General features: G+C 54.5%; 48 protein-coding genes (1 of these 48 running past the window's edge). 23 read left to right on the forward strand and 25 right to left on the reverse strand.

Annotated elements, in window-relative coordinates:
• Nucleotides 1–108: 108 nt before the first annotated feature.
• Nucleotides 109–1,188, forward strand: coding sequence for a tRNA epoxyqueuosine(34) reductase QueG (queG, locus tag VOI14_RS06860; RefSeq protein ID WP_323751290.1), 1,080 nt, complete (start codon nucleotides 109–111; stop codon nucleotides 1,186–1,188).
• Here queG and orn read toward each other — a convergent pair.
• Nucleotides 1,183–1,725: an oligoribonuclease gene (gene orn, locus VOI14_RS06865; RefSeq protein ID WP_323751291.1), complete on the reverse strand. Its 543-nt coding sequence runs from the start codon at nucleotides 1,723–1,725 to the stop codon at nucleotides 1,183–1,185. The genes queG and orn overlap by 6 nt on opposite strands.
• Before the next feature lie 424 nt (nucleotides 1,726–2,149).
• Between orn and rsgA the strand changes: the two genes are divergently transcribed.
• Nucleotides 2,150–3,205, forward strand: a complete 1,056-nt coding sequence (rsgA, locus tag VOI14_RS06870) for a small ribosomal subunit biogenesis GTPase RsgA (protein ID WP_323751292.1) — start codon at nucleotides 2,150–2,152, stop codon at nucleotides 3,203–3,205.
• 25 nt (nucleotides 3,206–3,230) lie between these two features.
• Here the strand turns inward: rsgA and motB are convergent, their stop codons facing one another.
• Together motB and motA are read right to left on the reverse strand one after the other, a co-directional pair.
• Nucleotides 3,231–4,184: a flagellar motor protein MotB gene (motB, locus tag VOI14_RS06875; RefSeq protein ID WP_323751293.1), complete on the reverse strand. Its 954-nt coding sequence runs from the start codon at nucleotides 4,182–4,184 to the stop codon at nucleotides 3,231–3,233.
• Between the two features lie 28 nt (nucleotides 4,185–4,212).
• Nucleotides 4,213–5,064 (reverse strand): flagellar motor stator protein MotA, encoded by an 852-nt coding sequence (gene motA / locus VOI14_RS06880; protein ID WP_323751294.1) that lies wholly within the window; start codon nucleotides 5,062–5,064, stop codon nucleotides 4,213–4,215.
• Nucleotides 5,065–5,263: 199 nt separating this feature from the next.
• On the opposite strand from motA, the gene asd reads away from it, so the two are divergent.
• Nucleotides 5,264–6,133, forward strand: coding sequence for an archaetidylserine decarboxylase (asd, locus tag VOI14_RS06885; RefSeq protein ID WP_323751295.1), 870 nt, complete (start codon nucleotides 5,264–5,266; stop codon nucleotides 6,131–6,133).
• A 5-nt stretch (nucleotides 6,134–6,138) separates the two neighbouring features.
• On the opposite strand, the gene epmA is transcribed toward asd, so the two are convergent.
• Nucleotides 6,139–7,107: an EF-P lysine aminoacylase EpmA gene (epmA, locus tag VOI14_RS06890; protein WP_323751296.1), complete on the reverse strand. Its 969-nt coding sequence runs from the start codon at nucleotides 7,105–7,107 to the stop codon at nucleotides 6,139–6,141.
• Nucleotides 7,108–7,113: 6 nt separating this feature from the next.
• Nucleotides 7,114–7,689, reverse strand: coding sequence for an elongation factor P (gene efp, locus VOI14_RS06895; RefSeq protein ID WP_323751297.1), 576 nt, complete (start codon nucleotides 7,687–7,689; stop codon nucleotides 7,114–7,116).
• Between the two features lie 45 nt (nucleotides 7,690–7,734).
• Here efp and epmB point away from each other — a divergent pair, with 45 nt between their 5' ends.
• The 3 genes from epmB to VOI14_RS06910 all read left to right on the forward strand — a co-directional run bounded on the left by epmB (nucleotide 7,735) and on the right by VOI14_RS06910 (nucleotide 13,040).
• A complete protein-coding gene (epmB, locus tag VOI14_RS06900) occupies nucleotides 7,735–8,799 on the forward strand; it encodes an EF-P beta-lysylation protein EpmB (protein ID WP_323751298.1) in 1,065 nt (354 codons plus the stop codon).
• A 187-nt stretch (nucleotides 8,800–8,986) separates the two neighbouring features.
• The gene (locus VOI14_RS06905) at nucleotides 8,987–10,777 is read left to right on the forward strand and encodes a GTPase (protein ID WP_323751299.1); all 1,791 of its coding nucleotides are present in this window, start codon (nucleotides 8,987–8,989) and stop codon (nucleotides 10,775–10,777) included.
• Between the two features lie 175 nt (nucleotides 10,778–10,952).
• Complete coding sequence (locus tag VOI14_RS06910; RefSeq protein WP_323751300.1) at nucleotides 10,953–13,040, forward strand: EAL domain-containing protein; 2,088 nt, start codon at nucleotides 10,953–10,955, stop codon at nucleotides 13,038–13,040.
• A gap of 65 nt (nucleotides 13,041–13,105) precedes the next feature.
• Here VOI14_RS06910 and serB read toward each other — a convergent pair whose 3' ends face one another.
• Complete coding sequence (gene serB, locus VOI14_RS06915) at nucleotides 13,106–14,338, reverse strand: phosphoserine phosphatase SerB (protein WP_323751301.1); 1,233 nt, start codon at nucleotides 14,336–14,338, stop codon at nucleotides 13,106–13,108.
• The gene (gene parC / locus VOI14_RS06920; RefSeq protein ID WP_323751302.1) at nucleotides 14,331–16,625 is read right to left on the reverse strand and encodes a DNA topoisomerase IV subunit A; all 2,295 of its coding nucleotides are present in this window, start codon (nucleotides 16,623–16,625) and stop codon (nucleotides 14,331–14,333) included. Before parC ends, serB begins: the two co-directional genes overlap by 8 nt.
• Before the next feature lie 208 nt (nucleotides 16,626–16,833).
• On the opposite strand from parC, the gene VOI14_RS06925 reads away from it, so the two are divergent.
• Nucleotides 16,834–17,061, forward strand: coding sequence for a hypothetical protein (locus tag VOI14_RS06925; protein WP_323751303.1), 228 nt, complete (start codon nucleotides 16,834–16,836; stop codon nucleotides 17,059–17,061).
• Between the two features lie 99 nt (nucleotides 17,062–17,160).
• Here the strand turns inward: VOI14_RS06925 and VOI14_RS06930 are convergent, their stop codons facing one another.
• Entirely contained in the window at nucleotides 17,161–17,742 is a 582-nt protein-coding gene (locus VOI14_RS06930) for a YceI family protein (RefSeq protein WP_323751304.1), read from the reverse strand.
• Between the two features lie 51 nt (nucleotides 17,743–17,793).
• Nucleotides 17,794–18,342: a cytochrome b gene (locus VOI14_RS06935; protein WP_323751305.1), complete on the reverse strand. Its 549-nt coding sequence runs from the start codon at nucleotides 18,340–18,342 to the stop codon at nucleotides 17,794–17,796.
• Nucleotides 18,343–18,533: 191 nt separating this feature from the next.
• Between VOI14_RS06935 and VOI14_RS06940 the strand changes: the two genes are divergently transcribed.
• The gene (locus tag VOI14_RS06940; RefSeq protein ID WP_323751306.1) at nucleotides 18,534–18,665 is read left to right on the forward strand and encodes a hypothetical protein; all 132 of its coding nucleotides are present in this window, start codon (nucleotides 18,534–18,536) and stop codon (nucleotides 18,663–18,665) included.
• Between the two features lie 252 nt (nucleotides 18,666–18,917).
• Nucleotides 18,918–20,201, forward strand: coding sequence for an EAL domain-containing protein (locus VOI14_RS06945; RefSeq protein ID WP_323751307.1), 1,284 nt, complete (start codon nucleotides 18,918–18,920; stop codon nucleotides 20,199–20,201).
• Here the strand turns inward: VOI14_RS06945 and VOI14_RS06950 are convergent.
• The 8 genes from VOI14_RS06950 to VOI14_RS06985 form a co-directional block, all read right to left on the reverse strand.
• The gene (locus VOI14_RS06950) at nucleotides 20,189–21,955 is read right to left on the reverse strand and encodes an SLC13 family permease (RefSeq protein ID WP_323751308.1); all 1,767 of its coding nucleotides are present in this window, start codon (nucleotides 21,953–21,955) and stop codon (nucleotides 20,189–20,191) included. The genes VOI14_RS06945 and VOI14_RS06950 overlap by 13 nt on opposite strands.
• 96 nt (nucleotides 21,956–22,051) lie before the next feature.
• A complete protein-coding gene (gene parE / locus VOI14_RS06955; RefSeq protein WP_323751309.1) occupies nucleotides 22,052–23,947 on the reverse strand; it encodes a DNA topoisomerase IV subunit B in 1,896 nt (631 codons plus the stop codon).
• A gap of 94 nt (nucleotides 23,948–24,041) precedes the next feature.
• Complete coding sequence (locus VOI14_RS06960) at nucleotides 24,042–24,539, reverse strand: protease complex subunit PrcB family protein (RefSeq protein WP_323751310.1); 498 nt, start codon at nucleotides 24,537–24,539, stop codon at nucleotides 24,042–24,044.
• The gene (locus VOI14_RS06965) at nucleotides 24,536–27,118 is read right to left on the reverse strand and encodes a S8 family serine peptidase (RefSeq protein WP_323751311.1); all 2,583 of its coding nucleotides are present in this window, start codon (nucleotides 27,116–27,118) and stop codon (nucleotides 24,536–24,538) included. The genes VOI14_RS06960 and VOI14_RS06965 overlap by 4 nt, the downstream gene beginning before the upstream one ends.
• Nucleotides 27,119–27,266: 148 nt before the next feature.
• Nucleotides 27,267–29,321, reverse strand: a complete 2,055-nt coding sequence (locus VOI14_RS06970; RefSeq protein WP_323751312.1) for a TRAP transporter large permease subunit — start codon at nucleotides 29,319–29,321, stop codon at nucleotides 27,267–27,269.
• Between the two features lie 14 nt (nucleotides 29,322–29,335).
• On the reverse strand, nucleotides 29,336–30,346 hold the full coding sequence (locus VOI14_RS06975; RefSeq protein ID WP_323751313.1) for a putative solute-binding protein: 1,011 nt from the start codon (nucleotides 30,344–30,346) through the stop codon (nucleotides 29,336–29,338).
• A 62-nt stretch (nucleotides 30,347–30,408) separates the two neighbouring features.
• A complete protein-coding gene (locus VOI14_RS06980; RefSeq protein WP_323751314.1) occupies nucleotides 30,409–31,473 on the reverse strand; it encodes a hypothetical protein in 1,065 nt (354 codons plus the stop codon).
• Nucleotides 31,474–31,771: 298 nt separating this feature from the next.
• Entirely contained in the window at nucleotides 31,772–32,425 is a 654-nt protein-coding gene (locus VOI14_RS06985; protein WP_323751315.1) for a TetR/AcrR family transcriptional regulator, read from the reverse strand.
• Nucleotides 32,426–32,530: 105 nt separating this feature from the next.
• Here VOI14_RS06985 and VOI14_RS06990 point away from each other — a divergent pair, with 105 nt between their 5' ends.
• The 7 genes from VOI14_RS06990 to VOI14_RS07020 all read left to right on the forward strand — a co-directional run bounded on the left by VOI14_RS06990 (nucleotide 32,531) and on the right by VOI14_RS07020 (nucleotide 42,837).
• Nucleotides 32,531–34,327, forward strand: a complete 1,797-nt coding sequence (locus VOI14_RS06990; RefSeq protein ID WP_323751316.1) for an acyclic terpene utilization AtuA family protein — start codon at nucleotides 32,531–32,533, stop codon at nucleotides 34,325–34,327.
• 73 nt (nucleotides 34,328–34,400) lie between these two features.
• Nucleotides 34,401–35,267: an SDR family oxidoreductase gene (locus VOI14_RS06995; protein ID WP_323751317.1), complete on the forward strand. Its 867-nt coding sequence runs from the start codon at nucleotides 34,401–34,403 to the stop codon at nucleotides 35,265–35,267.
• 10 nt (nucleotides 35,268–35,277) lie between these two features.
• Complete coding sequence (locus VOI14_RS07000; protein WP_323751318.1) at nucleotides 35,278–36,894, forward strand: acyl-CoA carboxylase subunit beta; 1,617 nt, start codon at nucleotides 35,278–35,280, stop codon at nucleotides 36,892–36,894.
• Nucleotides 36,895–36,946: 52 nt separating this feature from the next.
• Entirely contained in the window at nucleotides 36,947–38,107 is a 1,161-nt protein-coding gene (locus VOI14_RS07005) for an acyl-CoA dehydrogenase family protein (protein WP_323751319.1), read from the forward strand.
• A gap of 21 nt (nucleotides 38,108–38,128) precedes the next feature.
• Complete coding sequence (locus tag VOI14_RS07010) at nucleotides 38,129–38,944, forward strand: enoyl-CoA hydratase/isomerase family protein (protein ID WP_323751320.1); 816 nt, start codon at nucleotides 38,129–38,131, stop codon at nucleotides 38,942–38,944.
• Nucleotides 38,945–38,998: 54 nt separating this feature from the next.
• Nucleotides 38,999–40,948: an acetyl/propionyl/methylcrotonyl-CoA carboxylase subunit alpha gene (locus VOI14_RS07015; protein ID WP_323751321.1), complete on the forward strand. Its 1,950-nt coding sequence runs from the start codon at nucleotides 38,999–39,001 to the stop codon at nucleotides 40,946–40,948.
• A gap of 59 nt (nucleotides 40,949–41,007) precedes the next feature.
• On the forward strand, nucleotides 41,008–42,837 hold the full coding sequence (locus VOI14_RS07020; protein WP_323751322.1) for a long-chain-acyl-CoA synthetase: 1,830 nt from the start codon (nucleotides 41,008–41,010) through the stop codon (nucleotides 42,835–42,837).
• Between the two features lie 55 nt (nucleotides 42,838–42,892).
• Here VOI14_RS07020 and VOI14_RS07025 read toward each other — a convergent pair whose 3' ends face one another.
• On the reverse strand, nucleotides 42,893–43,873 hold the full coding sequence (locus VOI14_RS07025) for an NADPH:quinone oxidoreductase family protein (protein ID WP_323751323.1): 981 nt from the start codon (nucleotides 43,871–43,873) through the stop codon (nucleotides 42,893–42,895).
• Between the two features lie 267 nt (nucleotides 43,874–44,140).
• On the opposite strand from VOI14_RS07025, the gene VOI14_RS07030 reads away from it, so the two are divergent.
• From VOI14_RS07030 to VOI14_RS07050, 5 genes are all read left to right on the forward strand, one after another.
• Nucleotides 44,141–44,758, forward strand: a complete 618-nt coding sequence (locus VOI14_RS07030) for a trimeric intracellular cation channel family protein (RefSeq protein WP_323751324.1) — start codon at nucleotides 44,141–44,143, stop codon at nucleotides 44,756–44,758.
• A 136-nt stretch (nucleotides 44,759–44,894) separates the two neighbouring features.
• Nucleotides 44,895–46,193: an NCS2 family permease gene (locus VOI14_RS07035; RefSeq protein WP_323751325.1), complete on the forward strand. Its 1,299-nt coding sequence runs from the start codon at nucleotides 44,895–44,897 to the stop codon at nucleotides 46,191–46,193.
• A gap of 23 nt (nucleotides 46,194–46,216) precedes the next feature.
• Nucleotides 46,217–46,759, forward strand: a complete 543-nt coding sequence (locus VOI14_RS07040; protein WP_323751326.1) for an adenine phosphoribosyltransferase — start codon at nucleotides 46,217–46,219, stop codon at nucleotides 46,757–46,759.
• 21 nt (nucleotides 46,760–46,780) lie between these two features.
• Nucleotides 46,781–47,443: a fumarylacetoacetate hydrolase family protein gene (locus VOI14_RS07045; RefSeq protein WP_323751327.1), complete on the forward strand. Its 663-nt coding sequence runs from the start codon at nucleotides 46,781–46,783 to the stop codon at nucleotides 47,441–47,443.
• Between the two features lie 58 nt (nucleotides 47,444–47,501).
• Complete coding sequence (locus VOI14_RS07050; RefSeq protein WP_323751328.1) at nucleotides 47,502–48,806, forward strand: AarF/ABC1/UbiB kinase family protein; 1,305 nt, start codon at nucleotides 47,502–47,504, stop codon at nucleotides 48,804–48,806.
• A gap of 144 nt (nucleotides 48,807–48,950) precedes the next feature.
• On the opposite strand, the gene VOI14_RS07055 is transcribed toward VOI14_RS07050, so the two are convergent.
• The gene (locus VOI14_RS07055; RefSeq protein WP_323751329.1) at nucleotides 48,951–49,628 is read right to left on the reverse strand and encodes an NAD-dependent deacylase; all 678 of its coding nucleotides are present in this window, start codon (nucleotides 49,626–49,628) and stop codon (nucleotides 48,951–48,953) included.
• Nucleotides 49,628–51,031, reverse strand: a complete 1,404-nt coding sequence (locus VOI14_RS07060) for an FAD-binding oxidoreductase (protein ID WP_323751330.1) — start codon at nucleotides 51,029–51,031, stop codon at nucleotides 49,628–49,630. Before VOI14_RS07060 ends, VOI14_RS07055 begins: the two co-directional genes overlap by 1 nt.
• A gap of 189 nt (nucleotides 51,032–51,220) precedes the next feature.
• Here VOI14_RS07060 and serA point away from each other — a divergent pair, with 189 nt between their 5' ends.
• Nucleotides 51,221–52,450, forward strand: a complete 1,230-nt coding sequence (serA, locus tag VOI14_RS07065; protein ID WP_323751331.1) for a phosphoglycerate dehydrogenase — start codon at nucleotides 51,221–51,223, stop codon at nucleotides 52,448–52,450.
• A gap of 75 nt (nucleotides 52,451–52,525) precedes the next feature.
• Here the strand turns inward: serA and VOI14_RS07070 are convergent, their stop codons facing one another.
• The 3 genes from VOI14_RS07070 to VOI14_RS07080 form a co-directional block, all read right to left on the reverse strand.
• The gene (locus VOI14_RS07070) at nucleotides 52,526–53,827 is read right to left on the reverse strand and encodes a S8 family peptidase (RefSeq protein ID WP_323751332.1); all 1,302 of its coding nucleotides are present in this window, start codon (nucleotides 53,825–53,827) and stop codon (nucleotides 52,526–52,528) included.
• A 193-nt stretch (nucleotides 53,828–54,020) separates the two neighbouring features.
• Entirely contained in the window at nucleotides 54,021–54,677 is a 657-nt protein-coding gene (locus tag VOI14_RS07075; RefSeq protein ID WP_323751333.1) for an OmpA family protein, read from the reverse strand.
• Nucleotides 54,678–54,725: 48 nt separating this feature from the next.
• The gene (locus tag VOI14_RS07080) at nucleotides 54,726–55,715 is read right to left on the reverse strand and encodes an alpha/beta hydrolase (RefSeq protein WP_323751334.1); all 990 of its coding nucleotides are present in this window, start codon (nucleotides 55,713–55,715) and stop codon (nucleotides 54,726–54,728) included.
• 70 nt (nucleotides 55,716–55,785) lie between these two features.
• On the opposite strand from VOI14_RS07080, the gene VOI14_RS07085 reads away from it, so the two are divergent.
• Complete coding sequence (locus tag VOI14_RS07085) at nucleotides 55,786–56,679, forward strand: alpha/beta hydrolase (RefSeq protein ID WP_323751335.1); 894 nt, start codon at nucleotides 55,786–55,788, stop codon at nucleotides 56,677–56,679.
• On the opposite strand, the gene VOI14_RS07090 is transcribed toward VOI14_RS07085, so the two are convergent.
• The gene (locus VOI14_RS07090) at nucleotides 56,657–56,935 is read right to left on the reverse strand and encodes a GIY-YIG nuclease family protein (RefSeq protein WP_323751336.1); all 279 of its coding nucleotides are present in this window, start codon (nucleotides 56,933–56,935) and stop codon (nucleotides 56,657–56,659) included. The genes VOI14_RS07085 and VOI14_RS07090 overlap by 23 nt on opposite strands.
• On the reverse strand, nucleotides 56,928–57,671 hold the 3' portion of the coding sequence (locus VOI14_RS07095) for a DMT family transporter (protein ID WP_323751515.1). Its footprint extends 162 nt past the window's final position; only the last 744 of its 906 coding nucleotides appear in the window; the start codon falls outside the window, past its right edge — the gene reads right to left on this strand; it ends in the stop codon at nucleotides 56,928–56,930. Before VOI14_RS07095 ends, VOI14_RS07090 begins: the two co-directional genes overlap by 8 nt.

The raw sequence follows: 57,671 nt of genomic DNA on the forward strand, positions 1-57,671 counted from the left end.
GGTTTAAGTAAATTGGCCAGATACCTGTAAAGCATAGCAAAACAGGAAAAAAGGTCATAACTTAATCAAATTAAATCTCCGCAGGCTTTCACCGCCGAAGGCTCCGTCATGGTCACGAGTACAGACAACACGCCCTCGAACATCACCCTGGACGCCCTGCCAGAGAAAATCCGCCAGTGGGCCCGGGAACTGGGATTCGCAGATGCGGGCATCACATACGCCGATACCGGCCCCCATGCCGACCGCCTGCAACAATGGCTCGCCGCCGGCTATCACGGCAACATGGCCTACATGGCAGACCACGGTGACAAGCGTTACACCCCGGATTCTCTGGTGCCGGATACCCAGCGGGTGATTTCCGTACGCATGGATTATCTGCCTTCACCTGACAACCCGAAAGAAGCGCTTACTAACCGGGAAACCGCCTACATCACTCGCTACGCTCTCGGACGGGATTATCACAAACTGATTCGAAAGCGGCTCGCCACTCTGGCCAAATGGATTGACGACGCGGTCGGCGGTTACGACTACCGAGCCTTTGTCGACAGCGCACCGGTGCTTGAGCGCGGCCTGGCACAACGAGCCGGGCTTGGCTGGATCGGCAAGAACAACATGGTGATTCATCCAAAAGCGGGCTCGTTCTTTTTCCTTGGCGAAATTTTTACCAGCGCGCCTTTGCCAGTGGATGAACCTTTCGACAAGCAGCATTGCGGCTCCTGCTCCGCCTGCCTCGAAATTTGCCCCACGGACGCCTTTGTTGGCGCTCACTTACTGGACGCACGCAAGTGTATCAGCTACCTCACCATCGAGCTGAAAGGCCCTATTCCGGAAGATCTGCGCTCAAAAATGGGCAACCGGGTGTTTGGCTGTGACGACTGCCAGATCGTATGCCCCTGGAACAAGTTCAGCAAACCCACCGCCGAGAGCGATTTCCAACCACGCCATGGTTTGGACAACACCGAGCTTGCCGAGCTGTTTCTGTGGACAGAAAACGAGTTTTTGAAGCGCACCGAAGGCTCAGCGATTCGCCGCACCGGTTATGAAAACTGGCTGCGTAATATTGCGGTGGGATTGGGCAACGCCCCGTCGACGATTCCCGTCATCGAGGCGTTAAAGCAGCGGGCGGAGCACCCATCAGAGGTGGTACGTGAGCACGTGAGCTGGGCGCTTCGACAACACGGCTTATAGTTTGAAAAAATGCTCGCGGTAGTGGCGCAGTTCGTTGATGGAATCGCGAATGTCGTCCAAAGCCAGATGGCTGCCTTTCTTTTTCACGCCGTCTAACACATCCGGGCGCCAGCGGCGGGCCAGCTCTTTGATGGTGGATACGTCCAGATTGCGGTAGTGGAAGAAGCCTTCCAGTTCAGGCATGTATTTCACCAGGAATCGCCGATCCTGCCCAATACTGTTGCCGCACAGCGGGGATGTGCCGGCTGACAGGTGCTGTTTCAGAAATTCCAGAGTCTGTTGCTCGGCTTCCGCTTCGCTGACTTTGCTGTCTTTCACCCGCTGGGTCAGACCACTTTCACCGTGGGTTTTGGTGCACCATTCGTCCATGGAGTCCAACAGGCTGTCTGGTTGCTTGATGGCAATCACCGGGCCTTCAGCGACCAGGTTCAGTTCCGAATCGGTAATAATCGTAGCCATTTCGATGATCCGCTCTTTCTCGGGATCCAGACCGGTCATTTCCAGGTCTATCCAGACCAAGTGGTTTCCGCTGCTCATTTTCGTCTACACCTGTGCTGTTGAATTTGGGTGCCAGTGCGGGTGTGGATTGGCTTTCCGAAAACCGCTACGAGCACATCCATGTGCACTTCTCTTCGGCCATCCATGGCCTACGAAATTTTCGAAAAACCAGTCCACACCCGCACTTCTGGCTAAATAGCCTGGCGCCCAACTATTTGAATCCCACACCTACATTCTGAGTGCTGGCCGGGTAAAGCTTTCCGGGAGTACCTGAAGCCATAGATGGCTTCAGCTAAGCGCACATGGATGTGCTCGTAGCGTCTCCCGGAAAGCTTTACCCGGCCAGCACTTGCACCCAAGTATCGAAATTAAAGGATCGGGTGGCACACATGAGAAACTCTGCCTATTGTCCATGATTCACGTATCATGTGGTACACCACTTCCCCGGAATACTAGAGAGCAGATGGCAAAACGCAAATTGAACAAACGCCAGCAATGGCGAATCGAGAAAATCCAGAAAGAGCGCACCACCCGAATGGCCCGCAAGGAAAAGGCTGTTGAGGCTCAGGCTGAAGCCGGTGAACTGGGGCCCGAGCAAGAAGGCCTGATCATCGCTCATTACGGCCAACAACTGGACGTCGAAGCTCTCCAAGGTGACGACGCGGGGCAAGTGTTCCGATGTTTTGTTCGAGCGAATATCAGCAGCCTAGTAACCGGGGACAAGGTCGTATGGCGTCCCGGCAAGAGCGAAACCGGGGTAATTGTTGCCCGCTGTGAACGGGACAATCTTCTCCAGCGGCCGGATAACTTTGGTGCGCTGAAGCCTGTTGCCGCCAATATTGATCACATTATCCTGGTGATCGCGCCGGAACCTGAGCCACACGACAGTTTGATTGACCGCTATCTCGTGGCTTCCGAAAGTTCGGACATTCCTGCGGTACTGCTGCTTAACAAAACGGATTTGATTAACGATCAGAACCGGCCACAGATCGAAGCCCTGCTGGCTCGCTATGAAGCACTGGGCTATCAAGTTGAGCAGACCTCTGCCGTTGCCTGCGAAGGTCAACCGGCGCCGGAAGTGGAAGCGCTGGTTCGCAATCAGACCAGTGTGTTCGTTGGCCAGTCAGGTGTGGGCAAGTCTTCGATTATCCAGACGCTGCTGCCGGATGAGCAACTCCGGGTGGGCGCTGTATCGGTGAGCACCGGTAAAGGTGTGCACACCACAACCACTGCAAAGCTGTTTCACTTGGCCAGTGGCGGCGATTTGATTGACTCACCGGGCATTCGGGAATTTGGCTTGTGGCATATGACACCGCAAGAGGTCGAATATGGTTTCAGGGAGATTCGACCTTTGATGGGGCTGTGCAAATTCCGGAATTGCCGACACATGGGCGATCCTGGGTGTGCGCTGGATGCGGCGGCCGAAAGCGGGGATATTTCTCGGGAAAGGCTTAAGAGCTTTCATCGTATTCTGCAGGATATGGCCGAACAACAAGCTCGCGGGCTAAAGCTAACCTAAACCGGTAGCGTATACCGCGACCGTATTACCAGTTGAGCTCACCCGGAGCGGGTTCCGGGCGCTCTTCTCGCCAGTTGCCTTCTTCCAGCTTGCTCAGTGCCTCTTGTTCCTGCTCTTCACTGGGGCGAGTCACATCAATCAGTGGCTGACCCAACCGGCCAGTTCCAATATCTCCAACGCTTTTGTTTTTCAGAACGATGATGGAGATTCGGCGGTTGATAGGCGCCGTGGGGTTGTCGGTATCGAACAACACCGAATCGCTCAATCCAACCACTCGCGCAATCTGCTCCAGCCTTACGCCACCAGCCACCAAAGCCCGACGAGCCGTATTGGCCCGATCAGCGGACAACTCCCAATTGGTGTAACCCGGCCGACCATTAAACGGCGTAGCATCCGTGTGCCCGGTCAGGCTCAGCTTGTTATTAACAGAGCCCAGCGTTTTCGCGAGTTCAAACAACAGTTCCTGAGTGTAGTATTTGAGCTCAGCCCGCCCCGAATCAAACATCGGGCGCCCGGAGCGGTCAACAATCTGAATACGCAGACCTTCATCGGTGATATCGATCAACAGCTGGTCTTTGAATTCTTGCAACGTTTCGTTCTGCTCAATTCGCTCTTTCAGCTCTTGGAAGAGCTGTTCCATGCGTCGTTGTTCCAGCGTGTCCGCCAGCTCATCCACGATTTCATCTTCAATTTGAATCGTACTGGATTCGATATCCAGAGAGCTCTCGTTAACAACAGACGCACTGCCGCCAAGATCAATTGGGTTCGGCGACCCGCCCTCGGTAAAACCAACCGGGTCTTTGAAATAACCTTCTACCGCTTGCTTTTGCTCTGGCGTTGCCGTCGCGGTTAACCAAAGCACCAGAAAGAACGCCATCATCGCAGTGGCAAAATCGGCAAACGCTACTTTCCATGAGCCGCCGTGGTGGCCAGCGACGACTTTCTTTTTGCGTTTGATGATAATCGGCTGCTGTTCCACGCTTAACTCCGGCTAGTGATGAGCGGCATCATTTGGAGCGAACGTGATCGTTCAATTCCTGAAAACCCGGCCGTTTCTCTGTCGGCAGGGCTTTGCGACCAAACTCGATGGCCATCTGAGGCGCTTGCCCGGCAACCGTCGCAACGATGGCTGATTTCGCACATTCGTAGGCCTTCAGCTCGTACTTGGCCGCGTGCTCAAGCGCGATGGACGCCGGACCCACAAAGCCATAGCCCATCCAAATCCCCAAAAAGGTACCGACCAAAGCCGCGGCGACACTCAAACCAATCTTTTCTGGCCCTTCGGTCAGGAAGTTCATGGTGATGACAATACCCAATACCGCAGCCACAATCCCCAGACCAGGCAGCGCATCGGCAATTTTATTCACAGCGTGTGCCGGCTCTTCCAGCTCATGCTGTCGGCTATCAATCTCGTTTTCCATCATCCCCTCCAGCTCATGAGGGGCCATGTTGCCAGAGCTTATAATCCGCAAATAGTCCGTGATGAAATCCAGTAAATGCTTGGATTTCATGATCGCCGGGTAACGGGTAAATATCGGGCTTTCTTCGGGATTATCGATATCTTCTTCAATGGCCATCACTCCCTGCTTGCGGGACTTATCAAACACTTCGTAGAGCAGGCTGAGCAAATCCATGTAATAGGATTTGTTGAACGGTGAGCCCGTTAACAACCGCAATAGGCCACTAAACACTTCTTTCACAGTGTGCATCGGATTGGCAATCACGAACGAGCCTACGGCGGCCCCGCCGATGATCAGCACCTCTGTCGGCTGCCAAAGCACCGCCAAATTCCCGCCGTGCAATGTATAGCCGCCGAGAACACTCGCAATAACAATGACCGCACCAATAATCAGCAGCATAAAAAGTAATCGTCCGTTTGAATCCTGTTTATAGTTTTTGTCCGTCTACAACCAAGCAAAGTGCTCGTCCAAAACACTCGGCAAAACAGCGTTCGATGATAGCAAGCCCCGCGGGAACCGCGAAGGGGAGAAACAATTTCTATACACTACTCCCAGTTTGTTAAACTGCCCCGATTTATAGAACCGAGAGATGTCTCAAATGCTTGATAAACTGTTCGTCCTGAGTCAATACGTCACGCCGCAGCTGGCGCTATCCCGCTTGGCCGGTCGCCTCGCAGACTACGACAGGACACCAGCATTGAAAAACCGCGTAATCAGCTGGTTTATCGGCCGCTATGGCGTAAACATGAGTGAGGCCGCTGAATCCGACCCCACCGCTTACGGCAGTTTTAACGCATTCTTTACTCGCGCACTCAAGCCCGGCGCACGCACCATCGACCAGACCCCGGATGTTTTTGTCAGCCCGGTTGACGGCGCCATCAGCCAACTTGGCCAGGTCAGCGCAGACGACCGGGTGTTCCAGGCCAAAGGCCAATCATTCAGCCTAACCGAACTGCTCGGCGGTGATGAGCAGCGCGCTGAAGCCTTTCGCGAAGGTGAGTTCGCCACGATTTACCTGTCGCCCAAAGACTACCATCGCATTCACATGCCGGTAGCCGGTACCCTGAAAGAAATGGTTTATGTTCCCGGCAAACTGTTTTCGGTCAACCCGGTAACGGCAGAAAATGTACCGAATCTGTTCGCGCGCAACGAACGGGTGGCCTGCATCTTTGATACCGAAGCAGGCCCTATGGCTTTGGTTCTGGTCGGCGCTATGATCGTTGGCAGCGTGGAAACCACTTGGGCAGGTGTCGTTGCACCCAAACCGAGCAAGGTTACCGAGTGGCAGTACTCCGGCGATCAGGCCGTGCGTTTCGAGAAAGGCGATGAGATGGGTCGGTTCCGCTTGGGCTCCACCGTTGTGCTGGTAATGCCGAAAGGCGCAGTGAACTGGAACGCCGATCAAATCGCGAGCAAAACCGTACAGATGGGCGAGGCTTTTGGTCAGTTGACGCAAGCTCAGGCTTGATAGGTTCAGGCCCTCTCTATCGGGAAGGCCAGAACTTCCTCAATGGCTTTTGCGCCAACCTTTAGCATCAGCAACCGGTCTAACCCAAGGGCAACGCCCGAGCAATCGGGCAGACCGGCTTCCAGCGCGGCCATAAACGCGCTGTCCAAAGCCATTTCAGGCTTACCAGCTATTTTCCGCTGCTGGTTATCGCCCTCAAAACGCCGCCGTTGCTCATCAGGGTCGGTCAGTTCCCAATACCCGTTGCAGAGCTCCAACCCGTTAATATAAAGCTCGAACCGGTGCGCGACCGAGTGCCCCTGCTCTTGCGACACCCTTGCCAGTGCTGCCTGTGCGGCTGGATAGCGGGTAATAAAAACCGGCCGCTCAAAGCCCAGCGTTGGTTCGACAGCAAAACTCATCACCAAATCCAGGCAATCATTTCGGCTCAGATCGACCAACTGCTCAGTCTCAAGCCATCGCTCACAATAGCGTTTTAAGTCTTGATCGCTGATGTCCATAGGATCGAAACCAGCGCTAGCGGTAACGGCCTGACGATAACTCACTTGCTCAGGCCGCTCACAGCCGAGCCAACCGCACACCAGATCCGACACTTCAGCCATCAGCGCCTGATCATCCAGCCCTATGCGATACCACTCCAGCATCGAAAATTCCGGGTTGTGGCGACGCCCTCGTTCACCATTGCGAAACACTCGGGCAATTTGATAGATACAACCAGAACCAGCAGCCAGCAACCGTTTCATGGGGTATTCGGGGGAGGTCTGAAGCCACCCTCCCTGAACACCGCCGGCCAGCACGTCCGCCGAGATACCATCGAGATTCAAGTCGGTGACGCCGTGGCGACCCAGCACTGGCGTTTCTACTTCCAGCACGTCCCGCTCATGAAAAAAGCCGCGCAAATAAGCAAGCTGCTGTGCACGGCTTTTTAAGGCGTCCCGCGAGGCGGTAGGCCGCCAGACAGGATGATTAGTCACAGTGTACTAACTGCTCTTTACGCGGTTTACATACTCACCGGAGCGGGTATCCACCTTCAGAACTTCACCAATCACGATAAACAGCGGTACGTTGACCACGGCGCCCGTTGACAAAGTTGCAGGCTTGGAACCACCTTGTGCGGTATCGCCCTTCATGCCCGGATCGGTATCCACTACTTCAAGTTCAACAAAGTTCGGCGGTGTAACAGACAGAGGCGCACCGTTGTACAAAGTCACGGTGTATACGTCCTGCTCTTTCAGCCACTTGACGGTATCCCCGACGGCTTTGGCGTCAGCGGCATACTGTTCAAACGAACCATCGGTCAGCATGAAGTGCCAGAACTCGCCGTCGGAGTACAGGTACTCCATGTCCTGCTCCATCACATCCGCCGCTTCGAGACTCTCGCCCGATTTGAAAGTACGTTCCCAAACCCGGTTGGTCATCAGGTTGCGAAGCTTTACACGGTTAAAAGCTTGCCCTTTACCGGGCTTAACGAATTCGTTTTCCAGCATGATACAAGGATCGCCATCCAGCAAAACCTTGAGACCGCCACGAAATTCGTTGGTAGAATATGAAGCCATGAAATGTCCACCTGACATACTGTCGTTAAAAATTCAAAGGTCGCTATGATACAGCGAACTCCGGTCCGTATAGAAGCCCGTGATACCAGTCATCTTCCAGACAAAGATCCCGGCACCCCTGAAAACCAAAGTTGGCAAACGATCCTGAGCCGCTCCGTCAGCAGCCCAGAGCAATTGCTGGAGCGCCTGAACCTGCCCGCAGAACGCTGGTTTGAAGGCGCCCAAAACGGGCACGACCTTTTCCCTGTTCGGGTACCTGAACCCTTTATCCAGCGCATGGAACCCGGCAACCCGAACGACCCCCTGCTGCGTCAGGTGCTGCCGGTTGCCGACGAAACGATAGAACTGTCAGGGTTTGTCAGAGACCCGCTAGAAGAAAACACCGCGATCCAGACAACGGGCCTGATCAGAAAATACCACAGTCGGGCCCTGTTAATGGTGACCGGCCAGTGCGCCATCAACTGTCGTTACTGCTTCCGGCGCCACTTCCCCTACAACGACCATAAACTAAGCCGCGAAGACCGCGACCTGGTCATCAATGCACTGAACTCCAGCCCCGAGATCAACGAAGTCATTCTCAGTGGCGGCGATCCGCTGGCCGTGAATGATCGCCTGCTGTCGCAGTGGGTCGACTTACTCGATTCGGTACCGAACCTGAAACGGCTGCGCATTCATTCCCGGTTACCGGTCGTCATACCTCAGCGAGTTTGTGACGACATGCTCGCCTGGCTAAACCGTACCCGGTTGCAGAAGGTACTGGTCGTTCACGTAAACCACCCTGCCGAAATTGACCAGCCCACACGTGATGCTTTTCAAAGGCTAAAACAAGCAGGTGTTACCCTACTTAATCAGAGTGTCATCTTGAAAGGCGTGAACGATAATGCCGCCACACTGACAGAATTGAGCGAAACGCTGTTTGATGCAGGTGTATTGCCGTACTATCTACATGCCTTCGATCCGGTCGCCGGTGCACACCATTTTGATGTCAGCGACCATCGCGCAGCAACGTTGGTGCGTAAAATGCTGGAGACATTGCCGGGGTTTCTGGTTCCGAAGCTGGTTCGAGAGGTACCGGGCGAATCCAGCAAAACACCGATACCAGTGATTTAGTGAGGCGTGTCGCAAAACCGAACAGCGATCGACTTGTGAAATATTGTCAACTTTTGGCTTTCTCGCTTTTTGTCATCGCTTTGCTATTTTAAAGTTGAGGGTTAGGAAACAATAACGATCTGTATTTTCGGAATTTTCGCTCAATCAGTCACCGTAATTTAGCCACAGGCGCGAGATCATATAAGGCATGACTCTGAAACCCGAACTCAAGGTCCCTGAGCAAAAAACATCCAGCCTGTCTTTTTGCGACACTACGCCCAAAGCGTTTCGTGCTTGGACCCGACAGTTGCCTATGGCCAACATCGGTGAAACATCGCGACAGCTGTATCACGCGATCATTGAAGTGAATCAATTGTTCCTGCCCCCGCAACAACGCATGCAGTTACTAGAGCTGGCCCGAGACAAAATCCACTTTGTCTGCAACGAACTATCCCGGCACTTCCTGGGACTGGCCATTGCCCTGCCTGAGAAACAACGCAAAATTGCGAACCTGACTCAAGCCCTGCAACTCCATTTGGCCGGCGGCTACAAGCTTTGCGTTCTTGAGCTTATTGATAACGGTGGCCTGGAAAAAAACAAGAGCCAAATCAGCGTAGCCACGCATCGTGCTATCTCCGAGCTTGGCGCAACCATTCTGCGCTCACACCAACTGTATTGCCCGAGCCCGCCCAATAGCTGGCGGGAATGTCACCGTCTGTTCCGCTTCGCCAAACACCATCAACTGGAAGCACAGAATGTTGACGACCCACTTCTCAAACATCGCCGAGCCAGTTCGGTAGCGGACAGCTATAAGCGCGTGTTGTTGTTAGGTTGTGCACGACCGAATCAGTTGCGGCAAGCCGAACTAACGCTGATTTACGATCTGTTTGAAACCTGGACGAGCTATTGTGAGTGCGGTCCGGAACTTGGTGAGGACAGCCTGTTCGTCGTGAATTTGGAAAAAGATTCGTCACCCATTTACCGCAGCCTGCTTAAAAAGGTCCCCGGCGATGACAGTGTCGGCTTTGATACCCGAGAACTTTCGAGCCACCTGGCCGAGGCTGTGCAGGCGCGAAGCGACAAAACCTCTAACAGCACGTCGCTAAAGATTCCAGCGAACATCAGTGACACCCTGCTTACCCACCTTAGTCAGGCTCTGGGCATTCTGGCCAAACGTAACTTCAATAGAATTGCCAGCCAAGGGACATTAGAAATTTGTGTCGGGCTAAGCGCTGCGCATTATTTCATTGCGGGTGAGAAAACCTTCCCCGAGTTTATTAGCGGCAATGACGAACAACATCATGAAGAAGAAAATCCGTTTATTCGTGACGCCAAGAAAAACTCCGATGTTTGGTCGGAGGCTCACGATGCGGACATTCCGGAACGCAACCTCCCTCTGTCTGACGCTCCGATAAACTTCAAAAACAGGTCTGGTTCCAAGACCGGCAAAGCCAAACCTGTTTCGCACAAAGCCTTGCTTATAAACACCAGCCCCGGTGGTTACTGTGTGGGCTGGGAAGCTAACATCCCAGCCTCTCTGCAGGCCGGGGAGGTGCTGGGGGTCAGAGAGCAAAGCTCCCACCCATGGAGCCTGGCGGTCGTCCGATGGTTACGACAGGTTCGAAATCAGGGCACACAAACTGGCATTGAGTTACTGGCACCCAGCGCTTCACCTTGCGCTGTGCGCCTAATCCAAAAAGTTGGCAATAGCAGCGAATACCTCCGAGGGCTCATGTTGCCGGAGATCAGTGTGGTGAACCAACCGGCGACACTGATCACCCCGCGCTTGCCTTTCCAGAGCGGAAGCCGGATATCTCTAATGCACGATGGCTGTGAAGACCAAGGCCAACTACTGAAGAAAGTTTCCGCGACTGGGAGCGTCAGTCAGTTCGAGCTCAAATTAAACGCATCGGCACCCCCCTCGCGCTCAAAGGAACCCGAAAACTCCAGTCCAGGCACAACAGAAGACGAATTCGATTCCTTATGGCCGTCGCTTTAAGACGACTCGTCAACAGAGTAAAGGCATCAGGGTTGTTATTAATCGACAACCCCTTCATCATTCTGTCTCAGTGATAAGCCGGTGATCTGTCTTTACACGGAAAACACTGCATCTTCCGTTCTGCTGCAGAAAGACGAGCCGGCACCATCAAACGGCATCATGAGACATCGTACGAATGCAGAAAAATAACTCCACGGTACAGTTGCTAATCCTCGACCCGTCGCAAAACGATGCCGAGTCATTGGTCAGTTTGCTCCGCAACTCCGGCAAAGCAACCCGAGCCCATCGCATCACCTCGGAAGAAGATCTCGAAGAAGCCCTGAAAGCGTCACACTGGGATTTGATGCTCGGACGGGATCTGGAAGAGCTGGAGTTTGGGCCAGACGCTGCGCTCGCGATGGTGAAACGGATGGATAAAGACATCCCGTTCATCCTGCTAACCAACGAACCTGATCGAGAGCGTGACCTGGCCATCATGCGCCTCGGTGCGCAAGACGCGGTGCCGTTTGAAAACACAGAAATGCTGGTACTCACCATCAAACGTGAACTCACAGCGCTGTACGAACGCCGCAAGCGCCGCGTTCTCGAATCGCACCTGCGCGAAGCCGAACAGCGCTGCCAACTTTTGCTCGAAAGCTCTAAAGATGCCATCGCCTACATCAACGATGGTATGCACATCTATGCCAACCAGTCGTATATGGACTTCCTTGGCTACGAGGACATTGACGACCTGATCTGCGTGCCGGTACTGGACACCCTGAACCAGGAAAGCCAAGAGCAATATAAAGAGTTCATGAAAGCTTTTGAGGAAGCCGGGGCGAACGGCATGACGCTGAACTGCACAGCGCGGCGCAGCGACGATCACGAACTCAACGTCACCATGTCGGCCTCTGCTGCTACCTACGACGGTGAAGCTTGCACTCAAGTGGTGCTGCAACCAGAGCACAGCGATGAAGAGCTTGAAGAAAAGCTGAAACAAATCAGCAGTCAGGACCTTCTAACCGGCCTGTACAATCGTCAATACCTGATGGAACAACTCGCTCAGACGCTGGCCTCAGCCGCCAAGAACAACGAAACGGGCGCCCTCGCCTACATTGGCATCGACAACTTCCTGAGCATGAAAGGCGATGTTGGCATTGCCGGTGCAGACCTACTGCTCGGCGACCTGGCATCGTTATTGAAAGAGCACACCCCCGAAGGCTTGACTCTGGCACGACTAAGCGACGACGCCTTCTGCGTAATGAGCCTGCCGTGCAGCGACAAAGAACTGGCTGAGCTATGCGAAACGCTTCGCAAGGTCGTGGATGACCACCTGTTCGAAATCAACGGTCGCACGATATCACTCTCCGTATCCATCGGTGTGTCCGCTATTACCGAGAATTCGCCTAAAGCAGAAGAGCTCCTCAGCCGGGTTCACCTGGCCTCGGCCGAGGTCAGGAAACAGGCCAACCACAAAAATGGTAACGGTGTCGTGGTCTACAACCCCGTTGATTTTGAGGTGCCTGACGAGTCCAACGCCATCGAGGTGATCAGCAAAGCCATGGACGAAGATCGCCTGCACCTGCTGTTCCAGCCGATCATCAACCTGCGCGGCGAAGGCGAAGAACACTATGAAGCACTGGCCCGCATGATCAACAGCGACAACGAAGAGGTGACGCCTTACGATCTTCTGCCGGCCATCTGTCCTCCAGAAACCGCCATCAAGATCGATCGCTGGGTGACCCTGCAGTCCATTAAACAGCTGTCCAGTCACCGCTCACGCGGTCATGACACTCGACTTTTTGTGAACCTTAGCGCAGAAACGTTCCAAGACGTGACATTCAGTCCCTGGCTAAGTGTTGCCCTCAAAGCTGCACGACTTCCTGGCGATGCACTCATCTTCCAGATTAACGAAAACGATGCCAACAACTTCATGAAGCAGGCGAAAGAGTTCACCAAAGCGGTGCACGAGCTCAATTGCAAAATCTCTATCAAGCACTTCGGTTGTGCCATTAACCCATTCAATGCACTGAAGCACATCGATACAGACTACGTGAAGTTTGACGGCTCGTTCACAGAAACGGTCCAGAAAGACGACAAGATCAAAGAGCAAGTGAAGGAGATGACAACCTCACTTCAGAATTCTGGCAAACTCACCATCGTGCCACAGGTAGAAAACGCCAGCATACTGGCTACACTCTGGCAGGCCGGGGTGAACTACATCCAGGGCTACTACCTGCAAGCTCCGACACGTGAGATGAGCTACGACTTCGGCGATCATTAATCTTTGTGAAAATCAGCAGACATAAAAAAAGGATGGAGAGCCAACTCTCCATCCTTTTTTTGTACTTAGTGTTTGCTGTTCTGCAAGGTCTGGTTGGTCTCACTTTCCCGAAAACCGATCAGATATAGAATCGCATCCAATCCGAGGGTTGAGATCGAGTGTTTAGCCGACTCTTTCACCAAGGGTTTTGCTCGGAACGCCACCCCCAACCCCGCCTGACTCAGCATCGGCAAGTCATTCGCACCATCGCCCACCGCAATCACCTGCTCTCTGGCGATATGTTCTTTCGCGGCAATCTCAAGTAGCAGTTCCGCCTTCCGCTGACCATCAACAATTTGACCTTTCACTTCGCCGGTCACCTTGCCATCGACAATCTCCAACTCATTGGCGTAGACGTAATCAATACCCAATTTGTTCTGCAAATGGCGAGCAAAGTAGGTAAAACCACCCGACAAGATGGCCGTACGGTAGCCTAGCGCCTTCAAACTGCGAATCAGATGCTCCGCCCCTTCGGTCATCCGAAGGCGCTTAGCGATGCCCTCAAGCACCGACTCATCCAATCCCTTCAGCAATGACAAGCGCTCTGCAAAGCTCTGGCTGAAATCCAGCTCGCCTTGCATGGCCCGCTCGGTAATCTCCGCGACACGGTCCCCGACACCCGCTTCCAGAGCCAATTCATCGATCACTTCCGCTTCGATCAGCGTAGAGTCCATATCGAACACTACCAATCGACGATTACGTCGGAAAATCGAATCCGCCTGGAAGGCTATGTCGACGTTCATCTCGCCAGCAATGTGCAAAAAGTCAGAGCGCAATTGCTCCAGATCCAGCGGCGTCCCACGCACGGAAAACTCGACGCAAGCGATCCGGTTGTCTGATGCATTGAGCGATGGCCTTGCCGATAAGCGAGTAATGTTGTCGATATTCAAACCATGGCGCGCGGTAATTTCGGACACTCGGGCAATCTGCTCAGCTTTGATATCTCGAGACAACAGCGTGACGATGTAACACGCTCGATTTCTGCCTTCGGCCCAGGATTGATATTCCTCGACAGCGATCGGCGCAAAGCGCACCTGAAGATCGAGCGCGTGCAAACGAAACAAGATATCGCGGATAACCGGAGAAGATTCAGACTCATCCGGAATCTCGATCAAGATGCCCCAGGTCAAATAATCGTGAATAACGGCCTGACCGATATCGAGTATGCGAACATCGTACCGCCCCATAATCCCCGTTATTTCAGAGGTCAGTCCGGGCTTATCGCGCCCGGACACGTTCACCAGTACCAGTTCACTCACTGTCTACGCTCTCCTCTTCCTCAGCTCTGGCAGCAGAGGGAATCACATCAATACCGTCCACGCGCTGCAGACCGCGGGGCAATTTATGGCCTCGGCGGCCACGTTCTCCGAGATAATGCTCAAGATCACTGAACTTCAAGCCCAGTTTGCGCTTCCCGGCGCGGATTTCCAGTTGGTCTTCTTCACCAAACACAGCGGCGGCGACCACAAATTCTTCACGATTCTGTACCCGGGCCGATGGAATACTAATGATCTTGTTACCCTTTCCTTTCGACAGCTCCGGCAGCTCTTTGAGCGGAAACACCAACATTCGGCCTTCGTTGGAAATGGCGGCCAGGTATAGGGTGGAAGCGATATCCGGCACCGTCACAGGAGGCATAATCCGCGCGCCTTTAGGCACAGAGACCACGGCTTTACCTGCCCTGTTTTTACTGGTCATATCACCCAACGACGTCACAAACCCGTAGCCAGCATCGGTCACCAACAACGCTTTACGCTCCGGATTACCCATGAGCAAACCTGAGAAGGTGGCGCCAGACGGCGGGTTGATCCGCCCCGTCAATGGGTCACCCTGACCTCGGGCTGACGGCAGCGTATGAGCCATCAAGGCGTATGCCCGCCCCGTTGAGTCAAGGAATATGGCTTGCTGGTTGTTGCGGCCCTTGGCAGCCAACGAAAAACGATCCCCAGATTTATAGCTCAGGCCGGCTGGGTCGATATCGTGCCCTTTAGCGGCTCGTACCCACCCTTTATCGGACAGCACGACCGTCACCGGATCGTTGGAGACCAGATCGGTTTCACTAAACGCTTTGGCTTCTCCACGCTCAACGATGGGTGAGCGACGATCATCGCCGTAGGTTTCTGCATCTTGCTGAAGTTCAGTTTTGATCAACTCCCGCATGCGCTCTTCCGAACCCAGAATGGATTGAAGTTCATCGCGTTCCAGAGCAAGTTCATCCTGCTCTCCGCGAATCTTCATCTCTTCCAGCTTGGCCAAATGGCGCAATTTCAGGTCGAGAATCGCTTCCGCCTGTTCCGGCGACAAACCAAAGCGAGCCATCAGCTCCACTTTCGGTTTGTCTTCAGTACGTATGATCTCGATCACCTCATCAATATTGAGGTAGGCAATCAACAAACCTTCCAGCAAATGCAGGCGAGCCAGCACTTTGTCCAGGCGATGCTGCAAGCGGCGTGTCACCGTGGTCTTCCGGAAAACCAACCACTCCGTCAACATCTGACGCAAGCCTTTGACTCCGGGACGGCCATCGTTGCCGATAACGTTAATGTTCACCCGGTATGTCTTCTCGAGGTCTGTACTGGCGAACAAATGCGCCATCAAACCGTCCAAATCCACGCGATTCGAGCGCGGCACAACCACCAGTCGAGTCGGATTCTCGTGGTCTGATTCGTCCCGCAAATCCGCCACCATGGGCAGTTTCTTAGTTTGCATCTGCTGAGCAATTTGCTCGAGAACACGGTTGCCAGAGACCTGGTGCGGCAAATCCGTAACGACGATTTCACCACTCTCTTTGATCCAGCGCGCCCTCATTCTTAGAGAACCTCGCCCCGTCTCATATATCTTACGAAGGTCGTTGCGCGGGGTAATAATCTCGGCACGTGTCGGAAAGTCCGGCCCCTTTACGTGCTCGCACAACTGATCAACCGTAGCCTCCGGCTCATCCAGCAAACGAATACAAGCCGCGGTGATTTCCCGCACGTTGTGGGGGGGAATATCGGTTGCCATACCAACGGCAATACCCGTTGTGCCATTCAGTAACACGTGCGGCAAACGAGCCGGCAACACGGAAGGTTCATCCATGGTGCCATCAAAGTTAGGCACCCAATCAACGGTTCCCTGTCCTAATTCGCTCAATAACACATCGGAAAAACGGGCAAGCCGGGATTCGGTGTAACGCATGGCCGCAAACGATTTGGGATCATCCGGTGACCCCCAGTTGCCCTGACCATCCACCAACGGATACCGGTAAGAAAACGGCTGTGCCATCAGCACCATGGCTTCATAACAAGCACTGTCACCATGCGGGTGGAACTTACCCAGAACGTCACCCACGGTTCGAGCCGACTTCTTGTACTTGGAGGTGGATTTCAACCCCAACTCCGACATTGCGTACACAATCCGCCGTTGCACTGGTTTGAGACCATCACCCACATTGGGCAAGGCTCTGTCCAGAATTACGTACATGGAATAGTCGAGATAGGCCTTCTCGGTATAATCGCGTAGCGCTACCCGCTCGAAACCTTCATCGGTCGTCTGAAACTCTGGCATGGACGCCCCTTTGCCTTAACTGCCTGATTTAGAATGTCGATTCGTTACCCGAAAGAGACACCGGGAAATATGGCTCACATTATATGGACGCCGGCTACGATACACCAATTTCCAATAGCGGAATTCCCGCATGGAGAGTCTGTAAGGTGCGCCGTATTCTCGCTGCTGTAATTAGATTGCTGTCTTATCTCTGAGCAAGCAGAACCCTATGATTACTAATCTCAAAGCCTGCGGGCACGCCATGATAACGGCTCTGGTAAATGCCACACTTGCGGTTATTCTGATGCTGCTGGTGGAATTTGCCATCAGTGGCACGCTTCAACTTCCCGCTCCCTATCTCTGGGCTGGACTTGTTATCTGGGTCGTTATTTTTGTGGCGCAGTTTCTTCGCCAGCGCCACCTTTGCAGAGCAAACCAGCAGCCTGGGAACCATTAACACCTGACCGACAAGGAAAATTGGCGAGAGCATCGCCGAAGGGAAAATAGCCTGAGGCTCCGCCATTCCGGAACCTCAGGCTGAACAACAACGCAGGCTTTACTGGCGAATGCCTTCCACCGAGATCTCTATCTCAACCGTTTCTGATGCCTTTCCCAGATCCGTCGGAATACCGAAATCCTTCAGTTTGATCTCTGTTTCGGCTTCAAAGCCCATCCGGTAGCCACCCCAGGGGTCCACACCGTGCCCCAACATTTCGGCCTCAAGAGTCACCTCACGGGTAACGCCACGGAGCGTCAGGTCACCGATGATATCGGCTTCACCATCGTCGTCCATCACAACACGCTTGCTCTTGAACGTCGCTTCACCGAACTCGCTGACGGCCAGGAAGTCATCACTGCGCAAGTGTTTGTCCCGCTCTGCATGGTTACTGTCAATACTCGCAGTGTCGATGGTCACTGACACGGAACTGTTCTCCGGGTTTTCAGCGTCGTATACAAACTGACCATCAAAGTCGTTAAAACGGCCATACAACCAGCTGTAACCCAAATGAGAGATCTTGAAGGTAATAAACTGATGCGTTTGTTGATTATCAAAGTCGTAGGTACCGCTGTGCTCGTCAGCATGAGCTGACGTCATTACGGCCATGGAAACGGCTGAAGCAAGTATCAGTTTTTTCATAAAGTTCTCCTTAATTAACTTTGGTATTACACATTGCTTGAATTCGACAACTCACGATTTTCCGAGCATCCGGCGTAAGGTCGCGTCCTTGTCAATAAAGTGGTGTTTAAGCGCCCCCAATGCATGAACGCCCGCCAACACCACTAGCGCCCATGTACTCCAGTAGTGCACAACACCGGCGGTGTCTTCCATTCCCTTGATGCGTCCTGTGATAGAGGGCACCTGGAACCACCCGAACACATCAATGGCCGAGCCATCCGCAGTCGAGATCAAATAGCCACTTATCATCGCAACAAAGATCAAGAGATAGAGCAAGCCGTGAGCCATATGGGCGGAAGCCACTTCCCAACGTTTATGATTCGGCAACGACTTGGGAGACGGCGTAGCAAGACGCCAGAGCAAACGAAACAGCGTGACGCCAAACAACAAAATACCCACCGAACGGTGAATATCCGGGCCACGGCGATACCATTGATCGTAATACGACAAATCAACCATCCAGAAGCCAAGACCAAACAGCCCTATCACGGCGGCCGCAACCAGCCAATGCATGAATATGGATAACCAACCGTATCGGTCGTCAGAATTCCGAAACGCCATGTTTGCTCCTGTTTAATCATTCATCATAGCGGGCCAATAAATAGTGCCTTGTACATGAACGACCAGTCTAAATGCCAGATAAAACCATTCAAATCGAAATATTCTGCTCTCATTATTCAGTTTGTTTGAACAACATATACCACTCGCAGGGTATCGCCTCGGCCACTTTGGTCTTATAGGGATTTTACGGATTGTCGAAATTTATCGTCGAGATAGAATTTAACCAAACTTATGAACAGCCCCTGAACGGGGTATTAATGAAAGAGGAAAACGATATGGAACTCGATTTCGACGAATCCGTAGTCATCCCCAGCAACAACTGATCTTTCTGAATCCCGGCATCGCCGGGATTCTTTTTTGGCCAGCCCCTCCTTCTCCCCCTAAAATACATACTGTTTCCGGCTTTACGCATTAACTTGTGGTAATTGGCGCATCTTTTTGGCACTCTCACTCGTTGTAACACTTTGAAATAAAATAACCTGTGCCAAGGATCTGGGCACCCGTACGAGTAGTTCAGCTATCCAACGAGAGATTCGTCATAGCTGATCAATTTACTACATGGCCCAGACACACCTATGTCCCACAGCCTTAAGAAAATGCTAGCGGATCCTGAAGCGGACTTGCTGTCGCCAATGCTCAGCCAGCAGGACGATAGGTGGACCGCCTCATTCCAAGGACTGACCCTACATACAGCACTTCAGCCCATCTACAGCATTGCCCATAAACGCACCGTAGGCTATGAAGCTCTGATCCGGCCTTTCGATAACGACAATGCCTCGGTTTTACCGTCGCATCTGTTTGACCTGCCGTCATCAGACGCAGAAAACTTGCTGCTCGACCGGCTCTGCCGGTATCTCCATGTTCGTAACTACAGCAGCATCAAAAACCAGCTGAACTGGCTGTTTCTGAACGTCTCGCCACGAGTCGTTACCCATGGTAACCAGTCAGATTCTTTTTTCGGCCAAATCCTCGAGAAGACCGGGCTGCCCGCGCATCGAATCGTCATGGAAATTGTGGAGCAGCCCACCGACGACGCCGACAAACTGAAAGAAACGGTCGCCTATTATCGAAAACTGGGCTGCCTTACGGCGATCGATGACTTTGGTGCCGGCCACTCCAACTTTGAACGCATCTGGAACCTGTCGCCGGATATTGTCAAACTGGACCGATCCCTGCTAATGCGGGCAGCCGACGACCACCGCGCCCGTCAAATCCTCAACGGCATCGTATCGCTCCTTCGGCAATCGGGCTGTCTGGTTCTATTGGAAGGGGTCGAAACTCGGGATCAGGTCATGATCGCCATCGACTCTGGGGTCGATTTTGTTCAGGGCTTCTATTTCCAGCGTCCCAGTACCGATCTGGAAGCATTGTCAGAAGCACCAGCAGATCTGGATGATCTGTTAACGGAATACAAAGAAAGAAAACAGGTCAAGCAGGATCCAACACGGCAATTGATCAGCCATTTCACGCCCCCGTTCATGCAAGCAACTGAACGGCTCCAGCGTGGCCTCAGCATGAGTCAGGCTTGCAGTGAGCTGCTCACTCATTCCGTGGTATCGCGTTGCTATCTGGTCGGCGCAGAGGGCGTGCAGATAACCGACACCCTGCTGCCTGACCGAAGCGCTCACAATCAAGACCCACGTTTCAAACCGCTCGAAGATACCGCCAGTGCAGACTGGTGTCGGCAGCAATACCTGAGCCAAGCGCTTGACCAACCGGGAAGCCTGCAAGTGACGGCGCCTTATCTGTGCGTCACCGGCGCTTATATGTGCGTGACCCTGTCGCTTGCCTTTGAATCCGAGGGCAGCCTAAAGGTCCTCTGCTGCGACATTCTGGCCAACTCGAATCAAATGTTATAAATCAACGCGATCACAGTCACCGCTACAATACCCACGAAGATGTTCATCGGTAAACCAACCCGCAGGAAATCAACAAAGCGATACCCCCCGGGTCCGAACACCATCATATTTGTCTGATACCCCAAGGGCGTCGCAAAGCTCGCCGATGCAGCCATCATCACGGCTATGATAAAGGGCTCGTCAGCCACTCCCATTGCCTGCGTGAGTGACAACACGACCGGCACGATCAACACCGCAGCAGCATTGTTGGTGATCACCTCGGTCAATACAGACACCACCAGATACACCAGAATCAGTGCCAGCAAGGAGTTCCCCTGGCTCAACCCGAACACGGCATCAGCCAGATACGCCGCAGCACCAGTCTGTTCGAGCGCTCCACCTAAGGCGAACGATGAGGCAATGGTCAAGACAACCGGCACATCTACTGCCTTCTGAGCTTGCCCCACGGAGCAGCAACCCGCCGCGACCATGAGCAACGCGCCCACCAAAGCCGCGTTCAACATTGTCATCACACCACCGGCCGCCAAACCAACCAGAACCACCAGGATCGCCCAGGAAAGCCAGGCGCGATCATGCCGGGGGGCTTCAGTCTCCAAGTCATTGATCAGCAGAAAATCCTTGTTATAACGCTGGCGACTGACGAACGCCGGACGGGCTTCGAGCAACAGTACATCGCCCGGCCGAAGCCGAATATTGCCCAGATTCCCCGGCACCCGTTCTCCCCCTCTGGCAACCGCCAGCACCACGGCGCCATAGCGATCCCGAACCCGGGCATCACGAATCGTCTGACCAAGCACATCGCACTGAGGCGAGAGTACCGCCTCCACCAGCCGGCGTTCAGCACGGTCCTTGCTCAGGGCCGGTTCATCATCATGAACCGAAGGCACAATACCGTTAATTCTGAGCAGATCTGAGATAGCCTGGGTATCGCCCGCAAAGACCAGCCTGTCGCCACTACAAAGCCGCTCTTCCGAAGGCACAGCGGTAACAACACTCCCGTCACGCTCGATTTCGACGAGATACAGCCGATCCAATTCACGCAAACCTGCTTCGCCGACCGACTTACCCACCAAAGGGCCGCCAGCGGCGACAGCCACTTCAAGGGTAAACTCTTTCACCGAGCCGAATTTTTGCAGATCTTTTTTATCGGGAAGGAACCGGGGCAGGAACAGCAACATCGCCAGCAAACCCATAATCGCCACCGGCAAGCCAACCTGAGTAATGGCAAAGATCGAGAACCCGTCACTGCCGGTCAACTGCTGATACTGGCCATTCACGACGAGATTGGTGCTGGTACCAATCATCGTCAGTGTGCCGCCGAAAATTGCAGCGTAGCTCAACGGAATCATCAACTTGGAAGGAGCAACGCCAATCTTGCGCGACCACCCATGGACAGCCGGAATCATGGTCGCCACAACAGGCGTGTTATTCAGAAAGCCACTGAGTAAAGTAACCGGTAAGGCGATACGGACCTGAGCCGCTCGCACAGTTTTGGGTTTGCCAAGGATGTAGCGAACCAGAAGATCGACACCTCCGGAGTGGTGGACTCCCGAGGCAACGACAAACAAGGCAACAACGGTAATCAGGCCGGGGTTACTAAACCCGACCAACGCTTGCTCGTGGCTGATAATGCCCGTAGCACTCAACAACACCAGCACCGCCAGCATCACCAAGTACGGCGCAAAACGCCCTGACACCATCAAAGCCAGCGCGGCACCCGCCAAAAAAAGAGAAAACCAGCCTTCCCACTCCATAAGCCTGTCTGTTCCGCTCAGAAAGCAGACAGGATAACGAGCCAGCCAAGAACTTAAAAAGAATAAGGAGAGCTTTTAATAGCTCCGAAAGAAATATCAGCCTGCAACGTCTGCCATATTACCGTAGGCTTCCAGCCAGACTTTTCGATCTGAAGCGCGTTTTTTACCCAACAGCATATCCATACACTCATCGGTATCGTCTCCCTCTTCCAAGGTGAGCATCACCAGACGACGCGTATCCGGAGCCATCGTCGTTTCACGCAGCTGCAGTGGGTTCATTTCACCCAACCCTTTGAACCGCGTAACCTGAAGCTTGCCCTTGCGGTTTTCCGCAGCCAACCGGTCAATAATGCCCTGTTTTTCATGCTCGTCCAGAGCGTAAAACGTTTCCTTACCCAAATCGACCCGATACAGCGGTGGCATGGCCACAAACACGTGGCCAGCACTGACCAACGGCCGGAAGTGCTTTACGAACAGCGCGCACAACAGCGTCGCAATGTGCAACCCATCGGAGTCCGCATCGGCAAGAATGCACACCTTGTTGTAACGCAGCCCGGTTAAGTCATCCGAGCCAGGGTCCACACCAATCGCCACCGCAATATCATGCACTTCCTGAGAGGCCAGAATCTCACCGGAATCGACTTCCCATGTATTCAATATTTTGCCTCGCAGAGGCATCACGGCCTGGAATTCCCGGTCACGAGCCTGTTTAGCGGAACCGCCTGCCGAATCCCCCTCGACCAGAAACAATTCTGAACGATTGGAATCGGTACCCGAACAGTCTGCCAGCTTGCCCGGCAATGCCGGGCCAGACGTGACTTTTTTACGAGCCACTTTCTTGCTGGCCCGCAATCGCCGTTGGGCATTGCTGATGAACAGCTCTGCCAATACTTCGGCCACATCGGTATGCTGATTCAGCCACAGACTAAACGCGTCTTTGACCACGCCCGAGACAAACGCCGCGGCCTCGCGGGAGGACAGGCGCTCTTTGGTCTGACCCGAAAACTGTGGTTCCTGCATCTTGAACGACAATACGTAAGCAACCCGCTCCCATATATCCTCCGGAGACAGCTTAACGCCACGGGGTAGCAGACTACGGAACTCGCAAAACTCCCTCATCGCTTCCAGCAAGCCGGTGCGGAGCCCGTTAACGTGGGTGCCGCCCTGAGCCGTCGGGATCAGGTTTACATAGCTTTCCTGAACCGCATCCCCCCCTTCGGGCAGCCATTGCAGGGCCCAATCCACCGCTTCATGGTTGCCAGAGAAACTGCCGGTGAACGGGTCCAGTGGCACCGCTTCAATATCCGCCAATGCGGTACGCAAATAGTCCCTCAGACCATCCTCATACAACCACTCGTCCTTCTCGCCCGTCTTTTCCTGCAGGAAAGTCACCGTCAGGCCGGGGCAAAGAACCGCTTTGGCCCGCAAGTTATGGCGCAACCGACTAACAGAGAAGTTTGGACTGTCGAAATATTTTGGATCGGGTGAAAATCGAAGCCGGGTACCGGTATTGCGCTTGCCGACGGTGTCGATCACTTCAAGCTCTGTGGCTTTCTCTCCACTCTCGAAGGTCATCCGATGGACCTGACTGTCCCGGCGGATGGTCACTTCCAGCAATGTCGACAACGCGTTAACAACCGAGACACCGACACCGTGCAAGCCACCTGAGAAGTTATAATTACCTTCCGAGAACTTACCACCCGCGTGCAAGCGAGAAAGAATAAGCTCGACACCCGGAACACCTTCCTCTTTGTGGATATCTACCGGCATTCCCCGACCATCGTCTTCTACACTCAACGAGTTATCGCTGTGCAGGATCACTTCGATCTTGCGAGCATGGCCAGCCAAGGCTTCATCGACACTGTTGTCGATCACCTCTTGCGCCAGATGATTTGGCCTTGATGTATCGGTATACATACCCGGGCGCTTGCGCACCGGGTCAAGACCGCTAAGAACTTCAATGGCATCGGCGTTGTATTGTTGCTGGCTCATAGAAAGGGCATAACTCCGAAAATGATCGTTGCGCCATAGCTTATTGATTGGCGCTGAAAGATCAACGATTGATTTTTTACCTGCGCGGCAGAGCTCAACGTTTAACGCTTTCTACCAGCGGCTTGTCAGTGACCCCGGTCACTTCAATCCGATCCCAGTTGCCACCAGTGGCCGCGAGCACCACACAGGGCGAGGTGATCACCTGTGCCACCATCATACCCGGGGCGGGCGTTTTCAAATCCAACTGCAGTTTCAACGTGTGATTTTCTTGATTTGCAGTCGCCAACCCAAGGCTGTAGCCGGCAGAAGGCTTTTGGCCCAGGGTCACGAAGATAAGCTGTTCTTGAGCCAAATCGACCTGACGGATAACAGCGGTCGACATATTTTGTCCTCTCACACCTAAAAACGAGGCCAAAACCTCCGGTGAATCAACATAGGCCACACCCGGGCCGGTTAAACCGCAATGGCCGGACTGGGTGATCTGCCGAACCTGAGGATCCTGCTCCGGGGCTGTTTCCCCGGATGAGGCACAGCCTGTTAAAACCAACAGAAATACCGGCATCGTGAATGCTTTGATCGAAAAACGTGTCATGGTAATGCCTTTACATTTGAACGCGTTGTGGCCAACCGGTCTTTGCGACTGATTAACGGATAGCCCTTAAACCCGGGTCTCGGCAGAATGTCCGGCGTGGCGGCGGAAATGGTCGGACGACTGAATCCGGTGGTCATACGCAGGTCGTTGATGGCTTGCCCGTTTTTAATCGTAATCACTTCCCGCAAACCTGATACCGGGTATTCGGCGCAAGCTTCGCCAGACTGACAGATAAATCCGTCACCATCGATGTCCGTTCCCGCAACCAGATAATAGTCCCCCGGGGTTACCTCATTAAGTGCCAGAGGCTCTTCGCCATCGTCGGCCTCGAAATGAAATGAATACTGGCCATTTTGCACCGTCACGGTCACCTGAGCCTCCGCAGGATAAACACCTTGCTCATTGGGTTCGGTATCCACCAACAGCACAAAATGCGTTCCGGCATTCCGAGCCTTTTCATCGGTAATTAACTGCCCGATGACAGGTATACGGAGTTTTTTCGAGACATTGTAGTTCACCACAATATCACCTCGGGCCGGGACATCGGGCGCCAATTGATCCTGCATTAGAGCAACGTCGAGAACAAAAGGCTCCCGAGAGAAATCGGCGGTTACGCTCAACCAAGCAGGATGAGATTCCACAGAAGCACTTGTGACGGGCGCCGAGCCGTAGGTATTGAGTTGAATCTCCTGCGCTTCTACACCTTCATTACTTAAAGACACCACCGCTGGTGACGCCGACAACACCGCCCCCGAAAAACCGTTGCTAGCCGCAGACACTGCCTTGGCCGCGTCCAGCAATCCAAACCCTAACGGGTCGGAACGGGTGCCACTGAACGCCGTTAATTCGCCGCTTTCGAGTAACGCCCTCACCTCACCATAATCGAGATCCGGTTTCTCAGCTTTCATCATAGCCAAGGCTCCGGAGACATGCGGTGCGGCCATAGACGTGCCCTGAAGGCCTCGATAATCCGGTTCATACTGACCAGATCTCAAAACTGCACTGGCACTCCATACCAGGTCCGCTGCACCGTCAGTATTTGCATCACGGCCTGCATCGCCGCCGGGTGCAGCCAGGTCGATCCAGCTTCCGAAGTTCGAGTAGGATGCCAGATTCCCACCGCCGTCTACAGCACTCACCGCCAGCACATTTAATGATGCTGCCGGGTATGACTTTTGCGAGGTGGCGCCGTTGCCGGCAGCCGCAACAAAGAGCACGCCCTTGTCCACACCCTCGGCAATGGCCGATTCCAGTTGAGGTATTTCCGGCAACCCTCCCAAACTCATATTCACAACCTGAGCTCTCGGAGGCTGTCCACTGCCGCTATTCACCAACCAGGCAATGGCGTCAATCAAATCCGCGGATGATCCTGTACCGCTTCCGTTCAATACGCGCACCGGCAGCAAATCAGACCGAAAAGCGACCCCACCGCTGCCTTTATTATCAATAACAGAAGCGATGATGCCCGCTACGTGAGTACCGTGAAATACATTGCCTCCGATGCTACTGCCCGGGTCTCTCGGATCGTTATCGTTGTCGACAAAATCCCGTCCCTGAGCAACATTCGGGTGCAAATCCGGATGCCAGGTTGGCGAGCCCACCGCTCGAAACAGCCCCGTATCCAACACCGCTACGTTAACACCGGCTCCTCCGCTCGGCTCAATCTGCCAAGCAATCGGGCCGTTGATCATCCCATAATGCCATTGTTTGCCGTAGAGCGGCTCCCCGACTGGTGACTGACTCCGCATCTGGTAGTTGGGAGTAACGAATTCAACACCTGGCTGCTGCCTCAGTGAACGAATCCATTCCAGCGTATTGCCGGGCCGACCAACACCCTCCGCCGCACGAGTCTTGGCTGACATGGAGTGCAACCAGGTTCGCTCCCCAAGTTGTCGACCGGTGGTTCTACTTTGAGTACTCATAGGCGAGGCCTGTTGAGATGCTGACCCCGCCAAAGTAACAATCGCTTCACCTTCCACAAACTCGTGGCTTGGCCATTCGTAGGCCGCATCTTGTTGGCTGGTACCGGCGGTTTTCAAAAGCACATAACGCGCGGGCATACTGCCAACATTTCGCACCACGACCTGATAGTCGCGGGGGTCTCCCGACTCCAAACGGAACTGCGCGGTTTCTTCCTGCCCTGATGTGGCCGTCGGCGGATAACTCTCAACCTGCAATTCCAGAGTGACGTCTTGCCCACAGGTACCAAAGCTCTTGAGCACGACCGTTTCACCCGTTGTCATCGGAACCAAGAACGTATCAGCGAGATCGGATTGGTAATCCAGTGGATGACAACCACGGGCAGCAGCCGGGTATGTGCCTGCGTTCGAGCTCACATAACCCGCAAGCACGAAACTTGCTGGTAACTTTTGAGCGGCCGTTGCGGGAGAAGCGCCCTCTCGAGCCAATTGATCCATCGTGTCCTGATCAATCCGGCTATTTGCCTCAATAACGATGGCACCTGACAGCACGCTAGAAGGAAGCGCTGGTGCAACGGCATCCGAGCGACTCGAGTCACTGCAGCCGCTCAGCAACCCCATCCATGGTAATAATATGCACAACGCAATAAGAACTCTCACTGGCGCCTCTTCAGTCGGGAGGTTACAGGGTTCTTATTTAGGATAGTCGGTCTCTCATCCGTGTGAGATCACATCTCGTACGTTCTCATCTGATCAGCATAAAAAAACCCGCGGAGCAGAGCTCTCGCGGGTTTTGAGTCCGATGATTTTACAAAGCGTAAAATAGCATCGGAACAAAGGCCACCAATAGCAGTGTCGGCAACATGACAGCCAAGGGCAGAAGCAGACGCTCATACCGGTGCCAGAATGAGCCTGTGCGTTCGGCAGCCAACACTTCAGACTCACCCACCACTTGCCGGGCAAGCAGGTGGTTAAGCGCCACTGGCGGACTCAGGTAGCCAAGCTCGAATGCCACCAGACACACAATCCAGAAATGTAACGGATCAATACCAATCTGAATCGCTGGCTGAGCAATGGTCGCAGACACCAGAATGACAGCGCCGAACGGATCCATAACCATACCGATAAACGTGAGCATGACGACGATCACCAACATCGCGAGCCACGGACTGGTGAGACTTTCCGGGAACAGAAAATGCACGATCTCGGACCGCTCCAGAATCCCGCCCAGACAGATCGAGAACCCGATCAAAGCCAATAGCGCACCGATGTGAACCGCCGCATCACTGGCTGCAGCCGTGCTTCGACCGAAGAACTCGTGAACTCGGGAAGTCGTTGCTACGTCCTCCTTGGTCTTTCCTGAATCGAGCATCACGATGGCCAGCATCACCAGCGGAAGAATCAGCGGCGCGCTGTACTCATTGAACTTGAGCCCCAGAACACCCCAAATCCCCAGAATCACCAAGGCAGAGACAGCCACATAGGGAAACAACGGCTTCGTTGCCCGCAAGGACTCCCGCAAGGCACCCGGCGCAGGCCGAGGCTTCCAGTTACCCTCGGTTTTACAAACAATGAAAGAGAACAAGCTGGCCGACATAATGAAGACCCAGAAGCCCCACCCATACATCTCCGAGGTCGTTACTTCTTTGTTCAGCGCAGCAACCACCACAATCAACAGACAGGGATTCAGTACCACACCCAGACTGCCTGACATGGCCGTTGTCGCCAGAGACAGCTGACGACCCGCGCCGGCCCGGCGCAGTTCGTCGTACACAACACCACCAACCGCGAGGATAAAGATGCCCGAGGCACCCGTGAACGCAGTAGGGAAAGCGGTGGCGAAGATAATGACCGACGCCAACAAAGGCGCAGGCAGGTTAAACGGTTTCACCAACCCCAGCAGCAGTTCCGGTACCCGGGTTTGCTTCAGCATCATACCGACCAACACATACAAGCCGATGTTGATGAACATAGAGGACAGGTTGGACATCATGCCAAAGTAGATCGCCAACCCCGAAGAGTAACCGTCCACAAAAAAGAAGTAGCTCATGGCAATCAAGCCCATGGTGCAGTACAACGGCACCACAAGACCGGAGGCAAAATCCATGCTGCCGGGCTTAATCCGCTCAGGAATGGCGAAAAAACGCACGGCGTTAATGATCATGAACAAACCAAACACCAACCCCCAGGCATACTGGAGTGTCATGGCGCTGGCGGAGTCAGGCGTTCGCTCCAGATTGCCAAGATAGGCATTCAGAGACAGCATCATCAACCCGTTCACCACGAACTGCGAACCCTGACTCAAACGCCACTCAGCACGGTTGCGAGGCAGCCTCAGAGCAATATGATCGGAATCCAGCGCAGAGATGGCCGCAGCCATCGCGAACATGCCAATAAACAAAAACTTGGTCAGGTCAATATTGCCCAGCAGGAAGTTAGCCAACCCTTGCTCGATGTCTTTAAAGACACCCAGCCCCCAGGTGGCGTGTTTCTGGTTCTCGGCAAATTGCTGATGACGTTGCTCACACAACACCAAGTTGCTTTCCAGAGACTTACGAAGCGCTTGCGCATTCGGTGGTGAACTGAAGAGATCGTCGGGGTCAGGCTTATAAGCCTGAATCCGACGCTCCACTTCCTTACTTACATCCATGGTCAGGTTACAACTGGGCTCAACCGCGTCCGGGTTAAGCAGATAGTAATTCGGCCATACTTGCTCCCCGACCCACAGCAGGCGGGAGTGGAGCGAATTACCCATCCCGAGCAACAAAGTCGCCAGGAGCAACAGCAGGAGGATGACGCCGTGCAACTTGTGCACGGGGTACAGTGTCCTTACGCCTGTCGCAGTCATTGCACGCCAGTTCATGATCAGAGTCCCCGTTATTCGCGATTATCTGCGGTGCACTCGGAAGCGCCCGGATTGCTGGAACAACGAATTTTGCTCATCAGGCTCAACATCTTCGGGCTGTATACAACCGGCGCGCCATTAGCTCCATCGCGCATCTCAAGACGGTTTTCCCGGAACATCTCCTGATAACCAACGATGTCGTTCTCAGGAATACGAATCCACTTATCGTCCGGAATCGCTTCTTCCAGGTCGCTGATCATATTCATTGCTTGCGGGAACATGCCCCATGCCACTTCACGGGCTTTCTGGGCAACGTCATCGTCCAGCACTTCGTCTCGGGCAATGATCTGGACCGTCAGCTGTGCCAACGGGTAGTCAACAATGCCACCCTTCGCACCAATGCCCTTATACAACTCTAGGGCCTCATAGGCGAATGCCGGCGCATAGGCCGTATCTACGGAGCCATTATTGAACTTACCGGCAAAGTTGGTGATATCAGAAGGAACGACCGTTGCTTTCACATAGTTCACCATGCGAATGGCGTCTTTCTGGTAGTCCAGGGTGGCAATACGCTTACCCGCAAGCTCCGCCGCTGTATCAATTTCCCGGTCGTTAACGAACAAGTAGCCAGCTCCGGCCGGAACAATGCCCAACACCTCGTAACCGTTCTCTTTCATCAATGGCGCTGCTTTAGGCTGAGCTAGGGTCGCCAGCAGCGTTTCCAGATCTTTGTAGGTCGGAAGTGCTCCGACAGCGCTGACACTTCCGGTGAAACGGTTAAACGGACGCGTCCGAATATCCAAGGCCGCCACCGCATCACACTGACCAGAGTTAAAGTCGCCGATCGCCACACCTTCGTCGGTATAGGGCTTCAGCTTGAAATCTACGCCGTGAGTTTTCATCTCGAGGGCGAAGTCTTTCACCATGTTATACACATCACCGTTGGCGCCGATCACATCGAATACGCACATCGTCGCTGTTTGAGCAGACGCCAAAGGCGCAACTGCGGCAAGAGACAGGGCTGCAAGAGTTTTACGGATCACGAAGACCTCCGAATCATTGTTATGGTTGTAAATTCAAGTAACAGGGCCGATGGTGCCGCCGATTAAAGCAGACCATCCAAACTCATGGTTTCAATATTACTGGTATCACGTTCCGGGCTCATCTTGCCCATGAAGCGCCCCGGCGTCCGGTGGCCGTAGTTCTTGGTCCAATGCTTGTCCGACGAGAAAGTAACGACCGTGCGTGCCGCCTCATCGAGAAGCACATAGTCCTCGAGAATATCGATCTGGTCTTCAGCGGCCACAAAGTGTGCAATCGAATCGGCTAACACATCGGGACGACCAAAGGTTTCTGCCGCCACTACCTGCAGCGCGTGGGACGTTCTGAAGCCTGTTTTAACACCTAGATCAGCACTGTTCTGAAGCACTTCCCACGGATCAGGAGACAAAGCCGGGCGGGTATCTGGAAGCAGCAGCCACACCAAGGCTCTAACCGCGTTTGGCAAACCGCCCCATTTTTCGTTGTCTACGCATTGAGCAGCACGTTCCGCTTGGGGTGCAATATTACGAGGAACGCCCGCCATTGCGCCCGAGTTGGCGTCATTCACGATAGCCTGCATACCCGTCAGGAGACCAACAAGGAAAGTGATCTCATCTTGCTCCGTAAACAAAAACGGGCATTCCATCGGTTCTGCGGCTGGATCGAAATCGTAAGCGGCCATCGCACGACGGAAGGCTTCATATCGACGAGTGGCCGTTTGAGCGTACAACCTTTTGGAAACTTCTCGCGCGTCTTTCGCGGCAGGAACATCCCCGCTGTAATCCGCTCGCAAATAATCCAGCTCGGCTTCCCAGGCCCGATACTCCATGCAATTGCCAGACAGCAGCATCAGCAATGAGCCCGTCGAATCCGGTGCGTCAATAACTCTAGAGAACGAGTAAACCAGCGGATCCAGACCTTCGCCCAACGAGCACGCCATCTTGGTATCCGTCATCTGCAGTACGTAAGGGGTAGCTTCGGTTTCAGCGTAACCGGCAAGCACGACACCGGTAGTATGGTAAATGGGATTTACCGTACAACCCGAAAGTACCAGCACCAAACCTGCAGCAATCAGTTTGGGCAAGCGAGCCGAGAAACCGTTCGTCCGATTGAGTCTAGAGGCGATCATAAGGCGACCTGTCTTTACTTTGTATGTTTGTTTTTTTTTTGACGTGATCATTGTGGTGCGGATTAGCACGTTCACTCACAACAATCCGTGAATCGTATCACCAAAAATATGGAGATCCTTATTCACAGGACGAAGGATGAGGGGAAAGCAGGCAAACGGAAATGGCTTGTTTGCCGAAAGATGATGCCGATCAGGCCAATTACGTATAGAAACTTAAAAACATGACCTTTCTACTATAGAAAATCGCGCTAAAAACTGACCCCCGCCGAGATCGTCAAGCACATTAAACACAAGCACTTCACGCCGATTTATAACCCAACATGGCCATAATTTGGTCCGTCAGACCGTCCAGGGTCAGACCACCTCGCTCAGGCCGATACCAGGTTACCGTCCAGCTCAGAGCGCCCGTCAGCATCCGGCGAACAATGAAAGCGTCCGCGTTCAAACTGCCCTCGTCTTTCAGTTGAGCCAAGACAGACAACCACAATTGTTCGTAAACATCCCTTAGCGCCAACACTTCAGCCTGAGAAGCATCGGATAGGCTGCGCCATTCATACACCAGTACGGCCATGGCCTCACCGGTTTGACCATTGATCGATTCAAGCTCGGCGCGAATCAGCGCCCGAAGCTTAGCTTCAGGAGTAGACTGTTGATCAACAGCCGCCTCCATCACGGCTGTATTCAAGCGTATGGTTTCAACCATGACCGCCTTCAATATCTCTTCTTTAGTCCGAAAATGATGAAACAAGCTCCCGGACTGAATCCCCACCGCGGCCGCCAGGTCACGAACGGTCGTTCGCTCATAACCTTTATCCCGAAACAAAGTAGCGGCTTCAGCCAGCAGTCGCCCACGGGCGCTGGCAGGGTCTGAAACCAGGTTATCTTGAATAAGTGTCTGAAAAATATCGCCGTGTTTCACAAAATTACCCAACTGCGAAAGAGATAGAGCCATTTTACCCGACTCCGGGCTATTTACAAACCAAGCGCTTGCTTGGTAATGTCCGGATTAGCATTTTAACATCCGCGACAAACCGCCATAGAAAACAGGGCCAACAACATGTCAGAAGCCAACAAAACCATTCGCATCGGCTGCTCTTCGGCGTTCTGGGGTGATACCGAAACCGCGGCTGCCCAACTCGTGCACAAAGGCAACATCGACTATCTGGTCGCCGATTACCTCGCCGAGGTCACCATGTCGATTATGGCCGGCCAGAAGATGAAAGACCCCAGCCAAGGCTACGCCCGGGATTTCGTGCAGACAGTCATGGGGCCATTGCTCGGGGACATCAAAGCAAAAGGTATTCGGGTTCTGGCGAACGCCGGCGGCGTTAATCCGATTGCTTGTCGAGACGCCCTTCGAGCCCTGTGTGAAAAAGCGGGTGTCGACCTGAAAATCGCTCTGGTTCTGGGTGACGACTTAATCACCAAGAAAAAGAAGTTGGCGGATGACGGAATTACTGAAATGACCAGCCGCCAACCCTTCCCGACCATGATGGTGAGCCTGAACGCTTATCTGGGCGCCCCCGGTCTGGCCGCCGCGCTGGACCAAGGCGCCGATATCGTCCTTACCGGGCGGGTGGCCGACAGCGCGTTGGTTCTGGCGCCGCTGGTGCATGAATTTGGCTGGCAATGGAATGACTTCGACAAGTTGGCCCAAGGCAGCCTCGCAGGACATCTGCTTGAATGCGGCGCTCAATCGACGGGCGGTAACTTCACCGACTGGGAAGCCGTTGCCGATGGCTATACCAACATGGGTTTTCCGATTGCGGAGGTCAGTGCTTCTGGCGACTTTGTCATGACCAAGCCCGACGACACGGGCGGTTTGGTTAGCCGTGGCACCGTGGCCGAGCAGCTGGTGTATGAAATCGGCGACCCAAGAGCCTATCTGCTACCCGACGTCACCTGTGATTTTACTCAGGTTTCGCTGGATGAAATTGGCGCCAACCGGGTTCGTGTTTCGGGTTCAACGGGTTTACCCCCCACCAGCAGCTATAAAGTTTCAGGCACCTGGCCTGATGGATTCAAGTGCACCGCAACGTTCTTGTTAGGGGGCATTGATGCCTCGGCCAAAGCTCAGAAGGTCGCAGAAGCTATCCTGGCGAAAACGTCGGCCATGCTCAGCGACAAAGGCCTGCCAGACTATTCAGAAACCAACATCGAGTTACTCGGCACTGAAGCCACCTACGGCCACCACAGATGTCGCGGTGACTCTCGCGAAGTCATCGTGAAAATTGCCGCAGCCCATCCGAAAAAAGAAGCTCTGGTGCTGTTTTCCCGTGAGATTGCACAAGCAGCAACCGGGATGGCTCCGGGCCTGACGGGCACCGTGGGCGGCCGCCCTTCGGTCTTCCCCAAGATTCGCCTTTATTCCTGTTTGGTGCCGAAATCGGAAGTGGCTGTGTCTGTGGATATTGCTGGTGAGACTACCCCTGTCGATGTCGCCTGCGATGGTGGCTTTGACCCGGCACAGTTAGCACCCCAACCGGAGGCGACTACCGATGCCGTTACAAACACCACGGTACCGCTGATTCGCTTGGCGTGGGCACGTTCCGGTGACAAAGGTGATCACAGCAATATTGGGGTGATCGCCCGAGCGGCCAAGTTCGCTCCTTACATTCAGGCTGCTTTAACGGCAGAGGCGGTCGCGGACTGGATGGCGCATACGCTCGACCCGGAGCTGGGCAAAGTGACGCGCTGGGCTTTACCCGGGCTGAATGCCTTTAATTTCTTACTGGAACACAGTCTGGGTGGCGGCGGCATCGCCAGTTTGCGGATAGACCCGCAAGGTAAGGCGTTTGCACAGCAACTGCTGGAGTTTCCGGTGCCGGTGCCCTCTCAACTATTTGAGTCTTAGTACGGAGTTTGCACCTCGCCGAGGCGCCCAAACGTTCTCATTGGATTCATCAGATTCAGACAGGAAATTGCTTATGAGTTACCAATCCGTTTTACGACCAGGGTTGTTTGAAGGCCAAGTATTTATTGTCACCGGTGGCGGCTCCGGCATCGGCCGGTGTAACGCTCACGAGCTGGCTGCGTTGGGTGCTCGAGTCGCGCTAGTGGGCCGAAAACAGGAAAAGGTAGACGCTGTTAAAGCGGAAATCGAAGCAGATGGCGGCATTGCCAGCGCTCATTCCTGCGACATCCGCGAAGAGGAATCCGTGCAAGCCACGGTTAAGGCCATCATCGCTGAGCATGGTCGTTTGGACGGGCTAGTCAATAACGCCGGCGGGCAGTTTGCCTCGCCGCTGACTGGAATTAACCAGAAAGGCTGGGAAACGGTGGTACGGACGAATCTGACCGGTGGCTTTCTGATGGCTCGGGAAGCCTACACGCAAGCCTTGAGCAAAACCGGCGGCGCTATTGTGAACATTGTCGCTGATATGTGGGGCGGCATGCCCGGCATGGGGCATTCAGGGGCCGCACGGGCGGGCATGGTGAATTTCACGCAGACTGCCGCCGTGGAATGGGCACCGTCTGGCGTTCGGGTGAACGCGGTTGCTCCGGGCTGGATCGCGTCGAGCGGCATGGATAACTACCCCGCCCACATGAAGTCCTGGATTCGAGGTCTGGCCGATGCGGTTCCCATCAAACGAATGGGCACGGAGTCGGAGGTCAGTTCGGCCATTTGTTTTCTGCTGAGTGAAGGCGCGGCTTTTATCAGCGGAGACTGCTGGCGGATCGATGGTGGAGCTTCCCAGGGCGGCCGGATCTGGCCAATGCCGAAGGCCAAAAATAACGAGGCTTACAACGGCTTCCACCGTGCTGTCACACCCAAAGTTCTATCGGACGACTGAGGAAGCATACATGCAGGTACTCGAATCAACCATTGCACCCCAGTCCAGCGAATTTCGGGCTAACGCAGAGGCCATGGAAGCGCACATCGAGACCTTTCGCGATGTTGAGCAGAAGGTTTTGGATCTGGCCGAAGCAGCCCGAGACAAGTTCACCCAGCGTGGCAAGCTTCTTCCCCGCGACCGTATCAACCGATTGCTGGATCGCGGCAGTGAGTTTTTGGAGCTTTGTTCGCTCACCGGTTATCAGATGCATGATGACAAGGACGGCTCCATGGCTGGCGGTGGCATTATTGCTGGCATTGGCCGAGTGGCGGGCATTCGGTGCTTGGTAGTCGCCAGCAACAGTGCGATCAAGGGCGGCACCATAACGCCTGCGGGCCTGGATAAAACCTTGCGCCTGCAACAGATCGCCAAAGAGAACAAACTGCCCATCGTGTCCCTGTCCGAGTCCGGCGGCGCCAACTTGAACTACGCCACGGATATTTTCGTGCCGGGCGCGCGAGGTTTTGCCAATCAAGCTCGACTGTCAGCAGCAGGGATTCCACAAGTTACCGTTGTTCACGGCAACGCGACAGCAGGCGGCGCTTACCAGCCCGGTCTGTCGGATTACGTCATCACGGTTCGCGACAAAACCAAGATGTTTCTGGCCGGCCCCCCTCTCTTGAAAGCAGCCACCGGCGAAATCGCGAACGATGAAGAACTCGGCGGTGCCGAAATGCACGCCACTGTTGCGGGTACCGCAGAGTATCTTGCAGAAGACGATGCCGATGGAATTCGCCAGGCTCGGGAAATTCTTGGCGCCCTGCCCTGGAATGACAACCTCCCCGTCCAGCGGGATATCACCTGGGACGAGCCGCTGTATCCGGCCGAAGAGCTTCTGGGTGTGATTCCGGCAGATGCCAAGAAGCCCTATAACGTGCGAGAAATCATCGCACGCATTGCCGACGGCTCTCGTTTTCTGGACTTCAAAAACGAGTACGACAATCAAACCGTTTGCGGCACCATCCGCATTGAAGGCCATAGCGTGGGTGTCATCGGCAACAACGGCCCCATCACCGCCGCCGGTGCCACCAAAGCTGCACAGTTTATCCAACTGTGTGATCAGGCGGGCACACCCATCGTATTCCTGCACAACACCACCGGCTTCATGGTGGGCACCTACTCCGAGCAAAACGGCATCATCAAACACGGCTCCAAAATGCTTCAAGCCGTCGCGAACTGCCGTGTACCAAAGCTTGCAGTTGTGGTCGGTGGTTCCTACGGCGCAGGCAACTATGCCATGTGCGGCCGAGGCCTCGACCCAAGATTCATCTTTGCGTGGCCCAACAGCCGCACCGCTGTGATGGGCCCGGCCCAAGCTGGCAAGGTGCTGCGTATCGTCGCCGAAGAAAAACAACGTAAAAGCGGCATAGAGCCAGACGAGAAGACCCTCGAGTTTCTGGAGCAAGCAACCACCAAGAAACTGGAAGACGGTTCCACTGCCCTGTTTGGCACCGCCCGTCTGTGGGATGACGGCCTGATTGATCCGCGGGACACACGGCGTGTACTCGCCAGCACTCTGTCTGTTTGTCGCGAAGCAGAGCAACGCCAGTTACGCCCCAACGCCTACGGCGTGGCACGCTTTTAATCCCGGACGAATTAACTAACGAACAATAATGAATTAGAGCAGGAGAGCACACATGAACTTCACCTCAGAACACGATGCCCTTAGAAAAACCGTCAGGGATTTCGTTGAAAAGGAAATCAACCCGTATGCTGATGAATGGGAAGAAGCCGGCGAATACCCCATTCGCGATGTATTCAAAAAACTCGGTAATCTGGGCCTGCTCGGCATTCAGAAGCCCGAAGAATACGGCGGCATGGGTCTGGATTACAGTTACAACCTGGTTGCGGCGGAAGAACTCGGCATGGCCAAGTGCGGCGGTGTGCCTCTCTCTATCGGCGTGCAAACCGATATGTGCACCCCGGCTATTGCTCGCTTCGGTTCAGACGAGCTCAAACGCAATTTTTTGACCCCGGCCATCACCGGTGAGCTGATCGGCTCAATCGGTGTGAGTGAAGTGGGTGCGGGCTCCGATGTCGCAGGCCTTAAAACCACAGCCCGAAAAGACGGTGATGACTACATCATTAACGGCTCCAAGATGTGGATCACCAATTCTCCCAAAGCCGACTTCATCTGCCTGCTGGCCAATACCAGTGACGACAAGCCACACAAGAACAAAACCCTGATTGTGGTTCCCATGAACTCACCCGGCATCACGCTGAGCCCGCACCTGAACAAATTGGGTATGCGTTCATCCGAAACCGCCCAGGTGTTCTTCGACGATGTCCGCGTACCACAGCGCAACCGCATTGGCGCAGAGGGCACTGGTTTTATGTGTCAGATGATCCAGTTCCAGGAAGAACGCATGTGGGGTGCGGCCAATGTCATCAAAGCTCTGGAAAACTGCATTGAACAGACCATCGAGTACTGCCAGGAGCGCAAGACCTTCGGGCAGCCGCTGATCAACAACCAATACATCCACTTCCGCCTCGCCGAACTGCAAACGGAAGTCGAAGCATTGCGCGCCCTCACCTATAAAGCGTGTGAACTGCACGTTGCCGGCAAAGACGTCACCCAACTTGCCTCCATGGCCAAACTCAAAGCCGGCCGGTTAGGTCGCGAAGTCACCGACTCCTGTCTGCAATACTGGGGCGGTAACGGCTATATGTGGGAAAACCCGCTCGCCCGTGCCTTCCGGGACGTGCGTCTGGTGTCCATTGGCGGCGGAGCAGACGAAATCATGCTGGGCATTATCTGCAAGACGATGAACATCTTGCCGGGCAAACAAAAGGGCTAAACCGTTCGCATGGAGTCTTTTATGGAACTGCAATTACCAAGTTGCGAAACCCTCGCCTTCGAAAAGAACGGCCCGGCACTGATGGTGACCATCAACCGCCCGGAAGTCCGAAACGCCATGAGCCTGAAAATGGTCGCTGAACTCTCCGCCATTTTCACCCAGGTTGAAAACGACGACACCATCAGAGCCGTCGTCATCCGAGGCGCCGGTGGGCACTTCTGTGCCGGTGGTGATATCAAAGACATGGCGGGTGCTAGAAATCAGGAGGGCGAAGGGCGCGACAACCCTTTCTACAAGCTGAACAGAGCCTTCGGCGAGATGATTCAGCAGGTCAACGAATCCTCAAAAATTGTCATCGCCATCACTGAAGGAGCGGTCATGGGTGGCGGTTTCGGACTGGCCTGCGTCTCCGACCTTGCCATTGCCGGTCCAACCGCCAAATTCGGCATGCCAGAGACCACGCTCGGCATTATCCCCGCCCAGATTGCCCCCTTTGTCGTCGCCCGAACGGGCCTGACCCAAGCGCGCCGATTGGCACTGCTCGGCCTTCGAGTGGATGCAAAAGAGGCGCAATCGTTAGGCATCGTTCACCAGATCGCCGACAACGAAGAGCAGATCGAAACACTGCTGGCTCAAGCACTCGATCGCGTTCGCCATTGCGCACCGAACGCCACAGCGCAAACAAAAGCTCTTCTGCATAGAGTCGGTAACGAAAACATGAGCAAACTGCTCGATGACGCCGCCGAGATGTTCTGTTCCGCTGTTCGCGGCCCGGAAGGGGCTGAAGGCACCATGGCGTTTGTTCAGAAGCGGGCGCCTAAGTGGGCTAATAACTAAAAGCAGGCGCGCCGACAACTGCGCGAACGAGCTCCAAGGTAAGAGAATATTCACATGCTAAAAAAACTACTCATTGCAAACCGTGGCGAAATCGCCTGCAGAGTTATTCACACCGCCAAAGCGCTCGGATACCGAACTGTCGCTGTTTACTCAGAAGCTGACACCAACGCCCTGCATGTCGAACAAGCCGACGAAGCCGTCTGCATCGGCCCCGCGCAAGTCACTGCGTCCTACCTGAACGCAGAAGCCATCCTCGATGCCGCCGAAAAAACTGGCGCCGACTGCATCCATCCCGGCTACGGCTTCCTGTCTGAAAACGCCGGCTTCGCAAAAGCCATCAAACAGGCTGGCCTGACCTTCGTTGGCCCGCCGGAAAACGCCATCGAACTCATGGGGAGCAAACGTCGCTCAAAAATCGCCATGCAAGCAGCCGATGTGCCCGTGGTCCCCGGGTTTGAGGGCAACAACGCCAGCGACGACGAACTCATAGCGGCCGCCAAAGACATCGGCTATCCGCTCATGCTTAAAGCCTCTGCCGGCGGTGGTGGTCGTGGCATGCGCCTGGTCGAAAACGAAAGCGATCTTGCCGACAGCATCAAACGAGCGCGTTCCGAAGCCAAGCAAGCCTTCGGCGACGACGAAATGATCATCGAAAAAGCGGTGATCGAACCTCGCCACGTCGAAATTCAAGTCTTCGCTGACCGCCACGGCAACGCCGTCTATCTCGGCGAACGGGACTGTTCCGTTCAGCGCCGACACCAGAAAGTCGTGGAAGAAGCCCCCTCACCGTTCGTAACACCCGAACTGCGCCAAGCCATGGGCGAAGCCGCCGTCAAAGCCGCGCTGGCGTGTGGCTACGAAGGTGCGGGCACCGTTGAATTTCTGGTTGATAAGGACCGAAACTTTTACTTCCTGGAAATGAACACCCGCCTTCAGGTAGAACACCCGGTCACCGAACTGATCACCGGCCAGGACCTCGTGGCCTGGCAGCTAATGGTGGCTGAAGGGCAGCCGCTACCGCTGGCTCAAGACGATATCCAGCTCAATGGCCACGCCATCGAAGTCCGCCTCTACGCCGAAGACCCGGCAACCGATTTCACCCCGCAAACCGGCACGCTCCATCAATTCGCCCCGGCCGAAGGCGAAGGCCTGCGTGTTGATACCGGCGTTCGATCTGGTGATGTGGTGAGTCCCCATTACGACCCCATGCTGGCCAAAGTCATTGCCTGGGGCCAAAACCGGGACGAGGCCCGTCGCCGGCTGATTCGTGCTTTGGAAGACACCACCGTCTTCGGCGTCACCACCAACCGCCATTTCCTGAGCCGCATCATCGCAGACGAAACCTTTGGTGCAGGTGAAGCAACCACGGCCTTCCTCCAGCAGGCGTTCAAAGAAGATTCATCCCTTGCCCCACACATTCTCAGCATACGCGAACTCGCTCTTAGCGCCTGCGCACTCAGCCTTGGCAGTTCGGGCCAAAATGGCTGGAGCAACGCCCCGTCTACCGTTATGCCTATGAGTATTGAGGTGCAGGACCAGACCGTCGAACTGCTCGTCCGAAGATCGGGCGAGAAGCTCTCCGTCTCGCATGAGGATGCGCACTACGATCTGCAACTGCACAGCCATAAGCCCGGATTGTTATGCATTATCGACAATGGCGTTCGTCACCGGTGCCAATACCACCGCGACGGTGATTCCCTATATTTACAAGCCTCCGGTCGCTCCTGGTCAATTATTGATCGAACACACGCACCTGCCGCTGGCGCCCAAGCGACTGGCAGTGGGCGCATACAGGCCGCGATGGACGGCGCGATCATCGATGTCCTCGTCGCTGACGGCGATGCCGTTGTTCAGGGCCAGACTCTGGTCGTACTGGAAGCGATGAAAATGGAACACCCCGTCAAAGCTGATCGGGATGGCGTCGTGGCTGGCCTGCACACCCGGACAGGCGACCAGGTAAAGCGCAGCCAACTGCTGGTTGAGCTAGCCTCTGAGGAGGCCTAAATAACTATTTAATTCCAGAGCAACACACTAGCTCTCGTGACGAAGGGAATGGAACAACCATGAGTCAAGATACAATCTCCACCCGCGACTTGATGCGCAGCCTGCCACCCGTGCTCGGTCGCTTTCCTTCGATTGCACGAGGGCTTTACTATTACCTCGCAAAAGACAATGAAAAAGACCTGAATCTGGGCAAGCTGATCACCCACAACGCTCGGAAATACCCGAACCGTCCGGCCATCCTTTGCGACGACCTGACGGTCACCTGGCAGGCGTTTGACGCTTGGAGCAACCGAATAGCCCACTACCTGAAAGATCAGGGGCTGGTGAAAGGCGACTCGATTGCTATTCTCCTGGAAAACCGCCCGGAGCTGCTGGCGGTCGTGGCCGGCGCTGCCAAAATCGGTGTTGCCTGCGCCATGCTCAACACCTCGCAGAAGGGCAAAGTGCTGATCCACAGCATCAACCTGATCGAGCCAAAGATGCTGGTCGTTGGCGAAGAACTTCTCGAGCAGGCTGAGGGCGTCCGCAAAGACATTCAGTTGCCCCACGCCAACCCTATACTGTATCTGACCGATGCCAATACCCAGAACATATTCGGCGATGCACCCGAGGGCTACACCAACCTGGCCCTCGAAGTCAGCAAATTCCCCTCAACACTGCCTGAAATAGACGATCCGGTGCGGATGGGCGACACCGCGGTTTATCTGTATACCTCCGGTACAACAGGGCTTCCCAAGGCCGCACCGGGTTCACACCGTAAGTTCGTGCGCGCCTACGGTGGCTTTGGCATGCTGTCACTGAACATGAAGCCGGAAGACGTACTTTACTGCACACTTCCGCTCTATCACGGCACCGCTTTGTTGGTCTGCTGGGGCTCGGTACTCGCGGGCGGCTCCGCCATTGCGCTGCGCAGAAAGTTCTCCGCGCGCGCCTTCTGGGACGACGTGCGTCGTTATCAGGCCACCACCTTTGGTTACGTTGGCGAACTCTGCCGCTACCTGCTGAACCAGCCTGCCAGCGATCAGGATCGCAACCACCCTCTGAACAAAATGATCGGTAACGGTTTGCGTCCATCCATCTGGACCGAATTCAAAGAGCGGTTCGGAATCGAGACCGTGGCGGAACTTTACGCGTCATCCGAAGGCAATATTGGCTTCTCGAACTTCTTCAACATGGATAACACCGTGGGCTTTTCGACGGCCCCGTATCGATTGGTAAAATTCCACGAAGGCACCCGCGACCCGATCCGCAATGAGAAAGGCCGTTTCGAGGAAGTTGAGAAAGGCGAACCCGGCTTGCTGCTTGGCGAGATCACCAAAAAGTGGGCTTTTGAGGGCTACACCCAAAAAGAAGCCACGGAAAAGTCCATCCTGCGGGACGGTTTCAAGAAAGGCGATTCCTGGTTCAACACAGGCGATGTGTTACGGGAAATCGGCTTCCGCCACTTGCAGTTCGTGGATCGCATGGGCGATACCTTCCGCTGGAAAGGTGAAAACGTTTCCACCACTGAGGTGGAAAACATCATCGACGGTTCCGGTATGGTCGAAGAAGCCATCGTTTACGGTGTTGAAATCCCCCACACCAACGGCAAAGCCGGCATGGTGACGTTGGTTCCGCAACAATCCGGTGGTGCTTTTGATGCCGACAAGCTCTTGGCTTACCTGCAAGAAAATCTGCCGGTTTATGCCGTGCCGGTGTTTATTCGGGTGACTCAGGCTATCGAGAAAACAGGCACGTTCAAGTACCGCAAGGTGGATATCCAGAAACTGAGCTACTCGCTGGATCGACCGGACGATGACGTCTACGCCTGGTTTCCGAAAACCAACGGTTATACCAAGCTGACACCGGAACTGGTGACTGACATCGAGGCGGGGGATGTTCGGTTCTGATTTTTAACGTTTAAAGCAGGGACCGGTTGCCGGTCCCTGCCTGCTTGTTCAGGTATCATGCACCAACGTTCAGAATAATCTTCCCTGTTGCGCGACGCCCTGTTAGCGCACCCAATGCCTCAGCGTACTGGTCGAACTCGAACACTTCACTGACTTTCGGGTCGATTTTACCTTCGGCATAGAGTTTCAAAAGGTCCATCATATTCTGGGCACTGGTCTCTGGCTCTTGCCGGGTGAAGCTACCCCAGAACACACCAACGACCGCGCAACCTTTCAGCAATGGCAGGTTCGCTGGCACTTTCGGAATATCACCCGCGGCGAAACCGATGATCAGATGGCGGCCGTTCCAGGCCATCGAACGCAACGCCTGCTCGGTGAAATCACCGCCGACCGGGTCGTAGATTACATCGACACCCTTGCCGTTGGTCAGTTTCTTAACCGCATCCTTTACCGACTCTTCAGAATAGTTAATCAACTCATCCGCGCCGGCTTCTTTCGCAACGGCCAATTTCTCGGCGTTGCTGGCCGCAGCAATAACTTTCGCTCCCATCGCCTTACCCAGTTCCACCGCAGCCAGACCAACACCGCCGCTGGCACCCAACACCAACAAGGTCTCTCCAGGCTGAATATTGGCTCGCTGTTTCAGGGCGTAATAAGACGTGCCATACACCATCATGAAGCCAGCGGCTTGCTCATAAGGCATGCTTTCAGGCAACGGCAAAAGGTTGGATTCCGGCGCAACTACTTCTTCAGCGAAAGCTCCCCAGCCAGTCAAAGCCGCCACGCGATCACCTGGTTTAAAGCGGGTGACCTTATCGCCCACTTCTATGACCTCACCGGCCATCTCACCACCGGGTGAAAACGGCATTGGCGGCTTAAGCTGATACTTGCCTTCGATAATCAGAGTGTCCGGGAAGTTCAGGCCAGCAGCCTTTACTCGAACCTTTACCCCATGGTCTTTGGCCTCCGGACTGGACACCTCTTCGATAACCAGATTTTCAGCCGGGCCGTATTCTTTGCACAGAATTGCTTTCATGATCTCTCCAGAACAGTCCGGGTGTTCAAAAACCTCGTTACACCCAGATCAGCAGATTTACGCTTATTATTGAGCGAACTCAAGCTAAACAGAGTTTCTCCATGAAGCAAATTAAGTTCACTTATCTAGCCGAATAAGTCTAACTAATACTCTCAATCATCTGTCAAATAGCGGCCATTTGGATGAATTTAACAGCAATTTCGGCTATTCTTCGCCCTGTTCGTTCTGAATATTTAGAACCCAGACCCTTTCTGTCCAGAGTTTTCCATGTTTGACATTATCTACGCGCTTGAAATGATTGGCATCGTGGCTTTTGCCATTTCGGGAATGATCGTTGCGCGCTCGAAAAACATGGACCCTGTCGGGGTGTTTGCTATCGGATTTATCACCGCACTCGGTGGGGGCACGCTGAGGGATCTGATGATGGATAATCACCCCCTGTACTGGATCAAGCATCAGGAGCAGCCCATTTTGATTCTGGGCATGGCCATCGTTTTCAGTTATTGGAGCCGTGCCCACAGTCTGAAAGAGTCTCGAATTGTTTTCCCGGATGCTATCGGCTTGGGCATTTTCTCCATTCTTGGCGCCCAGTTAGCGCTTGATTTGGGGCACTCATGGTTTATCGCGTCTATGCTCGGGGTCATGACTGGGACTTTCGGGGGCGCGCTGCGCGATACACTTTGCAACGAAGTCCCCTTTATATTTCGAAAAGACCAGATTTACGCCTCCATTTCATTCGCCGGCTGCTGGCTGTATTTCGTTTGCCAATGGCTACTTGAAAGTGAAACCGCAGCACTGACCATTGGTCTGCTGTTTATCGTGCTGGCACGAATGATGGCCGTTCGCTTCGATATTCGCCTGCAGCGTGATCAAGCACAGAACTGAGCACAAAATCATCACTTGGCGCGGAGCCGTCTAGCCGGTAACATTGCCTTTTTTTCACACACAGATCGCTTTTTTTCCGCATTTAATCAGATTTTCACACCCTAACCCCAGGCACCCCGAGAGGCAGACCCAAGTCATGCTTGAACGACTGTTCCAACTCAAAGCCCACGGCACCAATGTTCGTAAAGAAGTCATCGCAGGTATCACCACCTTCCTGACCATGGCCTACATCATTGTGGTCAACCCCAGCATGCTGTCAGCAACCGGCATGGATTTCGGCGCCGTGTTTGTCGCAACTTGTCTTGCCGCGGTCATTGGCACCTTGATCATGGGCCTTTGGGCCAACTACCCCATCGCCTTGGCTCCCGGCATGGGGCTAAACGCCTTTTTCGCCTTCACGGTTGTTGGCAGCATGGGATACAGCTGGCAGGTCGCACTAGGCGCCGTGTTCATTTCCGGTTTCCTGTTTTTCATGCTGAGTATTTTCAAAGTCCGGGAATGGATCATTAACAGCATTCCGCTGTCATTGCGCTTTGGCATCTCCGCCGGTATCGGTTTCTTTCTGGCGCTGATCGCGCTGAAGAATGCCGGCATCGTAGTTGACCACCCCGCTACGCTGGTCAGCATGGGTGACGTCACCGCGGCAGAAAGCCTGCTGTTCTTTGGTGGTTTCATTTTGATTTGTGCTTTGGCCTTCCGCCAGGTTACCGGTGCCGTGATGATCGGCATTATCGCAGTGACTGTCGTCGCTATGATGCTCGGCATGGTTGAGTACAACGGTTTCGTGTCTGCGCCACCGAGTCTGGCCCCGACGTTCATGCAGCTCGATCTGGCCGGCGCCCTGAACATTGGCATGATCAGCGTGATTTTTGCGTTCCTGTTTGTGGATCTGTTCGACACCTCCGGCACCTTGGTTGGCGCAGCACAGCGTGGCGGCCTGCTCGACAAAGACGGCAAGCTCCCTCGCCTGGGTCGCGCGCTGATGTCTGACTCCGTCGCCACCATGTCTGGCGCAGCACTCGGCACCTCGACCACCACCAGTTATGTCGAATCCACCGCTGGTATCGCTGCCGGTGGCCGTACCGGTTTGACCGCCGTGGTTGTGGCTGGTCTGTTCCTGGCATGCCTGTTGTTCTCCCCCATCGCCAGCATCATCCCGGCTTACGCAACAGCTCCCGCTCTGCTTTATGTTGCCTGCCTGATGGCCAGTGGCCTGAAACTGATCGACTGGGAAGACATCACCGATACCGCGCCAGCCATCGTGACTGCCTTGATGATGCCTCTGACTTTCTCCATTGCTCACGGCATCGCACTGGGCTTCATCACATACGTAGCCGTTAAAGCCCTGGCTGGTAAATGGTCGGACCTGAACTGGAGCGTTGCCATCATTGCGATTGTTTTCGTACTGAAATTTATTTTCCTGGATTTGGCGTAAGCCATATCCAGAACAGGTGAGTTATGGATTATTTTTCCCAGAGCATTAAACAGGCCATTCGTACCGTTCCGAACTGGCCTAAAGAAGGCGTGTCGTTCCGTGACATCACCACGGTCCTGCAAGACAAAACCGCCTTCCGAAAACTGATCGATGCCTTCGTGCACCGCTACCATGGCCAGCATATTGATGCGGTTGCCGCGGTAGACGCCCGGGGCTTCATCATCGGTTCCGCCTTGGCCTACGAGCTCAACGCCTCTCTGGTTTTGGTACGTAAAAAAGGCAAACTGCCGTTCGACACAATGGTCGAAGACTACGAACTGGAATACGGCACCGCGTCGGTGGAACTGCACAAAGACGCTTTCAAACCCGGCGACAAAGTCGTTCTGGTCGACGACTTGATCGCCACCGGTGGCACCATGCTTGCAGCAAGCCGCCTGATCCGCCGTATTGGTGCAGAGATTGTGGAAGTGGCCGCGATGATCGATCTGCCGGAGTTAGGTGGCTCAAGTAAGCTGCAGGAAGAAGGCTTGCCGGTTTATACTGTGTGTTCGTTCGAAGGAGAATAACCACTCAGTCAGGAGGCGACCATGCCCGGTTACCAGCACCTTTGGAAAGACGGCACACCTGTCCACTTACCGCTCGGTAAAATCGTGTGCATTGGTCGCAACTACGCCGAACACGCCCGGGAACTGAACAACCCGGTTCCCAGTGAACCGCTGCTGTTTATCAAACCGTCAACAGCAGCCACTCATATCACCCGACCACTCGAATTGCCCCGCAACCAGGGGCAGGTACACTTCGAGACCGAACTTGCCGTGCTCATTGGTCGACCACTGACCAACGCCTCCGCCAGTGAAGCCGAACTCGCCATTCTCGGTTACGGCCTGGCACTGGACCTGACGCTTCGGGACCTGCAAACACAACTCAAAGAAAAAGGTCATCCTTGGGAGCGCGCCAAGGCCTTTGACGGCGCCTGCCCACTCTCTCCCTTTGTACCGGCCGACCAGCTTCCGAAAGGGAATATTCACTTTACCCTCGATGTCGATGGCCGCAGGCAACAGACCGGCGACACCCGTGATATGCTCAACACCATCGTGCCGCTCATTGCCCACATGAGCAGCCAGTTCTCCCTGCTTCCTGGCGATGTCGTATTGACCGGCACCCCTAAAGGCGTTGGCCCTCTGGAACTCGGCCAAACCTTGTCATTGGAGCTGGAGGATGTACTGTTTGTGGAAACCAAAGTCCTCTGACCTGCTGTTGCCAAGGGCCTTTGGTTAAACTTCTGCGTTAGGGAAATCGCACGTCACTATGGCTAAGAAACCTGTCACCTCACGTTCAGGCCGTTTTCTCAAGCTGGCCGGCATGACCGCTTCCGTAGCCACTGAATACGCCGGGCAGAAAGCCCGCGGCCTGTTTCGCACCGTCGATGACGAAGGCGCGAAAAGCGAAAGTTACACCCGCATGGCCAGTCAGATTGCCGACACACTCGGCGAAATGAAAGGCGCCGTCATGAAAGTCGGCCAGATTGCGTCCCAAACTCAGGATTTCCTGCCCAAAGAATTTTCGGACGCGCTGGAAAAACTGCAGAAAGAAGCGCCTCCCATGCCGTTCGAGGTCATTCTGACGCAGGTGGAAAGCGAACTGGGCAAACCGGTCAGCGAACTCTTCGAATACCTTCAGGAAGCCCCTTACGCCTCCGCTTCCATCGGCCAGGTCCACCGTGCTCGCATGCACGACGGAACCGACGTTATCGTAAAAGTGCAGTATCCGGGCGTCGATGAATCCTGTGATTCCGATCTAAAACAATTGCGGATGGCGTTAAAACTCGGCGGCTTGCTGAAGATGCCAAAAGAAACGGTAGACCTACTGTTCGGAGAAATCCGGGAACGCCTGAAGGAAGAGTTGGACTACGAGAACGAAGCGCAGAACCTCAAGATCTTCCACGACTTCCACAAAGACCAACCCTGGGTCATCATCCCCAAGGTCGTCGACAGTCACTCCACGCGCCGGGTTTTAACCCTGGAATTGGTCGAAGGCGACCACATCAGCAAGGTCACGCCTGAACGCTACAGTCAGGAAACATTGAACCTTATCGGCCACCGCATCTTCACCATCATGGCTGACCAGCTGTTCCGTTTCCAATGCATCCACGGTGACCCACACGCAGGCAACTTTGCTTACCGGCCGGACGGCACCATCGTCATGTACGATTTCGGCTGCGTGAAGAAACTGAAGCCGGAGATTGTAGATGCATACCGGAATGCTCTGATCTCTGCACTGAAAGAAGACTACATCAGCCTTGATCAACACCTGATCGATTTAGGCGCTCGCGTAGGTAGCCAGCCGGCCATCGACGAAGCCTACTACGCCATGTGGCGCGACATCTTGATCGTACCTTTCGTGGATGACGAGCCTTACGACTTTGCGGAAGCCGATATCCACAAACAGGTAGCGGCAAAAACCAGCACCGTGTTCAAGTATCTGGATTCCTTCAAGCCACCGGTAGAGAGTATTTTTATCGACAGGATGATTGCGGGGCACTACTGGATGCTAAAGCGCCTGGGGGTGCAGGCTGCGTTCAAGAGCGAACTGGAGAAATATCTCCGAAGCTGAGGCAAGAGCCCTGTCGGGGAGCGCCTTCCAAAACTGTGCGGAGCCATGGATGGCGGAGCCCAAGCGTCATATGGACGTGCCGAAGGAGCGTGTTTTGGAAGGCGCTCCCCGACAGGGCTCCAATCTCAGAAGCCTTAGGGGAACTTACCCCAACATCCGAACCCATTCTGCCAAGCCTTCACTGGCCCCTTTCCGAATTACCCGCGCCCGGGAAACCGAGGCCGGCTCTCCGGGGTCAATGACCGTAATCGGCACATCAAAGTCCACTTCGTGAACCAGCCCTGCAGCCGGATACACCTGCAATGACGTACCAACGATCAACAACCGGTCAGCAGTTCGCACCAGTTCCGCGGCGGCTTCCAGCATCGGTACTTCCTCGCCGAACCAGACAATGTGTGGGCGCAACTGGGTACCTCGATCACAAGTGTCGCCGGGCTGGATATCGCGGTAACCGATGTCATACACCAGATCGGGGTCAACCGTGCTTCGCGCTTTGGTCAGCTCGCCGTGCAAATGCACCACATTGCTTGAGCCGCCCCGCTCATGGAGATTGTCGACGTTCTGGGTAACGACGGTTACCCGGTACTGACTTTCGAGTTCCGCCAGCAGGCGGTGGGCCGAATTGGGTTCAACAGCTTGAAGCTGCCGGCGCCGTTCGTTATAGAACCGGAGAACCAGGTCCCGGTTCCGCTCGAAGGCTTCCGGCGTGGCTACATCGTACACACTGTGTTTTTCCCATAGACCGTCGTTATCCCGGAAGGTGGAAAGACCGCTTTCGGCGCTGACACCAGCGCCGGTGAGTACAACGATATGCTCTTTCATTAGTCGAAAATCTTCCCTGGATTCATAATGCCGTTCGGATCAAATGCCAGTTTGATCCCCCTCAAGTAAGCGATTTCTGCTTCACTGCGGGTGTACTGCAAGTAGGGTTTCTTGGTCATACCTACGCCATGTTCCGCAGAAACACTGCCCTGATAACGCTCAACAATCTCGAACACCCACTTGTTCACCTGCTGACACTTCTCGAAGAAGTCTTCCTTCGCCATGTCCTCGGGTTTCAGGATGTTCAGGTGCAGGTTGCCGTCGCCGATGTGGCCGAACCAGATGATTTCGAAATCCGGGTAATGCTCGGTCACCACGCTGTCGATTTCCTGCAGGAAACCCGGCACCTTGGAGACGACGACGGAAATGTCGTTCTTGTAAGGAATGCGCGGGGCAATGGACTCGGAAATCCGCTCCCGTAGCTGCCACAGACCATTAGCCTGTGTTTCGCTCTGGCTGATCACGCCATCCAGCACCCAGCCTTTTTCCACGCACTCTTCAAAAAGCGTCATGGCATCGTCCATCACCTGATCGGACACGGCCTCGAATTCCAGAAGCGCATAGTAAGGGGCTTCGGCTTCAAACGGTGCCTGCACCTGACCGTGCGCCAGCACGTGCTGCATGGCCTGATGGGAGAAAAATTCGTAGGCGGTCAGGTCGAGTTTGCTCTGGAACGACTGCAGCACATCCATGGTATTGACCAGATCATTCAGCCCCAGCACCAGCACAGTCAGGTTGTCCGGCTTACGGGTCAGCTTCATGGTCGCTTCGGTGATGAAGCCCAAGGTGCCTTCCGCGCCGATAAACAGGTGGCGCAAATCGTAACCGGTGTTGTTCTTGGCCAGATCCTTGTTCAGGTCCAGGATATCGCCCTTGCCTGTTACCACTTTCAGCCCTGCAACCCAGTCACGGCTCATGCCATAACGAATCACTTTGATGCCACCGGCGTTGGTCGACAGGTTGCCACCAAGTTGACTGGAACCGGCAGAGGCAAAATCCACGGGGTAATACAGGCCGTTTTCTTCTGCGAAGTTCTGCAGCTGCTCGGTAACCACCCCAGCCTGACAGCGCACGGTACGGTCGCTGCCGTTAAAATCAAGCACCTGATTCATGTTATCGAAGGCGACCACAATTTCACCGTTGGCAGCCACGGCCCCAGCGCTCAAACCCGTACGCCCGCCCGACGGCACCAAACCGATCTTGTTTTCGTTGGCAAACTTAACCACTGCCTGCACTTGCTCTGTGGTCTTCGGCAAGACAATGGCCATTGGTTTGGGCGGATAGATCTTGGTCCAGTCCTTACCGTAAGTGTCCAAATCGGAAGGGTCAGTCAGTACTTTGCCCGGGTTCTCAGCGGTAGTAACCAGTTCTTCAAGGGCGGCAATGATCTGTTCAGAACTCATGAGCGTGTCGGTCTCGTCAGGTTTAGGCTCTGGTTTGATCAAAATCAATACAAAAAGAATTGATCCAGGCAAACCGGCGCACTGTGAAAATCGATCTTTATGGTATCATACCGCCCCTGTTCTGTGAGCTAGGCTGACGATCCCTGGCCGCAGGTCATTTCACGTGACGAAAGGTTCGGAAGCACGCCCATGTCAAATACGTCTCTCGAAAAGAGCAAAATCCGGATCCTGCTGTTGGAAGGCGTCCATCAATCTGCCATTGATACCCTGAACGCTGCGGGCTACACCAATATTGAGTACCTGACCCATTCACTCGGTGAAGAAGAGCTGATCGAGAAGATTGCCGATGCCCATTTCGTTGGCATCCGCTCTCGCACCCAGTTGACCGAGAAAGTATTTGAAGCTGCCAAAAAGCTGGTCGCTGTGGGCTGTTTCTGCATCGGCACCAACCAGGTCAACCTGCAGGCCGCAACCCGTCGCGGTATCGCTGTGTTCAACGCGCCTTTCTCCAACACCCGCTCTGTAGCAGAACTGGTACTGGCACAGGCCATCCTGTTGTTGCGCGGCGTACCCGAAAAGAGTGCCAAAGCGCACCGCGGTGAGTGGCTGAAGTCTGCCAAAGACAGCTACGAAATCCGTGGCAAGAAATTGGGCATCATTGGTTACGGCAATATCGGTACTCAGTTCAGTGTTCTTGCCGAAGGCCTGGGCATGGACGTGTACTTCTACGATGTAGTTTCCAAACTGCCTATCGGTAACGCCACTCAGGTAGGCTCCTTGAAGGAACTGCTGAACATCGCTGACGTTGTTTCCCTGCACGTACCGGAAACACCTGCCACCAAGTACATGTTCAAAGCAGAGCAGCTGGCACAGATGAAGCCTGGCTCTATCCTGATGAACGCTTCCCGCGGCACCGTGGTCGACATCGACGCTCTGGCCGACACGCTGCGCTCCGGCAAGTTGCTGGGCGCTGCCATCGACGTGTTCCCGGTCGAGCCGAAGTCCAACAACGAAGAGTTTGTTTCTCCGCTGCGCGAATTCGATAACGTGATCCTGACCCCACACGTGGGCGGCTCCACCATCGAAGCTCAAGAGAACATCGGTCGTGAAGTGGCTGAAAAGCTCGCGATGTACAGCGACAACGGCACTTCCGTTTCCTCAGTGAACTTCCCGGAAGTTGCGCTGCCTTCGCACCCCGAACAGCACCGCTTGCTGCACATTCACGAGAACGTGCCGGGCGTCATGTCCGAAATCAACCAAGTGTTCTCGGAGAACAACATCAACATCTGTGGACAGTACCTGCAAACCAAAGAAGATATTGGTTATGTGGTTGTTGATGTCGATAAAGCCTACGGCGAGCTTGCGCTTGAGAAGCTGCGTCAGGTTAAGGGCACTATTCGTACCCGAGTGCTGTTCTGATTTAAGCCGTAACGGCAGATTCAGGACACAAAAAAACCGGAACAGCGTTCCGGTTTTTTTGTGTCCGCTTAACGGTTACTGCGGTGCGCGCAACAGCAAGTTTGGCGAACCGGCCTGGATATCATTCAGCACATTACCCGTGCCCAAATTAATCACAGCTTCCGTAACCTGAGCTGGCGTCAACCCCGGCTGTTCAGCCAGAATAAGAGCGGAAACACCTGCCACGTGGGGCGAAGCCATTGATGTACCACTGATGGTATTCGTCTGGCTATCATCTTCGTACCACGCAGCCGTAATGTCTGATCCCGGCGCAAAAATATCCAGACACTGCCCGTGGTTAGAGAACGAAGACCGCTGATCGTCCCGGGTGGTACTGCCGACAGTGATGGCAGGTTCAACCCGATTCGGCGACCCGTTACACGCATCTGCACTGTCGTTGCCAGCCGCGACAACAAAGGTCACACCTTCTTCAATGGCCCCGCGAACCGCATTATCGAGAGCGTCTGAAGCGCCACCACCCAATGACATGTTCGCAACCGCCGGAGCTTGATGATTAGCCGCAACCCAGTCCACACCTGCGATCACATCAGCGTTGCTACCGGAACCTGAGCAATCCAGAACCCGCACGGCCGCAACCGACGCCTGCTTTGCCACACCGTAGGTCAATCCAACTGACGTGCTGGCGACGTGAGTGCCGTGGCCGTTACAGTCCGTAGTATCGGTAGCGTCCGTTGAGCCTCCGAGATTCAACAGAGGGCCAAGCAAGGGCAATGCACCCAACCCTAAGAAACCCGCATCGTTAACCGCGAAATTACGACCTTCAATTACCCGGCCTGCAAATTCCTGATGCGTATCACGAAGTCCGGTATCGATCACATACACATTGACACCGGCGCCGCCAGACGCGGGATAACGATACTGCTCATCCAGCGGCAGTACCGTTTGGTCAATACGATCCAACCCCCAGGTAGCACCCGGCTGAGTTGCAGAGTTAGCCGCAACAACCCGGTCCTGCTCAACCTTCAGAACACCTGGTAGAGAAGACAACAAGCCCGCTTGCTGCTCGGTCAGTGCCAATGCAGCCCCCGTCAGCGCAGTCTGATACACATGCAGCACGTCACCGCCACCAACGGCAAACAGCAATGACTGAATACCCGCGGTCAAATCGCCAAGTCCCAATAGTTCAGGAAGAGCCGGGTCGAGCGTCACGATGTATCGGCCGGGAATTGCATCCCCTGCCTGCAGAGTAACGGTCTGGCTCGGCGTGTTTGTTGAACCGGTCAAACCGAGCGTATCAAACAATCCAGCCTGAGCCGGAGCGGCGGAAAGAAGACAGGCGCTTAAACTGGCAGCGGTGATCAGTGCATGCTTTTTCATAGGGCATTGCTCTCTTGTTGTGGATAACCGTGCTGATGAACTTGCCACAATCTGACGCCGCCCCCAGTATCCATTCGGGCCAACTACAACTCCGAATTCCTATAAAACAAAAAGCTTCGCGACCCGAGGGTGGCGAAGCTTTTTTCAAGCCCGGTGTAGCCGGGCTAACGCACTCTTACGAACGAAGTGAGCTTTACTGCATTGGTACCAGCGTTAGCTCAACACGACGGTTCTGTTCACGGCCGGCCGCTGTTTCGTTAGACGCTACGGGCGCGCGCTCACCGTATCCGGTCGCTCGTGTACGTCCTGGCGCGACACCCTGATTCATCAGAAAATCACGTACCGAAGACGCTCGACGCTCACTCAACAGCTGATTGTAGCTATCACTACCGGTGCTGTCAGTGTGGCCTTCGATTTGGATGATCGTCTTGTCGAACTCTTTCAAGACAAGCGCAACCGACTCCAAAGTGCCGGTAAAACCAGAACGAATGCTGGACTGATCGGTATTAAAGGTAATATTACCCGGCATCACCAATTCGATCTGATCACCATTACGAACAACACGAACCCCAGTACCTTCAAGCTGATTGCGCAACTGCGCTTCCTGGCGGTCCATGTAATAACCAATACCGCCACCTACAGCAGCACCGCTGGCGGCACCAATCAAAGCTCCCTTGCCACGATCGCTCTTACTAGACGTGGCCGCGCCGACCGCCGCACCGCCCAATGCACCAATGATGCTGCCCATGGTTGCACTCGAGGTTTTCTCTTCCCCGGTATACGGGTCGTAAGTCATACAGCCGCTTAGGCCTACAGTGGCTACGGCAAAGGCAAGAATTGCTTTCTTCATCACAAACTCCTGATGCTATTAGTTTTTAGCCGGCCATACCTGACCGCATTACTGAGAGAATGTATCAATGATGGTATTAAATACCGTCGCCTGCAAATCCTGAGCCTCATTGACCAAGTGATGTCGACCATCTGGAATGGTGCGCTCATTGACCGACGAAAACTTGTTTCGAATGATTCTAAGATTATGCTGCCAGTCGACGGTCAGGTCTTTTTCACCCTGTACAACCGTTACCGGGAAATCCACCGGGCGCGCCGATTCAATGTGTGGCACCCACTTGCGTAAAGCCGTAACCCAATCCACATGCACGGCTCTAGCTTGCAACGGATCATGCTCCCGCAAAAACTTAAGGAACCGGGTGTTACCGCTATTCGTGCTAAAAGCCCTGCGCCAACGACTCAAAAACGGTCGCGCCACGCTGTGCAGCACCTTGGCTCCCAGCCAACCCATGGGGCGCACCAGTGGAGCCAACAACACCACCTTGCGAAAAGCGGATGTTTCCTGGTTGTGGTGGTTAGACAACAGATAGTCGATCAGAATCGCACCACCTGTACTCTGCCCGACCGCAAACCATGGCCCTCCGACTTTATTGTCGACCTGTGCAATAACGGCAGACAATACCGCCTGATACTCCAAAAAGCTTCCGATGGCCGCTGGCGTACCACTGGACAACCCGTGCCCCGGCTGATCATAGGCCAGCACATCAAAGCCAGCCCCCAAACACCGATCGATAAGCTGGCTATAAAGCCCCACGTGATCAAAGTAACCGTGCAATATAAACACGGTACCTTTCGACTCATCCGCATCCGGCAACCGGAAATAATGCACCATCACCTCATGGTGCTGAGCCTTGATGTAGCCTTGGTGATACGTCACCTGCGGGTGTTCCACCCACAAGTCCAAACCGTAAAACCGACAATAGGCTTCCATCTCGAAACTAAGTTCGCGAGGCTCTTGCGGATTGAACGGCTCCAGCCGTTCAAGCAGCGAGTGCCTGTCCCAGTTCGGTATTTCTATGGTATCTGTTTTCCAGTACACGTAGAGTTAAACGCCTGTCATGTGTCAATAATTGACGATCATCGTAACCCATTCACCAAGGAGAGCACAGATGTTCCAACCGCTTCTTGAAGCCGGACTGCGCCAGATAATGTACCGATTGGTGCGCCCTATGCTCTCCAACGGTGTCCCCTTGGCACGGCAACGCTATCTGATTCGCCAAGCCTATCGCATGTCAGTGCCGCCCCGAAATATCCAGTTCACCCCGAGCCGTCTGGGCAATGTGCCGGTTTTGAGAGTACAAACCAATCCACGCCCATCGGGCACCATTCTTTACCTGCACGGCGGCGGCTACGTTATTGGCTCTGCCGCCACGCACAAAGGCATTGCCGGCCATCTGGCGAAACTAACCGGCTGTGAAGTGATCATCCCCGATTACCGTCTGGCTCCGGAGCACCCCTATCCCGCTGCACCAAACGATGCCGAAGCGGTTTACCTGGCGTTGCTTGATGAAGAGAACGCAGTAAACACGATCGCTCTGACCGGGGATTCTGCTGGCGGCGGGCTGGCGCTGGTACTGGCAATGCGACTGAGGGATCACGGGCACCCCGCACCATCGTCCATTACCTGTTTTTCACCGTGGACCGACCTGACCAGCCAGCAACTCTACCAACCTGAATGTGAACCGGTTCTGCACGGCAGCTGGGTTCTCAAAGCAGCCAAAATGTATGCCGGCGAAACACCGCTGACCGATCCAATGGTTTCACCGCTATTCGGTGAATTGCGGGGGCTTTCGCCCACATTGATTCAGGTAGGCAGTCAGGAAATTCTGCTCAATGATGCCACGCGACTGGCAGAGGCTGCCAAGAATGTAGACGTTGACGTCACTCTCGAAATCTACAACGGTCTCTGGCACGTATTTCAGACTCACGGCGCCCAATTAACTCGCGCATCTGAGGCACTGGAAACCGCCGCAAACCACATCAGGCGTCACATGGCAGGGTGATCTCGCCCCGCACCAGAGCCTCTTTGCGTGTCCGCGGCCAACGCTTCACCTGCCATTCCAATTTGGATGCCTGACTGCGGTCGCCCACCTGGGTATGAAACTCCAGAGTCAAAGGCCCCTTGCCTCTCAAGCTACGGGCCCCTTTTGGCGCACCCGCCTGATGTTCCGAAAACCGACGAGGCACGTCTGTTGTAATACCGGTGTACAAGCTGCCAGCAACAGTGCGCACCAGATACAGGTGCCACTGTTCAGCCATTTTCCAGCCCCTGAGTCCGGGCCTGCACCTTCTTTTGTTGCAGCCACAAGCCAGCAATGATCAACACTAACCCGATGTATGTTGAAGGCAGAATCACTTCACCCAAGATGAAGTAGATAAACACCAGTGAAAGGAACGGCGCTATAAAAATCAAATTACTGACTTTTGCCGTGTTTTCTGCCTTTTTCATAGCCTGAGACCACAAAATGAAGGCAATGCCCATCTCAAAGACACCGATGTATACTGCTGCCGCGAACGATCCAAAGCCGGAAAATTCGAACCCGATGGTAAACCCGCACGCCAGAGCAATCACCGGCAGTCCGAACAAAAAGTTCAGGAATAGCCCCACAATGGGGTCACGGGTGTCACGCGTCGCGATGATCCAGTAGGAGGCCCAAACTACGGTGCTCGCCAACGCCAGGGATACCCCGAGCGGGTCTGAGAAATTCAATGAAGTAACCGCGCCCCGAGTCGCAATCACCACCACGCCGGCGTAACACACCAATCCCGCCAGCACGTCGAGGCGGCGGAGCTTCTGCCCTAGAAAGGGCACAGACAAATACGCGAGAACCAGCGCCCACGTGTAGTTGAGTGGCTGCGCCTCTTGAGCCGGCAGGCGATCAAAAGCGCCGAATAACAGAAAATAATACAGGCAGGGGTTGATCAGCCCCATACCGATAGACTGCAGATACTGGCTCTTACTGAGCTGAAACACCTGTTGCCACCGGCCCATGAT

Source organism: Marinobacter sp. (genome assembly GCF_034669625.1).
Classification (GTDB): Bacteria; Pseudomonadota; Gammaproteobacteria; order Pseudomonadales; family Oleiphilaceae; genus Marinobacter.

Coding starts and splice junctions, on each gene's coding strand:
- queG (WP_323751290.1), top strand. CDS start 109: ATGGTCACGAGTACAGACAACACGCCCTCGAACATCACCCTGGACGCC.
- orn (WP_323751291.1), bottom strand. CDS start 1,725: ATGAGCAGCGGAAACCACTTGGTCTGGATAGACCTGGAAATGACCGGT.
- rsgA (WP_323751292.1), top strand. CDS start 2,150: ATGGCAAAACGCAAATTGAACAAACGCCAGCAATGGCGAATCGAGAAA.
- motA (WP_323751294.1), bottom strand. CDS start 5,064: ATGCTGCTGATTATTGGTGCGGTCATTGTTATTGCGAGTGTTCTCGGC.
- asd (WP_323751295.1), top strand. CDS start 5,264: ATGCTTGATAAACTGTTCGTCCTGAGTCAATACGTCACGCCGCAGCTG.
- efp (WP_323751297.1), bottom strand. CDS start 7,689: ATGGCTTCATATTCTACCAACGAATTTCGTGGCGGTCTCAAGGTTTTG.
- epmB (WP_323751298.1), top strand. CDS start 7,735: ATGATACAGCGAACTCCGGTCCGTATAGAAGCCCGTGATACCAGTCAT.
- VOI14_RS06905 (WP_323751299.1), top strand. CDS start 8,987: ATGACTCTGAAACCCGAACTCAAGGTCCCTGAGCAAAAAACATCCAGC.
- VOI14_RS06910 (WP_323751300.1), top strand. CDS start 10,953: ATGCAGAAAAATAACTCCACGGTACAGTTGCTAATCCTCGACCCGTCG.
- parC (WP_323751302.1), bottom strand. CDS start 16,625: ATGCCAGAGTTTCAGACGACCGATGAAGGTTTCGAGCGGGTAGCGCTA.
- VOI14_RS06925 (WP_323751303.1), top strand. CDS start 16,834: ATGATTACTAATCTCAAAGCCTGCGGGCACGCCATGATAACGGCTCTG.
- VOI14_RS06930 (WP_323751304.1), bottom strand. CDS start 17,742: ATGAAAAAACTGATACTTGCTTCAGCCGTTTCCATGGCCGTAATGACG.
- VOI14_RS06935 (WP_323751305.1), bottom strand. CDS start 18,342: ATGGCGTTTCGGAATTCTGACGACCGATACGGTTGGTTATCCATATTC.
- VOI14_RS06945 (WP_323751307.1), top strand. CDS start 18,918: ATGTCCCACAGCCTTAAGAAAATGCTAGCGGATCCTGAAGCGGACTTG.
- VOI14_RS06950 (WP_323751308.1), bottom strand. CDS start 21,955: ATGGAGTGGGAAGGCTGGTTTTCTCTTTTTTTGGCGGGTGCCGCGCTG.
- parE (WP_323751309.1), bottom strand. CDS start 23,947: ATGAGCCAGCAACAATACAACGCCGATGCCATTGAAGTTCTTAGCGGT.
- VOI14_RS06960 (WP_323751310.1), bottom strand. CDS start 24,539: ATGACACGTTTTTCGATCAAAGCATTCACGATGCCGGTATTTCTGTTG.
- VOI14_RS06970 (WP_323751312.1), bottom strand. CDS start 29,321: ATGAACTGGCGTGCAATGACTGCGACAGGCGTAAGGACACTGTACCCC.
- VOI14_RS06980 (WP_323751314.1), bottom strand. CDS start 31,473: ATGATCGCCTCTAGACTCAATCGGACGAACGGTTTCTCGGCTCGCTTG.
- VOI14_RS06985 (WP_323751315.1), bottom strand. CDS start 32,425: ATGGCTCTATCTCTTTCGCAGTTGGGTAATTTTGTGAAACACGGCGAT.
- VOI14_RS06990 (WP_323751316.1), top strand. CDS start 32,531: ATGTCAGAAGCCAACAAAACCATTCGCATCGGCTGCTCTTCGGCGTTC.
- VOI14_RS06995 (WP_323751317.1), top strand. CDS start 34,401: ATGAGTTACCAATCCGTTTTACGACCAGGGTTGTTTGAAGGCCAAGTA.
- VOI14_RS07000 (WP_323751318.1), top strand. CDS start 35,278: ATGCAGGTACTCGAATCAACCATTGCACCCCAGTCCAGCGAATTTCGG.
- VOI14_RS07005 (WP_323751319.1), top strand. CDS start 36,947: ATGAACTTCACCTCAGAACACGATGCCCTTAGAAAAACCGTCAGGGAT.
- VOI14_RS07010 (WP_323751320.1), top strand. CDS start 38,129: ATGGAACTGCAATTACCAAGTTGCGAAACCCTCGCCTTCGAAAAGAAC.
- VOI14_RS07015 (WP_323751321.1), top strand. CDS start 38,999: ATGCTAAAAAAACTACTCATTGCAAACCGTGGCGAAATCGCCTGCAGA.
- VOI14_RS07020 (WP_323751322.1), top strand. CDS start 41,008: ATGAGTCAAGATACAATCTCCACCCGCGACTTGATGCGCAGCCTGCCA.
- VOI14_RS07025 (WP_323751323.1), bottom strand. CDS start 43,873: ATGAAAGCAATTCTGTGCAAAGAATACGGCCCGGCTGAAAATCTGGTT.
- VOI14_RS07030 (WP_323751324.1), top strand. CDS start 44,141: ATGTTTGACATTATCTACGCGCTTGAAATGATTGGCATCGTGGCTTTT.
- VOI14_RS07035 (WP_323751325.1), top strand. CDS start 44,895: ATGCTTGAACGACTGTTCCAACTCAAAGCCCACGGCACCAATGTTCGT.
- VOI14_RS07040 (WP_323751326.1), top strand. CDS start 46,217: ATGGATTATTTTTCCCAGAGCATTAAACAGGCCATTCGTACCGTTCCG.
- VOI14_RS07045 (WP_323751327.1), top strand. CDS start 46,781: ATGCCCGGTTACCAGCACCTTTGGAAAGACGGCACACCTGTCCACTTA.
- VOI14_RS07050 (WP_323751328.1), top strand. CDS start 47,502: ATGGCTAAGAAACCTGTCACCTCACGTTCAGGCCGTTTTCTCAAGCTG.
- VOI14_RS07055 (WP_323751329.1), bottom strand. CDS start 49,628: ATGAAAGAGCATATCGTTGTACTCACCGGCGCTGGTGTCAGCGCCGAA.
- VOI14_RS07060 (WP_323751330.1), bottom strand. CDS start 51,031: ATGAGTTCTGAACAGATCATTGCCGCCCTTGAAGAACTGGTTACTACC.
- serA (WP_323751331.1), top strand. CDS start 51,221: ATGTCAAATACGTCTCTCGAAAAGAGCAAAATCCGGATCCTGCTGTTG.
- VOI14_RS07070 (WP_323751332.1), bottom strand. CDS start 53,827: ATGAAAAAGCATGCACTGATCACCGCTGCCAGTTTAAGCGCCTGTCTT.
- VOI14_RS07075 (WP_323751333.1), bottom strand. CDS start 54,677: ATGAAGAAAGCAATTCTTGCCTTTGCCGTAGCCACTGTAGGCCTAAGC.
- VOI14_RS07085 (WP_323751335.1), top strand. CDS start 55,786: ATGTTCCAACCGCTTCTTGAAGCCGGACTGCGCCAGATAATGTACCGA.
- VOI14_RS07090 (WP_323751336.1), bottom strand. CDS start 56,935: ATGGCTGAACAGTGGCACCTGTATCTGGTGCGCACTGTTGCTGGCAGC.